General features: G+C 46.1%; 52 protein-coding genes (1 of these 52 only partly in view). 37 read left to right on the forward strand and 15 right to left on the reverse strand.

Annotated features, from left to right (window positions below; translation table 11 throughout):
- Positions 1-139: 139 nt before the first annotated feature.
- The 3 genes from BN6539_RS14710 to BN6539_RS14720 all read left to right on the forward strand — a co-directional run bounded on the left by BN6539_RS14710 (position 140) and on the right by BN6539_RS14720 (position 3749).
- Positions 140-1285 carry a betaine/proline/choline family ABC transporter ATP-binding protein gene (locus BN6539_RS14710; protein WP_067540150.1) on the forward strand — a complete coding sequence of 382 codons (1146 nt, stop codon included), beginning with the start codon at positions 140-142 and terminating at the stop codon, positions 1283-1285.
- Positions 1282-2859, forward strand: coding sequence for an ABC transporter permease/substrate-binding protein (locus tag BN6539_RS14715; RefSeq protein WP_067540160.1), 1578 nt, complete (start codon positions 1282-1284; stop codon positions 2857-2859). The genes BN6539_RS14710 and BN6539_RS14715 overlap by 4 nt, the downstream gene beginning before the upstream one ends.
- Before the next feature lie 152 nt (positions 2860-3011).
- Entirely contained in the window at positions 3012-3749 is a 738-nt protein-coding gene (locus tag BN6539_RS14720; protein WP_067540163.1) for an acyl-[acyl-carrier-protein] thioesterase, read from the forward strand.
- Here the strand turns inward: BN6539_RS14720 and BN6539_RS14725 are convergent.
- On the reverse strand, positions 3735-4322 hold the full coding sequence (locus BN6539_RS14725) for a DUF4230 domain-containing protein (RefSeq protein WP_067540166.1): 588 nt from the start codon (positions 4320-4322) through the stop codon (positions 3735-3737). The two genes, BN6539_RS14720 and BN6539_RS14725, sit on opposite strands and share 15 nt — an antisense overlap.
- Positions 4323-4774: 452 nt before the next feature.
- Here BN6539_RS14725 and BN6539_RS14730 point away from each other — a divergent pair, with 452 nt between their 5' ends.
- Genes BN6539_RS14730 through BN6539_RS14745 form a run of 4 tightly spaced genes read left to right on the forward strand, consistent with a single transcriptional unit; the run spans position 4775 to position 7910 of the window.
- Positions 4775-6019 carry an FAD-dependent oxidoreductase gene (locus BN6539_RS14730; protein ID WP_067540169.1) on the forward strand — a complete coding sequence of 415 codons (1245 nt, stop codon included), beginning with the start codon at positions 4775-4777 and terminating at the stop codon, positions 6017-6019.
- Positions 6019-7029, forward strand: a complete 1011-nt coding sequence (locus BN6539_RS14735; protein ID WP_067540171.1) for a lipoate--protein ligase — start codon at positions 6019-6021, stop codon at positions 7027-7029. Before BN6539_RS14730 ends, BN6539_RS14735 begins: the two co-directional genes overlap by 1 nt.
- Positions 7016-7606, forward strand: coding sequence for a DUF5714 domain-containing protein (locus BN6539_RS14740; protein ID WP_067540174.1), 591 nt, complete (start codon positions 7016-7018; stop codon positions 7604-7606). The genes BN6539_RS14735 and BN6539_RS14740 overlap by 14 nt, the downstream gene beginning before the upstream one ends.
- Before the next feature lie 16 nt (positions 7607-7622).
- Complete coding sequence (locus BN6539_RS14745) at positions 7623-7910, forward strand: lipoyl domain-containing protein (protein WP_067540177.1); 288 nt, start codon at positions 7623-7625, stop codon at positions 7908-7910.
- Between the two features lie 64 nt (positions 7911-7974).
- Here BN6539_RS14745 and BN6539_RS14750 read toward each other — a convergent pair whose 3' ends face one another.
- Positions 7975-8850 (reverse strand): LysR family transcriptional regulator, encoded by an 876-nt coding sequence (locus BN6539_RS14750; protein ID WP_067540180.1) that lies wholly within the window; start codon positions 8848-8850, stop codon positions 7975-7977.
- Between the two features lie 122 nt (positions 8851-8972).
- On the opposite strand from BN6539_RS14750, the gene BN6539_RS14755 reads away from it, so the two are divergent.
- Entirely contained in the window at positions 8973-10217 is a 1245-nt protein-coding gene (locus tag BN6539_RS14755; protein WP_067540183.1) for an MFS transporter, read from the forward strand.
- A gap of 16 nt (positions 10218-10233) precedes the next feature.
- Complete coding sequence (locus tag BN6539_RS14760) at positions 10234-11400, forward strand: M20 family metallopeptidase (protein WP_067540186.1); 1167 nt, start codon at positions 10234-10236, stop codon at positions 11398-11400.
- 58 nt (positions 11401-11458) lie between these two features.
- Here BN6539_RS14760 and BN6539_RS14765 read toward each other — a convergent pair whose 3' ends face one another.
- The 6 genes from BN6539_RS14765 to BN6539_RS14790 all read right to left on the reverse strand — a co-directional run bounded on the left by BN6539_RS14765 (position 11459) and on the right by BN6539_RS14790 (position 17723).
- Positions 11459-14410 (reverse strand): FtsX-like permease family protein, encoded by a 2952-nt coding sequence (locus BN6539_RS14765; RefSeq protein ID WP_067540189.1) that lies wholly within the window; start codon positions 14408-14410, stop codon positions 11459-11461.
- Positions 14411-14421: 11 nt separating this feature from the next.
- Positions 14422-15126 carry an ABC transporter ATP-binding protein gene (locus tag BN6539_RS14770; RefSeq protein WP_067540192.1) on the reverse strand — a complete coding sequence of 235 codons (705 nt, stop codon included), beginning with the start codon at positions 15124-15126 and terminating at the stop codon, positions 14422-14424.
- Between the two features lie 93 nt (positions 15127-15219).
- Positions 15220-15966, reverse strand: a complete 747-nt coding sequence (locus BN6539_RS14775) for a TraX family protein (RefSeq protein ID WP_067540194.1) — start codon at positions 15964-15966, stop codon at positions 15220-15222.
- A 1-nt stretch (position 15967) separates the two neighbouring features.
- Positions 15968-16813, reverse strand: coding sequence for a DUF4097 family beta strand repeat-containing protein (locus BN6539_RS14780; protein WP_067540197.1), 846 nt, complete (start codon positions 16811-16813; stop codon positions 15968-15970).
- A complete protein-coding gene (locus BN6539_RS14785; RefSeq protein ID WP_067540199.1) occupies positions 16814-17410 on the reverse strand; it encodes a DUF1700 domain-containing protein in 597 nt (198 codons plus the stop codon).
- Positions 17403-17723, reverse strand: coding sequence for a PadR family transcriptional regulator (locus tag BN6539_RS14790; protein WP_264473526.1), 321 nt, complete (start codon positions 17721-17723; stop codon positions 17403-17405). The genes BN6539_RS14785 and BN6539_RS14790 overlap by 8 nt, the downstream gene beginning before the upstream one ends.
- A gap of 148 nt (positions 17724-17871) precedes the next feature.
- Between BN6539_RS14790 and BN6539_RS14795 the strand changes: the two genes are divergently transcribed.
- From BN6539_RS14795 to BN6539_RS14835, 9 genes are all read left to right on the forward strand, one after another.
- Entirely contained in the window at positions 17872-20391 is a 2520-nt protein-coding gene (locus BN6539_RS14795) for a PAS domain-containing hybrid sensor histidine kinase/response regulator (RefSeq protein WP_082907549.1), read from the forward strand.
- 8 nt (positions 20392-20399) lie between these two features.
- Positions 20400-21083: a DNA alkylation repair protein gene (locus BN6539_RS14800; protein WP_067540205.1), complete on the forward strand. Its 684-nt coding sequence runs from the start codon at positions 20400-20402 to the stop codon at positions 21081-21083.
- Positions 21080-21907, forward strand: a complete 828-nt coding sequence (locus BN6539_RS14805) for a metallophosphoesterase (RefSeq protein ID WP_067540208.1) — start codon at positions 21080-21082, stop codon at positions 21905-21907. The genes BN6539_RS14800 and BN6539_RS14805 overlap by 4 nt, the downstream gene beginning before the upstream one ends.
- Before the next feature lie 110 nt (positions 21908-22017).
- Positions 22018-22803: a hypothetical protein gene (locus tag BN6539_RS14810; protein WP_067540211.1), complete on the forward strand. Its 786-nt coding sequence runs from the start codon at positions 22018-22020 to the stop codon at positions 22801-22803.
- A gap of 124 nt (positions 22804-22927) precedes the next feature.
- Positions 22928-23857, forward strand: a complete 930-nt coding sequence (locus BN6539_RS14815) for a ketopantoate reductase family protein (RefSeq protein WP_067540214.1) — start codon at positions 22928-22930, stop codon at positions 23855-23857.
- Positions 23858-23872: 15 nt separating this feature from the next.
- Positions 23873-24544 carry a response regulator transcription factor gene (locus tag BN6539_RS14820; RefSeq protein ID WP_067540217.1) on the forward strand — a complete coding sequence of 224 codons (672 nt, stop codon included), beginning with the start codon at positions 23873-23875 and terminating at the stop codon, positions 24542-24544.
- A gap of 1 nt (position 24545) precedes the next feature.
- Complete coding sequence (locus tag BN6539_RS14825) at positions 24546-25541, forward strand: sensor histidine kinase (protein ID WP_067540220.1); 996 nt, start codon at positions 24546-24548, stop codon at positions 25539-25541.
- 110 nt (positions 25542-25651) lie between these two features.
- Positions 25652-26419, forward strand: coding sequence for an ABC transporter ATP-binding protein (locus tag BN6539_RS14830; RefSeq protein ID WP_067540223.1), 768 nt, complete (start codon positions 25652-25654; stop codon positions 26417-26419).
- Positions 26412-28409 (forward strand): ABC transporter permease, encoded by a 1998-nt coding sequence (locus BN6539_RS14835; protein WP_067540225.1) that lies wholly within the window; start codon positions 26412-26414, stop codon positions 28407-28409. Before BN6539_RS14830 ends, BN6539_RS14835 begins: the two co-directional genes overlap by 8 nt.
- A gap of 369 nt (positions 28410-28778) precedes the next feature.
- On the opposite strand, the gene BN6539_RS14840 is transcribed toward BN6539_RS14835, so the two are convergent.
- Positions 28779-29567, reverse strand: coding sequence for a hypothetical protein (locus BN6539_RS14840; RefSeq protein WP_067540227.1), 789 nt, complete (start codon positions 29565-29567; stop codon positions 28779-28781).
- Positions 29568-29681: 114 nt separating this feature from the next.
- On the reverse strand, positions 29682-30641 hold the full coding sequence (locus tag BN6539_RS14845; RefSeq protein ID WP_067540230.1) for an alpha/beta hydrolase: 960 nt from the start codon (positions 30639-30641) through the stop codon (positions 29682-29684).
- Between the two features lie 88 nt (positions 30642-30729).
- Here BN6539_RS14845 and BN6539_RS14850 point away from each other — a divergent pair, with 88 nt between their 5' ends.
- The 11 genes from BN6539_RS14850 to BN6539_RS14905 all read left to right on the forward strand — a co-directional run bounded on the left by BN6539_RS14850 (position 30730) and on the right by BN6539_RS14905 (position 44271).
- Positions 30730-31485, forward strand: coding sequence for an acyl-[acyl-carrier-protein] thioesterase (locus tag BN6539_RS14850; RefSeq protein ID WP_067540233.1), 756 nt, complete (start codon positions 30730-30732; stop codon positions 31483-31485).
- 311 nt (positions 31486-31796) lie between these two features.
- Positions 31797-32105, forward strand: a complete 309-nt coding sequence (locus BN6539_RS14855; protein WP_067540236.1) for a metal-sensing transcriptional repressor — start codon at positions 31797-31799, stop codon at positions 32103-32105.
- Between the two features lie 2 nt (positions 32106-32107).
- Complete coding sequence (locus tag BN6539_RS14860; RefSeq protein WP_067540239.1) at positions 32108-34651, forward strand: heavy metal translocating P-type ATPase; 2544 nt, start codon at positions 32108-32110, stop codon at positions 34649-34651.
- A 437-nt stretch (positions 34652-35088) separates the two neighbouring features.
- Positions 35089-35760: a class I SAM-dependent methyltransferase gene (locus BN6539_RS14865; RefSeq protein ID WP_067540242.1), complete on the forward strand. Its 672-nt coding sequence runs from the start codon at positions 35089-35091 to the stop codon at positions 35758-35760.
- A 1069-nt stretch (positions 35761-36829) separates the two neighbouring features.
- Positions 36830-38020, forward strand: a complete 1191-nt coding sequence (locus tag BN6539_RS14875) for an AI-2E family transporter (RefSeq protein WP_067540248.1) — start codon at positions 36830-36832, stop codon at positions 38018-38020.
- A 138-nt stretch (positions 38021-38158) separates the two neighbouring features.
- Entirely contained in the window at positions 38159-39460 is a 1302-nt protein-coding gene (locus BN6539_RS14880; RefSeq protein WP_242869420.1) for a sigma-54 interaction domain-containing protein, read from the forward strand.
- Between the two features lie 265 nt (positions 39461-39725).
- The gene (locus BN6539_RS14885) at positions 39726-40664 is read left to right on the forward strand and encodes a 3-hydroxyacyl-CoA dehydrogenase family protein (protein WP_067540254.1); all 939 of its coding nucleotides are present in this window, start codon (positions 39726-39728) and stop codon (positions 40662-40664) included.
- A gap of 12 nt (positions 40665-40676) precedes the next feature.
- Positions 40677-41438, forward strand: coding sequence for a 3-hydroxybutyrate dehydrogenase (locus BN6539_RS14890; RefSeq protein WP_067540257.1), 762 nt, complete (start codon positions 40677-40679; stop codon positions 41436-41438).
- A 69-nt stretch (positions 41439-41507) separates the two neighbouring features.
- Positions 41508-42893: a GntP family permease gene (locus BN6539_RS14895; RefSeq protein ID WP_067540259.1), complete on the forward strand. Its 1386-nt coding sequence runs from the start codon at positions 41508-41510 to the stop codon at positions 42891-42893.
- A 23-nt stretch (positions 42894-42916) separates the two neighbouring features.
- Positions 42917-43630 carry a CoA transferase subunit A gene (locus tag BN6539_RS14900; protein WP_067540261.1) on the forward strand — a complete coding sequence of 238 codons (714 nt, stop codon included), beginning with the start codon at positions 42917-42919 and terminating at the stop codon, positions 43628-43630.
- Positions 43618-44271, forward strand: a complete 654-nt coding sequence (locus BN6539_RS14905) for a 3-oxoacid CoA-transferase subunit B (RefSeq protein WP_067540264.1) — start codon at positions 43618-43620, stop codon at positions 44269-44271. The genes BN6539_RS14900 and BN6539_RS14905 overlap by 13 nt, the downstream gene beginning before the upstream one ends.
- A gap of 54 nt (positions 44272-44325) precedes the next feature.
- Here BN6539_RS14905 and BN6539_RS14910 read toward each other — a convergent pair whose 3' ends face one another.
- The 3 genes from BN6539_RS14910 to BN6539_RS14920 form a co-directional block, all read right to left on the reverse strand.
- Entirely contained in the window at positions 44326-44658 is a 333-nt protein-coding gene (locus tag BN6539_RS14910) for a branched-chain amino acid transporter permease (protein ID WP_067540267.1), read from the reverse strand.
- On the reverse strand, positions 44646-45371 hold the full coding sequence (locus tag BN6539_RS14915) for an AzlC family ABC transporter permease (protein WP_067540270.1): 726 nt from the start codon (positions 45369-45371) through the stop codon (positions 44646-44648). The genes BN6539_RS14910 and BN6539_RS14915 overlap by 13 nt, the downstream gene beginning before the upstream one ends.
- A gap of 635 nt (positions 45372-46006) precedes the next feature.
- Positions 46007-46240: a hypothetical protein gene (locus tag BN6539_RS14920; protein WP_067540273.1), complete on the reverse strand. Its 234-nt coding sequence runs from the start codon at positions 46238-46240 to the stop codon at positions 46007-46009.
- A 384-nt stretch (positions 46241-46624) separates the two neighbouring features.
- On the opposite strand from BN6539_RS14920, the gene BN6539_RS14925 reads away from it, so the two are divergent.
- On the forward strand, positions 46625-48691 hold the full coding sequence (locus BN6539_RS14925) for a sigma-54 interaction domain-containing protein (protein WP_067540276.1): 2067 nt from the start codon (positions 46625-46627) through the stop codon (positions 48689-48691).
- 3 nt (positions 48692-48694) lie between these two features.
- Here the strand turns inward: BN6539_RS14925 and BN6539_RS14930 are convergent, their stop codons facing one another.
- Positions 48695-49501, reverse strand: coding sequence for a hypothetical protein (locus tag BN6539_RS14930; RefSeq protein ID WP_067540279.1), 807 nt, complete (start codon positions 49499-49501; stop codon positions 48695-48697).
- 100 nt (positions 49502-49601) lie between these two features.
- Between BN6539_RS14930 and BN6539_RS14935 the strand changes: the two genes are divergently transcribed.
- Together BN6539_RS14935 and BN6539_RS14940 are read left to right on the forward strand one after the other, a co-directional pair.
- On the forward strand, positions 49602-49853 hold the full coding sequence (locus tag BN6539_RS14935; protein WP_067540283.1) for a GIY-YIG nuclease family protein: 252 nt from the start codon (positions 49602-49604) through the stop codon (positions 49851-49853).
- A 13-nt stretch (positions 49854-49866) separates the two neighbouring features.
- Complete coding sequence (locus BN6539_RS14940) at positions 49867-51825, forward strand: bifunctional metallophosphatase/5'-nucleotidase (RefSeq protein WP_074038134.1); 1959 nt, start codon at positions 49867-49869, stop codon at positions 51823-51825.
- A gap of 86 nt (positions 51826-51911) precedes the next feature.
- On the opposite strand, the gene BN6539_RS14945 is transcribed toward BN6539_RS14940, so the two are convergent.
- Positions 51912-52943, reverse strand: a complete 1032-nt coding sequence (locus BN6539_RS14945) for a hypothetical protein (RefSeq protein ID WP_067540288.1) — start codon at positions 52941-52943, stop codon at positions 51912-51914.
- Positions 52944-53331: 388 nt separating this feature from the next.
- Between BN6539_RS14945 and mraZ the strand changes: the two genes are divergently transcribed.
- From mraZ to BN6539_RS14970, 5 genes are all read left to right on the forward strand, one after another.
- Complete coding sequence (mraZ, locus tag BN6539_RS14950) at positions 53332-53763, forward strand: division/cell wall cluster transcriptional repressor MraZ (RefSeq protein ID WP_067540290.1); 432 nt, start codon at positions 53332-53334, stop codon at positions 53761-53763.
- Positions 53764-53771: 8 nt separating this feature from the next.
- On the forward strand, positions 53772-54707 hold the full coding sequence (gene rsmH, locus BN6539_RS14955; protein ID WP_067540292.1) for a 16S rRNA (cytosine(1402)-N(4))-methyltransferase RsmH: 936 nt from the start codon (positions 53772-53774) through the stop codon (positions 54705-54707).
- A gap of 70 nt (positions 54708-54777) precedes the next feature.
- Positions 54778-55104, forward strand: a complete 327-nt coding sequence (locus BN6539_RS14960) for an FtsB family cell division protein (RefSeq protein WP_067540295.1) — start codon at positions 54778-54780, stop codon at positions 55102-55104.
- A gap of 98 nt (positions 55105-55202) precedes the next feature.
- Entirely contained in the window at positions 55203-57191 is a 1989-nt protein-coding gene (locus BN6539_RS14965; RefSeq protein WP_067540298.1) for a penicillin-binding transpeptidase domain-containing protein, read from the forward strand.
- 28 nt (positions 57192-57219) lie between these two features.
- On the forward strand, positions 57220-57671 hold the 5' end (the start) of the coding sequence (locus BN6539_RS14970) for a UDP-N-acetylmuramoyl-L-alanyl-D-glutamate--2,6-diaminopimelate ligase (RefSeq protein WP_067540301.1). Its footprint extends 1036 nt past the window's final position; the window shows 452 of its 1488 coding nt (coding positions 1-452); its start codon is at positions 57220-57222; its stop codon lies off the right edge, out of view.

Genomic DNA, 57671 nt, shown 5'->3' on the forward strand with positions numbered 1-57671 from the left:
ATTCATGGTATAATGATTCTACGATCTTACGGCGACGCCGCAGGGAAGCGTTCATTGAATCATGTGTTGCGATGAAATATTTAAAGAATGCACATGGTATATTTATACATAAATTTATTGAAAGAACGGAGGTAAGAACATGATCCAGTTCCGTGACGTGACGAAGGATTTTAAAGGGAACGTCGTACTATCAGACATTTCAATGGAAATTAAAGATAAAGAACTGACTGTCTTAATCGGCCCCAGCGGCTGCGGAAAGACAACAACATTGAAAATGATAAATCGACTTATCCAACCTAGCAAAGGGAATATTTTTATCGATGGAAAAAATATCGAAGAAATGGACAAGGTGCAGCTGCGCAGAAATATGGGCTATGTCATTCAACAGGGAGGACTGTTCCCCCACATGACGATAAGGCAGAACATCGAAATCATTGAACGGCTTGAAAAAAAAGACCCCCAGGCCATAGTGGATAACACTGTCAGACTGATGAAGATGGTGGACCTGAACCCGGAAGCGTTTTTGGACCGCTACCCTACAGAGCTGTCAGGCGGACAGCGCCAGAGAATCGGTGTCATCCGGGCGCTGGCCAACGATCCGGATATCGTCCTCCTGGACGAACCGTTTTCAGCCTTGGACCCTGTGACCAGGAGCAGTCTGCAGGATGAACTGATTGAGCTGCAGGCTAAAGTGGGAAAGACCATGGTCTTTGTAACCCACGATATGGACGAAGCCATCAAAATCGCAGACAGAATCTGCATTATGAAAGACGGCCATATTCTGCAGTACGATACCCCGGAGATGATTTTGAAGAAGCCGGTAGACGAATTTGTTTCTAACTTTGTTGGAACAAACCGAATCTGGGATTCTCCAGAATATATCCGCGTAGAAGATTTCATGATTTCTCATCCGATTACCTGCAAAGGCGATATGATCAGAAATCGCTGCATCAAAAGGATGAGAGACCATCACATTGATACCCTGCTTGTAGTCGATGAGGAAAACAAACTCAGGGGCATCGTTGGCAGAAAAGACCTATTTAAGGCGACCAGGCCTTTGATGCCTGCAGAGGATATCATGCACGACGTGGCCTATGTGGCCCACGTAGGCGACAGCATCGTCAATGTTTTAAAAATGGTTGAAGAAAGTGAAGTCAACAATATTCCGGTTCTCGATCAAGAGGAGAGACTGGTCGGCCTTCTGACCAACAGTAATTTGGTATCCACACTGAGCAAACAGTTCTTGACCGACGACAATACGGAAGGGATGGTGATTGAAAAATGATCGCATTAGCAAAATATATAGCCGAACACATTTCACAGATTATCAGCCTTCTCTTTGAACACATCGAAATGACCGCTATTTCTGTCGGTTTTGCCATTGTAATCGGCGTGCCTTTAGGTATTTTGATCAGTTATGTTAAAAAGTTAGACAAGCCGATTATCGGCGCAGCCAACGTAGTACAGGCAATACCGAGCATGGCCCTGCTGGGACTTGCTATCCCGCTGCTGGGCATCGGAACGCTGCCGGCCGTGGTCATGGTCATTATTTATTCCTTACTGCCGATTATCAAAAACACCTATACGGGAATTGCCAGCATCGACCCGGAAATGGTAGAAGCGGCAAAAGGCATCGGACTTACAAAGTGGCAGGTACTTCAGAAAGTGAAGCTGCCTATGGCGCTGCCGGTCATCATGGCTGGTGTGCGTATTTCCGCAGTTACCGCAGTAGGGCTGATGACCATGGCGGCCTTTATCGGCGCTGGCGGCCTGGGATACCTGGTCTTTTCCGGCATTAGAACCGTTAATAATCTGCAGATTTTAGCCGGCGCTATTCCAGCTTGTCTTCTGGCATTGGTCGTGGATTTTCTCATGGGTCTGGTAGAGAAACTGGTTACCCCGATCAGCCTGCAGAAAGCCTTTGGTAAATCTAAGGAAGAGCTGAAAAGAAAGAGAAGAAGACAGAAAGTCGTTCTCGCAGTAGCCGGTGCTCTGATCGTCGTTTTGGTGGGCAACACGGTCATCGGCAACATGAAGCAGGAGGAAAAGACTATTACGGTAGGCAGCAAAGACTTTACAGAGCAGCTGATTCTCTGCAACATGTATGCGGATATTATCGAACATGACACGGACATCAATGTAGTCAGACAGCTGAACTTAGGCGGCAGCCAGGTCTGCTTTGAAGCCATGAAGAAGGGCGAAATCGACATGTATGTGGATTATACAGGAACTGTTTATGTCAGCCTTCTGCAGCATGAAGCGAAACCGGATATGGAGGCCGTATACAACGAATGTAAAGAAGAACTGGATAAGGAATATAACATTCTCTTCCTGGAGCAGGCGGGCTTCAACAACACCTATACTTTGGCGGTCAGCCAGGAAACGGCTAAGAAATACGGCCTTAAGAGCATCAAAGACTTCAAAAAGTGTGACTCTCAGTTAAAGATCGGAGCTACACTGGAGTTCCTCAACAGACCGGACGACGGACTGCCAGGTCTTGAGAAAAAATATGGCATTCAGTTTAAAGAATCAGTGGGACTCGACGGTTCACCGAGATTCACCGCACTAGAAAACGGAGAAGTTGACGTTGTAAACGCTTTTGCGACCGACGGACTTCTGAAGAAGTACAATCTGGTCACTTTGACAGACGACGAAGGATACTTCCCACCGTACTATGCGGTGCCGATGATCAGAGAAGACACTCTGAAAGAATATCCTGAACTGGAAGTCAGCATCAACAAGCTGAGCAATTATCTGTCTGATGAGATCATGCAGGAGTTGAATTACCAGGTCGATGAAGAGGGAAAAGAACCTGAAGACGTAGCAAAGGATTTCCTCAAATCCATCGGATTAATTTAAGTATCAAAACAGCGGAAGGCAGAGATGCTCTCCGCTGTTTTGCTTTGAGACCTCAGAATGCATTTTAGACAATTTGGCAAAAATGTATATTGAAGACATGTGATGACTGAAGTACACTAAAGAGTAATGAAAAAATTGGGGGGAAAAGAAAGGTGATTTATGAACAGAACTTTAAAATAGGCGTCAGAGATATTGATTCACAACTGAAGCTGACAAACAGGGCGCTGCTGGGCATGTTTGAGGATGTGAGTTCTGCCCATTCAGACACCGTCGGCTGCGGTGTTGGCAACATCAGAGAGACTGGGCTTTCCTGGGTAATCATGCACTGGAAAACGAAGGTAATCAGGCGGCCGGAGTATGGAGAGAGCATTACCATCAGGACATGGGTTGCGGGAATGAAGAAACTTTACATGTTCCGGCAGTATCAGGTTGTGGATCGAGAAGGAGAGATTATAGCCGTCGGAAACAGCAAATGGGTACTGACGGATCTGCAGTCGGGAGCCGTCAAAATTCCTCAGTGGATTGTGGATGGATACGGTATTTATGATAAAGCTGTTTTCGGCGAGTACCAGATGGAGAAGCTGAAAGAACCAGAGTATCCCCCTTCTTATGGGGCTGAATACAAGGTTCCCTGCTGCGCCATTGATTTAAACCGTCATATGAACAACCTCTACTATCTGGATGCGGCTGCCGATTCCATGAATCCGGAGCGTTATCTGGCTGCCGCCATTGATGAATTTGAAATCATGTACAAAAAAGAAAGCACCTTAGGAGAAATCCTAAAGTGCCAGGTTTATGAACGCGATGGCGAGACGCTTTTCGCCTTTCGGGACGAAGGCGGACGTCATATCCATGCCATTGTATTGCTGAAGCAGTTACTTCACGTTTAAGGTATAGTCGTCATCGAGCACTTGGGCAAAGATGCCCTTGATGCTCTTGGCGGCTTTTTTTCTCGCCTCTTGGAGCAGGCCTTTTTCTTCTGCTTTCTTTTCCATTTCTATCTTCTGATCCCTGCAGAAGCTCTGGTAGTCTTCTACTTTGAACGGATTGAAAATGCTGGTGCTCTCGTCAAAGATTTCGATGCTGTCCTCGTTCATCTCGTGGGACAAAATCTTGGCTTCGGGCAGCGTAATGGTCACTGTTTTTCCCCTGACAGAAACCTCTGCGTCAGACAGGTCGACGCCTGCTTTGATCTCGCCGTCATACGTGAGAATAAAGCTTTTCGTAGTGAACGGAACTTTCATTCCGTAAAAATCCTTGCTGTTCTCGAACTCTGCCATATTGGTGTAAGAGTATGTAACACTTGCCAGTTCATTGATTTCGGTCAATCTATTCTCCAGAACCACCGCAGACATCTTCTGAATTCCATCTGAATTGCCAATGGATTTTCCTACGAAGAAACAAGCCAGACATATGATGACAATTGCTGCAGCAAAGAATGCTAACTTCTTTGTTTTCTTCATGATTCAATTTTCCCCTCTTCTCCCTTTTTCTTTCTTTTTCGACAAATTTCCCATGCTTTTATTTTAACATTTCCAGGATAAATTGCAATATGTATTTGGGCAAAACCTCGGCAAAGGCATGGAAGCCGCCCCGTGCATATTGACAATGATACTCTAGCGCCATTGCCGTATTGGCATCCTGGCGTCTTACTGCCCCGATGCCCTTATCGGAAAATGATTCTGCCGGAAAAATTTGTGCCACCTTGCGTAACCGGCCCCAGCCCTAAGCAGTTCTGTTACGCAGAATGGCGGGCTGGCAAAGGAAGTGCGTAACGGAAAGGCGCAGTTAAATCCAGTAGCATAAAAATCACTTTTGTCAGCTTAAGAGATTCTAATTTTTCTACCAGTTTATATAAAGAATATTGTAGCGGTTAGAAGGCTGAAGTGGTAATATATATACTAGACTATATCTAATGGTAGATTTGATAGATTTGATAGATTTGGATGAGAAAATGAAAAAGAAAGTCATCATAATTGGAGGAGGTCCGGCCGGATATCAAGCGGCAGTCAGCTGCAGTAAGGCAGGGATGGAGACCACACTCATAGAAAGAAACCAGCTTGGAGGCACCTGTGTCAATGACGGCTGTGTTCCGACGAAAACATATTTGGAAGCGATTAAAGCAAAGCAGTATTTGGAGTCGATGGGCATCAACCTTAAGCTCGATCCGCTTACCCTGCGTTGTGCCTGCGAAAGCAAGATCAGCCAGCTGGGCTTTGGCGCGGAATATGTTTTAAGAAAGATGGGAGTGAAGATCCTCTGGATGTCGGCTTCCCTTGTTGGAGAAAAGAAGGTGAAGACGGCAGAAGGAGAACTTCTGACTTGTGACGTTCTGATCGCAGCCACCGGATCAGAACCAGCCGTTCCAAAAGATATCCACTGCGCGAATCTGTTTGCCGTTACACAGCTTCTGGAACTGCGAGAACTTCCCGCGACCATTTCTATCATCGGAGCAGGTGTTCTGGGAGTAGAATTGGCCGTCATACTTTCTACGCTGGACGTGAAGGTAACTTTAGTGGAGAAAGAAGCACGCATTTTGCCGGGATGGGATCCAGATATCAGCCGTGCTTTGGCAGCGTACCTGACAAAAAACGGAATTGAAATCGAAACTGGCACTGAGAAAGCCGATTTTAACAATGCAGTCTTTTGTACTGGACATAGGCCGCTGCTGCCGAAAGTGACAGCGGAAAATATAGATCTGCAACATACGGATTGGATATATATAATAGGCGATGCGACTGGAAAATGCATGGCTGCAGACGCAGCTATGGAAGAAGGCAGTCAGGTCGCCAGTCGGATTCTATATCAAAATGAAAGAGAAGAAGTGGAAACGGCGAAGTGCATTTTTACACCTTTTCAGGCTGCTTCTGCAGGGGATTTGCACCGAGAGGGTCTCAGAGAGAGTTACTATGGAACGGATCAGCACGCGGCAGCAATGGTCAGCAATATGGAGGGCGGTTTTGTCAAAGCTGTCATGGATGAACAGAGCCACGTGCTGAAGGGGTTTCACATCGCAGGCGCCCAAGCGGCAGAGATGATTCAGATTGGGCAGATTGCCGTTGCGCAGGAGATGAAGGCGGAAGATTTTGTCAGGTTGGTATTTCCGCACCCGACGATGGGTGAAATGCTGAAAGAGGCGGTGAAACTGTTATGCGATTGATGATCGAGAGAAATACAGATCCCCGCCATAATCTGGCCAGGGAAGAGACGCTGCTGAATCAAGCCAGCGGGGAAACGGTTTATCTTTGGAGAAACCGTTCTTCGGTGATTATCGGCCGTCATCAGAACACACTGGCTGAGATAGATGAAAAAGCAGTAAAGAACCATGGCGTTACTGTGGTCAGAAGACTCACTGGCGGAGGGGCAGTTTTTCAAGACCTTGGCAATATAAACGTTTCCTTTCTGTTTAACAGTGAGAATTTTGAAGAGAAAGCGGCGAGAGGCTGTCTCATGGTCATAGACTTTCTAGCAAGTCTGGGCGTTGATGCACAGTTATCGGGGCGTAATGATATCTGTGTACAGTCACCCGACGGCAGCATGGTAAAGATAGCGGGTACAGCCATGACAGAGCGAAAGGGCGGCGGTATTTTCCACTGCTGTGTCCTTTTTGACTGCGACCTTCAGGTCATGGAAGAAGTGCTGACCCCTGCGGCAGCAAAGTTTGCCGCAAAGGGCATTGCGTCAGTCAGATCAAGAGTTGCTAATCTGAAAGACCTGGCGCCGCAGCTGCAGTCAATGAGCGGCGATGGATTCTTTGAGACCTGGGCGGACTATCTGTCAGAACGCTGTGAATTTGACGCTGTGACGACAGCACAGGAGAAGGAAGAGACTGAGAAGCTGATGAGAGATCGCTATCAATCCTGGCAGTGGAACTACGGCAGGAATCCGGCCGGCAAAGTAGTCAATTCTTGCCGATTTCCCATTGGGACAGTTCATTTGACCTTGGATTTGGCAAAGGGACGGGTGAAAGCCTGTACCTTTTCCGGCGATTTTATCAATCAATATGACTTTGACGAAATTACGACGTGCCTTACGGATGTCCCTTTTGATCGCGGCAGTTTAGCAGCAGCCTTAGGCGCAATTGATCTCTGCAAGTTCTTTGCAGTGGAAGATAAAGAATTCATTTTAGATTTTATGACAGGGAGACGTTTAGAACATGAAAAAAATTGAATGGAAGCAAGAAGTGATTGAAAAAATGAAAGAAGCCTGTCTAGCGCAATATAGGGACGGCACCGCCATGAAGGTCGATGAAGTGATAAAAAGGCTGATGGATATTGAAGGCGTACCGATGCACTATCCCTATCACCATTTTATCATGCCGGCAGGACTTCTGACCTTAGCGGCCATAGAAAAAGGCACCGACGAAAGCGAATTGAGCCAATGGCTGGAAACGGCAGAAGAACGGGCAAAGACGGTACCGGGCGGCTTTTGCGGTAATTGCGGAACCTGTGGCAGCGCAGTAGGTGTCGGCATTTTCATCAGCGTCTTAACAGGCGCGACGCCGATGGCTGTAGAGAATTGGCAATGGGCCAACGAAGCGACGGGAAAGTGCCTGATCAAAATTTCACAGTATCCTGGTCCTAGATGCTGTAAACGCACCACATTCCTGGCCGCTGCAGAAGGTGTGCCTTATATCAACGAAAAGTGCGGGCTGCATTTTGCTGTCAATAATGAAATAGAGTGTAATTACCATATAAAAAATGCGACTTGCCTGGAAGCGGAATGTCCATTTTACAAAGAGGCGTAAAGGAGGTGCTTGATTCATGAAGCAGCCGATAATTGTGCCAGATCAGATTATGCCAAAGCCGATGACTTGGCGCAACTGCGAATGTATGAAGCAGCCTGTTGATCTGGCGGCAAAAAAAGGAACATTGACATGGCTTACGGAGATCGGAGAGACCCTTGAAGAAGGAACCGTAATCTGCGAAGGAGAAGCCGACAAAAAAACTGTAGAAATCACGGCGCCCTGCAGCGGAAAGCTGGTGGAGAAAGTCATCGATGACGAGTGCGTGTTTCAAGCAGGCGATATCTTAGGATATATTGAAAACTAGTTACCCATAACAAAATTACATACAAATCATTTGAGAAAACTGCCTTGCCCAGGCAGTTTTTTCGTCATGAAAAAAATCTTGAGACGAAGTCAATAAATTGAATCGATGCCAAAGACTGATGATTATATTTGTGACTAGATAGATAAATGAAGCGACGGCAGTGTGGCGACGTAAGATGAAGAAAGGAAATGCCTGTCAGCTTTACGGTGCTTTTCCAGCTTTCAGGAAAAAGCGCACAGCCGAAACCTTCTGATACCAGGCTGGCGATGAAATCCGCAGTGGGGCTTTCAAAACGGATCTTCGGTGTAAAGCCAGCTTGTTTGCACAGCGATTTGCTTAGGTCAGAGAAATCGTGGTCGTCGATCAAATTGATATACGGCTCGTCAGCGATATGAGCCAAGTCAACTGCCCCTTTTTTCGCCAGAGGATGGGTCTCTGGCACAGCGAGAAGTATTTCCTCTTCTGTCAGCAGGGTACAGGTGATGTCTTCTGCCGAAATGGGAGCGAAAGTGAAGGCGACGTCGATGGCGCCGTCCTGCAGATCTCTTTCGATTTCTTCCTGGGGTTTTGCATTGATCAGGCGAAATTTTACATGTCCGTTCTGATGCAGAAACTGATTGAACAGACGAGGTAGAAAGCGCAGGGTCACTGCACCGACAGAGACGGTTTCACTAAATTGTTCGCTCATGTCGTAGAGCTCTTGCTGCCCGTCAGACAGCTCTTTCAGAGAGGCATTGACGCGCTTTAGAAAAGCCTTTCCATATTGATTGAGGACGATGTTGCGCCCCTTGCGATCAAAGAGGGCAACGCCCAGACTCTGTTCCAGGCGGGAAATGGAGCGGCTGAGGCAGGGCTGAGAGATATAAAGCTCCTTTGCGGCCTGGGTAATGTTCCCTGTGCGGGCTACAGCTTGAAAATATTGCAGTTGTAACAATTCCATAGCATATATTCTCCTATATCTATGCCTTCTAAGGCATGAATCTATGACGGATTATATATTTTTTTTATGATTCTGTCAATGGTACAATGTATACAAGAAAGAGATGAGGAGGATGAATCTTTATGGAGCCAGCGAAATTATGGACCAAAAACTTTGTACTTTGCACGTTTGTGAACTTTTTACTGATGTTGAATTACTATCTGCTGATTACGGTGATGACCCAGTATACCATAGAAACCTATGGGGCGGGGTCAGGCGTTGCAGGTCTGTCCGCCAGTATCTTTGTCATCGGAACCCTGGCCGCCAGGCTTTTTGCAGGCAGCCGATTGGAGCAGATTGGTCATAAACGGCTAGTGCTGATTGGTGCGGTCCTGGTTTTTGCCATGTCTGGCGTATACATGATTGTCGATCAAATTGCCATCCTTTTTGCCATTCGTCTCATACACGGTGCGGCATATGGGCTTTTGGCTACTGCTTTGGGAACAGTAGTGACGGAAACTGTACCGGAAAGCAAACGGGGAGAGGGCATCGGTTATTATATGTTGAGCAATACACTCGGTGCCGCCGTCGGACCTTTCTGTGCAGTGTTCTTTCATCAGCACGGCGGTTACGACGTGATCTTTTTCGTATGTACTTTTGCAGCAGTGATCGCTTTGATCAGCGTGTTTCTTCTCAATTTCAGGGTGTACGAAAAGACTGCCCCCGTCTGTGAGGACGATGGAAAAGAGGTGCCTGCAGCCAGTAGATTTTTGGCGAAAGGGGCTCTGCCGATCAGTATTGTGTGTGCGCTGATTTATTTCGGTTACTCCAGTATTTTGTCCTTCCTCATGTCTTTCGCAGCAGAAATCCAGCAAGAAACGGCGGCACAGTATTTCTTTTCCGTTTATGCGCTGGCAATGCTGGTTACCAGACCCTTCACCGGAAAAATATTCGACAAGAAAGGCCAGTGGTACGCCCTGATGCCTGGCATGTTGGGATTCGCTGCAGGTATGCTGGTCCTGAGCCGCACGGACTCAGCCGTGCTGCTGCTCATCGCGGCGGCTTTCCTGGGATTTGGCGTAGGGGTTACTCAATCGGCGGGACTGGCAGCAGCTGTGGAAGCGGTAAAAGGGAAACATCTGGCCCTGGTCAATTCTACTTTTTATATCTGTTTGGATCTGGCGGTAGGTATTGGACCGTTGCTGCTGGGTTATCTTCTCCGCTTTACAGGCTATCGCGGCATGTATCTTTCTATGGCAGTATTGGCCCTGCTGTGTGTGATCTTATATCACGGAATTTATCGCAGACAGGCCAGCGATACGGCAAAAGCTGTCAAGGAAGAACTGAGACGGGAATATGTATATAAAAGAAGAGAATTGAATTCATAATGGAAGGAAAAGTTAGATGAAAGAGATTATTTTAAAGACTATAGAACAGGTTGGACTGGAACTGGATGAACTGAGCAGAAAAATCTACGAAAAACCAGAAACGGCCTATGAGGAAGTCATAGCCTGTAAACTACATGCAGAGTTTCTGGAGAAGTACGGATTCCTGGTGGAAAGAAATTTCTGCGGTATAGAGACTGGATTCAAGGCTGAATATGACAGCGGAAAACCAGGCCTTACGGTGGGCATCATGGCCGAATACGACGCACTGCCCGGAATCGGTCACGGCTGCGGCCATAATATTCTGGGCGCTACCAGCAGCGGCGCCGGCATCGCGCTGAAAAGTGTCATCAATGAAATCGGCGGCAAGGTCATCGTTTACGGAACGCCGGCGGAAGAAAATAACGGCGCCAAGATGGCATACGCCAGAAAAGGTGCCTTTGATGAATTAGACTTTGCCATGATGGCGCATCCCAACGCTACATACAATAAGTGCAGCCCGATGCTTGCCCTGGGACCGGTATCCTTTGAATTTCATGGAAAACCTTCCCACGCGTCTGCAGCACCGGAAGAAGGGAGAAACGCTTTGGATGCGTTGATTCTAGCCATGTGCGGCATCAACGCCCTGAGACAGCAGATGAAGAGTTCTTCCAGAGTCCACGGCATCGTGGTCAAAGGGGGAGAAGCTACCAACGTCATTCCGGATTATGCCTCGGCCCAGTTCGTAGTCAGATCCCTTACCAAAACCTATAACGAAGAACTGCGGGAGCGGGTTAGAAATTGTGCCCGCGGTGCGGCTCTGCAGACTGGTACAGAAGTAAACTTTACAGATCCGGATATCTATCTGGACAACATGATTTCCAATAGAACCATGGAGCAGGTATTCTGCGACAAAATGGAGGAACTGTTTGACATCAAAGTAGAGGAACCATCGGAACAAACCGGTTCCAACGATGCAGGACTTCTCAGCAAGATCTGTCCCTTTATGCATCCCATGTTTGGCATCTGTGCGGACGAGAAGTTTGCAGCCCATACAGAAGGCTTCCGTGACGCTACTTTGACAGACTACGCCAGGGAGCAGATGAGAAATACTGCGGCAGGTCTCGCTATGACCGCAGTAGAAGTCATGACTGACCCAAAGCTCTTTGCCAAGATGAAAGCGGAATTTGAGTCGGCAGAACAATAAAGAAAAACAGGAAAAAAGCGGCTGATCCCAGAACAGGAAAAGCCGCTTTTCTAATTGGTTATTCTATGGATTTCAGTGATTCGGTCATACTGATCTTCTCTAACTTGTAATACATCGCCAAGTTGACGACTGCCGCAAAGACAAAGGTCAGTACCACGGCCAGCACGTAGCTGACAGCAGAGATTCTCACGTCAAAGGAAAGCATATCCACCTTGATCTGTTCCATGACAAAGGCGTGCAGCCACTTGCCCAGGAGCAGCCCGACGACGGCGCTGATGCCAGTCAGGAAGAAATTCTCCCTGAAGACGTAAGCCGAGGTTTCCTTTGGATAGAAACCAAGCACCTTGATGGTGGCGATTTCTCGTATTCGCTCTGTAATATTGATATTGGTCAGATTGTACAGAACGATAAAGGCCAAAGCGCCGGCTGACAGGCAGACCAGCAGAATGACATAGTCCAGACTCTTCATCATATTGGAGACCCGGACACGGAGATCGTTATTGACTGACACGGTGGCTACGTGATCCATGTTGAGCACCTTGGAGGAAGAGGCGTATACGTCCATACCGTCTTTCGCGTTGACAAGGGCGGATTTGATTTCCGGTGTATACCCCCACTGATCCTGGCAGGTCTGCGGAGAAACGTAGACATAATTGTAAACAAAATTCTGGCAGACGCCGCTGACCGTCAGTTCCATCTTTTTCATATTTTCATCTCGTAAGGTGATCTTGTCACCCACTGCCAAATCGTATTCGTCGGCCAGCTTGCGGCAGATGACCGCCTGGCCTGCAGACGGATAATTCAACTTTGTTCCGTCAGGATTGTGGAGCTTGACAAATTGGTCAAAGTGCTCATTGTCAGAGGCGACCAGGTTGACGGACTTTGCAGTCTTGCCTGTGAGCAAGTCGGCAGTTCCCTCGTGGACGAAGATCATATCGTCCACATAGTCGGCGGCTTCCTTTTGGAAATGATCCTGCCGCCAGGTCCCCATCTCCTTGTCGAAGACGACGCTGTAATCATAGACCTGGATTTCGTCATACTGAAAATCCACCACGTTTTTGATAGAGTCTCTGACGCCCAGTCCTGTGAGAAGAAGGGCGGTACAGCCGCTGATGCCCAGCACCATCATGAAAAAACGTTTTTTATAGCGAAAGATGTTTCGGAAGGAGACTTTGTATAAAAAGCTGATTTTCTTCCAGAGGAAGGTGATTCTTTCCAGTAAGATCCGTTTGCCGTCTTTTGGCGATTTTGGTCTGATCAGTTGGGCAGGCACTTCTCTGAATTCTGCATAGCAGGACATAATCGTAGCTCCCATGGAACAGAGCAGGGAGACCAGCAGGGATGTGACCGCCAAAGGTCCGTTGATGATATAGTACAGACTAGAACTGAAGTCATACATCATGCCGTAGGCTTTCCAGATAACCAATGGGAAGAGCCAGCAGCCAAAGAGGAAGCCGGATACGCATCCGATAAAGGAAGCGCTGCCTGAATAGAACAGATATTTTCCGATGACGGCGCCGTTGCTGTATCCCAAAGCTTTGAGCACACCAATCTGGGTTCTCTGCTCATCGACCATTCTCGTCATGGTGGTCATGCATACCAGAGCTGCCACCAGAAAAAAGAAGATTGGAAAAACCTTTGCAATACCGTCTACGATGTTGGAGTCACTTTCGAAGCAGGCGTAACCGATATTGGTATTTCTGTCTAACACATAGGTGTCAGGCGCTTTGATGTCGGCGATCTCTTTTTTTGCTTTGTCAAGATCCTTCTTAGCATCGTCCAGCTTTGCCTTTGCTTCTGCGAACTTTTCATCTGCTTCTGCTTTCGCTTCGTTGTACTTGCGCAGGTTTGCGGGCATTTCTGCTTCTGCCTCTTTGATTTTCCTGCGCCCGGTGTCGATCTGGGAAAGACCGGCATTGATTTTGCTCAAATTTCCGTTTAACTGCTTTTCTGTGGCAGACAGCTTCGCTTCAGTCTGCGCGATCTGTTCCGGCGTCATATACTGTTTGTTTGCCTCGAAGTCTTTGCGCTGTGCAGCCACCTTCGAAAGACCGGCTTCCACTTTAGCCTTGGAGGCCTTTAATTCTTTTTCCTTGGCGTCCAGATTCTTTTTCTCTTGGGCCAAAGTGTTCTTTCCATCTATGATTTTTTGATAGCTGTCTGCCAGTTTTTGTTCTGCATCAGCCTTTTCTGACAGGTATTTGTCGTAGTTTTCATCGTATTCCTTTTGACCATCGGACAGCTTTTCCTTTGCGTCCTTGATGATTTTTTGATAACGGAGATCAGAACGTTTATCTGCTGCAGTCTGCAGCTTATCCTCTGTGGCATCGACCAGATCGTTATATTCGTCAGAGTAAATGGAATAGTGATCCTTAAGACCGAGAAAAATTTCGGTAAAATAGTCGGTGTCAAAGCCGCCTCTGTTTATATAGGCAAAGCCGGCGACAGATCCGCTTCCCAAAGAAGTAGATCCTCTTTCGAAATTCATATAATAAGGAGAGATGACGATTCCTGTAATAGTATATTCCTTATATTTGAACATCTTGCGAGTGTCTTTTTCATTCTCGCTGGAAATGACGATCTTCTGACCGACAGCATCGTCATCCACCAGTCTGTAATCGACGACACATTCATCGTCAGCCTTTGGCATTCTGCCGCTTTTCAGGCTCAACTCATTTACCCGGTCTGTGATAGAATGCATCATCAAAACTCTGTCTGCTTCGCCATCGATGCTGTAGAGGACGTCGGTACTGACGGAACCCTCTGCGCTGCCGATGTAAGACTCCTTTGCGAGAGCTTTCACGTCTTTTTCTTTGAATCCCAGCGTGGATACGACTTTATAATCGAAGAAATCGTGGTCAGCCAAATATTCGTCGGCTGTCTTTATCATGGCTTCTCTGGTCACTTTGATGCCCGAAAAGAAACCGACGCCCAGAGCTACGATGGCTAGGATGGCCAGATAGCGTCCAAGGCTGTTTTTGATTTCCCGAAGTGTAGATTTTCTTAACATTTGCAGACCCCTTACCATTCGATATTTTCAACAGGAACGATATTCTCGTTTTTCTCTACAGAGTAGACCGAGCCGTTTTTGATGTGGATGATGCGGTCTGCCATGGCCGTAAGCGCTTGGTTGTGGGTGATGATGACCACGGTCATACCGTTTTTGCGGCTGGTATCCTGCAGCAATTTGAGAATGGCCTTGCCGGTGTTATAATCCAGAGCGCCCGTCGGTTCGTCACAGAGCAGCAGTTTTGGATTCTTAGCCAAGGCGCGGGCGATGGCGACACGCTGCTGCTCGCCGCCGGAAAGCTGGGCTGGGAAGTTGTTCATTCTATGGGAAAGTCCCACCTCCTCCATGACCAGTTCCGCGTCCAGAGGGTCTTTACAGATCTGTGTAGCCAGAGAGACGTTCTCCAGGGCAGTTAAATTCTGTACCAGATTATAGAATTGAAATACAAAACCGATGTCGTATCGCCGGTAAGCGGTCAATTCTTTTTTGTTGTACTTGGATATTTCTTTTCCATCCAGCAGCACAGATCCTGTCGTCAGCGTATCCATGCCGCCCAGTATATTTAGAAGAGTCGTTTTGCCTGCGCCAGAAGCGCCGACAATGACGCAGATTTCTCCTTTTTCTATTTCAAAGGTTGCATCACTCAGGGCTTCGATGGAAACCTCGCCCATATGGTACACCTTTTTTACCTGTTGAAACTCTACATAAGCACTCATAGCAGGCCTCCTCTTTATCATGATATCTCATTTTAGCATATTACACATAGGAAATCAAAGCGTTCGGAATAATTGCAAATAAAAAGCGGGCTATTACAAGCCCGCTGCAATTCTGATGATCCCAAGGAGCAGCAGATGTACTGGATAGAAGAGATAAAAGAACCATTTTGAAAAATTCTGTGCTCTTTTCGCGCGCTGTCCGTTGTACAGACAGAGGATGCAAAAGGCGGCGAGGCCGATGCCTGCCATGGAGAAAAAAGAATTCCTAAGGTTTATGGCAAGGGGGAAAAGAGTGAGCCCTCCTGCGAAATTAACAAGGCCGAAAAGGACAGCGCATAGTAAGAATGCCAGTTTCAGCCTTCCGTCAGAATTCTTCGCCCAGAGGAACAACAGGGTGAAGATCGGTGCCAGTAATGCCCAGTCACAGAACAAACTCAGCAGCATCATGAGGACGATGAGCAGAATCCTGACAGGCTTGTTTTTGACCTGTTCAGCTGTGAGCAGGATCAGGAAACACAAGACCAGTGTCGTCATCATGCTGAACCCATGAAATTCTATATACGTACCGCTGGTAAACGCCAGACTGTATGGAATCTGCGAAAGAAAGGCGAACAAAACCAGTCTCTGCAAATACTTCTTCTTTGAGTGCGTGTATTGATAACCCTCCACTAGGAAGTAGCACATCGTCACCGCTGTGAGATATCCTAAATTGAGAAATATCTCGAACAGGATTCCCTCGGGTAAAAAGATGTATGCGATGTGATTCAGCAGCATGGCAGCCATGGCGATATATTTGACGACGTCTTTACTCCACCGCTTTTCTTTTTGGCTCAAGTTCATTTTATTTTGCTCCTTTGTTGATGACGAAGTCGCCGCTGACGGTAGAAACACTAAATTCGCATTCACCGCTGCCGATGATATAAACATCTTCTTCTTCGTAGCGAGTGCTGAACTCGGAGGAAAAATCACCTGAAACACTGTCTAGCTCTGCTGTCACGCTGCTGCCTTTTGGCAGAGAGATGGTACAGTCCCCGGAAGTGGAGTCCATATTCAGCTCTTTTGGACAGCTCGTATAGGTTACCTTCATATCCCCGGATACGGTGCCCATATTCACATATTTGGCTTCGATGTTTTTCCCTAAAAGATTTCCAGAGGTGGTATCCACATCCAGGGAAGCGATGTGCAGGTCTCTGATATTTAGGTCTGCAGAAACCGCGTCAAAATTCAATTCATCCAGGCTTTTTGCCAGTGCCCGCGGAACTTTAATTTCCAATTGTTTACTGTAGTTTATAGAGCCCGTAAAGTTAAATTCTGCTGTCTGGAGAAAATAGTTGATCTCCAAGGTGTCTCCGCTGATTCGATAACGAAGGCAGTTCTCTTCATCGATTTTGCCCTTTGATTTTTCTCTGATGACGATGTCGTCGCCGTCGTAAGGAATGACAGTCACCCTTCCACTGATCCAGTCGATGTCGATGGAGTTTATGGACGCATCAGATACATGGTAAGTATTATTTTCTTCAAAGTCATTATCGAAGTCGTCTCCGTAACGAAAGGATGCATTCCAAAGCCCATCGAAGAGGATATGACGGGGCGAAGCACCGGCGAAACGGCCGATGGCAGAAAGAACGATACCCACAGAAATCAGGCAGATGGAAATCATCAAGATGATCTTGGTACTCTTTTTCATTTAGTTCGCCTCCTTTTTAATAAACAGACTCTTGATCTGGACGAAGATCCAGCGAGTCAGCTGGATGAGGCCCAGGATGGCGACCTTTGCTCCCAGAAACGACAGCAGGCAGAATCCCATAAGCCCCAGACCGGATCCGATGGTATAGATCACCGTAGGGAAGCCTGCGCCAAGCAGCCAGAAGGATTTGAAGAACAGATAGATGCCGAGGAGCCCTAGGGACAACACGACGGCAAAGATGGATATGATCAAAGACCAGATGACCAAATAAACCGAGGCGATGACAGCTGCAAATGCCAGCAGCAGCGAAACCCAGAGGGGCGACCCTACGATGGCGATGACGATTGCCGCTGTGGACCAGCCGTTTTTCGGTTTGACAGTAGTTTTGACCAGAGTAGATAGAGCCGTCGTCTCCATGATGCCCTGTGCAATCTGATTGATATCGCCGAAGCTGGCTACGGCGGCTTCTTCGCTCATGCCGTCCTCGACCATGTCTTCAATTAGTTCACTGTAGTATTCCAGCCTTTTTTCGATTTCCGGTTCCGGCAGCTGTGAAAGCCGGATGCGCAGTTGATGTAAAAATATTTCTCTATTCATCCCGGATGCCCTCCTTAATATATTGATAGATGGCTTCTATTTCTTCCCAGCCAACGAGGAATTCTTTGATCTGCTTTATACCCATATCTGTAATTTTGTACATCTTACGAAGGCGGCTGTTGTGTTCGACGGTATACACCATCAGATAGCCGGACGCCTCTAATCTCCGCAGAATGGGATACAGGGTAGATTCGGACAGTTTGATGTAGTCAGAAAGGTCTTTGATGATCTTATAACCGTAGGAGTCCCCTCGCTGCAGTACGGACAAGATGCATACTTCCAGAAGTCCTTTCTTCATCTGTGGATTTATCATTTAATATACCCCCTTTCACGTCATACTATACAACACATAGTATTATGTGTCAAGGAGTATTTTTGAAAAAGAATTTCTTTTATCAGATTGCCATATGTGCTATGATAAATAATAATGTATTGATACTGGACCATTGGAGGTGTTGACTTTGGGAAATAGATCTTTAAAAGAAGTAGAGAACTTAGCTCATAGGATTTTAACTACATATTTCTGCGACTCTGATCTGGAATTTATGATTTCCACCTTTGCTGCTGATATTATCTGGCTGGGCGGCGGTGAAAAGCAGAAAGCAGAAGGCAGGGAGACTGTAGAAGCTTGCTTTCGAGCCGGAAAGGACGACATGATCGCCTGCAGTATGTCGGAGGAGGTCTATCATTCCATGGATTTAGGAGGCGGCTGTTACCTCTGCGAAGGAATCAGCCATCTGCAGAGCAAACCGGAGTCGGAAGCTTATTTGGACGTACAGCAGCGGGTTACTTTTGTTTTTCGAGAAAAAGGAGATGCACTTGAAACGGTGCACATTCATAACTCTGTCCCTTATGCTGAAATGAAGGACGACGAACTTTTTCCCGTTGAGGCGAGCCGGGCAGAATACCAAAGGCTGAAATCAGCGCTGCTCGAGAAGAATCAGGAGCTTGAACACCAGACCCAGTTTTTAGAACAACTCTATAATACCGTCCCCTGTGGCATCATTCAGTTTTCTAAAGATCCCCGCCACCAACTGCTTTCTGTTAATCCGATGACCTGGAAATTCTACGGTTATGCTTCGGAAGAGGAATATCGAAGGAATATCAAAAGCCCTTTGCAAGCCGTAGAGACGCAGGATCTGGATTGGATTATGTCCATCGTAGAAGGGTTGAAACTAAATGGTGAAACAGCGTCTTACCACCGTGAATGTATCAAAAAGAACGGAGAAAAGGCCTGGATCAACGTTGCAATGGGCAGGATTGTCAATAGCAATGGGCAGGAAGTCATCCAGGCGGTTTTCACTGATATTACAGAACAGATGCAGATAGAAAAAGCGCAGGAGAGGGAGCGAATTCTTGAGAATCGTTCTCTCCGGGCAGCCATTTATACGGCCTATCCGCTGATTATCAGCATCAATCTGACGAAGGACAGCTACAATTGTTTTGTAGACGGGCAGAATTTTTACGTATTTTCTAAAGAAGGAAAGTTTACCTCTTTCATTGAGCAGTGTGCAGACAGCACATACCCATCCTATCAGGAAGAATTCGTTTCTAAATTTAGTCAGGAGGCACTGCTGCAGCAGTTTGCAAAGGGAGAACGAGAAGTATATATGGAATTGAAAACCAAAGATTTGAGAGGGATCTATCACTGGGTTTCCGTCCATGTCATCTACGTTGAAAATCCTTTTAGCGACGATGTCTTGGCTATCAGCTTGGTCAAAATTCTCGACAGCCAGAGACAAGAACAGGCAAAACAGGAGCAGCTGCTCAGGGACGCACTGGTATCTGCAAAGGCGGCAAACCGGGCCAAATCAGATTTCCTCTCTCGCATGAGCCACGACATCAGGACTCCGATGAACGCCATCATCGGCATGAGCGCCATAGGACAGCTAAAAGCGACCGATTTAGAAACCGTAAAGGAGTGTTTTCATAAGATCGACACCTCCTGTAAGTATTTATTGTCTTTGATTAACGACGTATTGGATATGTCCAAAATTGAGACTGATAAAATGGAGATGAATTTTGAACACTTTGACTTTGCTTCTTTTATGGATGAACTCAATCAGATCATCTGTCCGCAGGCAGAAGAGAAGGGGATTCGTTTTGAAGTGCGCCAGGGTGAAGGGTTGGAGACGGGTTACATCGGCGATGCCCTGAGGATGAAACAGATTTTGATGAATCTCTTATCCAATGCTCTCAAGTTCACGCCCCTCGGCGGAGAAATCAGTCTTGAGATTAAAGAGAAAAGGCGCTCAGGCGGATTTTCCTATTTACAGTTTCTCGTTAGGGATACGGGCGTCGGCATGTCAGAAGAATTTTTGGAGAAAGTCTTTCATCCTTTTGAACAGGAGGCACCTGGCGATGCCCGCAATTATGTAGGGAGCGGCCTGGGACTATCTATCGTCTATAACTTAGTTCAGCTGATGGGCGGCTCTGTCAGTGTGAAAAGCAAGAAGCAGGAGGGCAGCGTCTTTCAGGTTATCATCCCTTTCCAGTTGGTGACAGATGAGCTAATGACAGGGCAAAAAGTGGACAGCCTGCCTGAAAATGCAGCAGAGGATGAGAACCTCTGGCAGCCTGACACACCTCTGTCCTTGACTGGACAACGCATTTTACTAGCAGAAGACAACGAGCTGAATCAAGAAATTGCCAGGACGCTGTTAGAAATGCAGGGTGCTGTCGTGGATGTCGCTGATAATGGTCAGGAAGCTGTAGAACAATTTCAAAGACAGAAACCGGGCGCTTATCTGGCGATTTTGATGGATATCCGCATGCCTGTTCTGGACGGCATTGAGGCGACGAAACAGATTCGCTCTTTGGAGGGTGAAGACGGCAGACAGATTCCTATCTTGGCAATGACGGCCAATGCCTTTGAAGAGGACAGAAAGAAAGCTTACGATGCAGGGATGAGCGGATACTTGATTAAACCGCTGGACATCAACACCCTGTTGAGCGAACTAAAGAATTTATTGATGAAGTAGAGGAAGTCATGAAAAAAATAGAAGAAAAGTTATTTGCCCTGCAGGATTTACAATACAGGGATTTTCACTCGCGGCTGATGCCCGATTATAAAAAAGATTTCGTAATTGGCGTACGCACGCCGGCCCTTCGAAAGCTGGCAAAAGAATTAGCAAAAGACAAGGATTCAGAGGTATTTCTCAAAGAACTGCCGCATAAGTATTATGAGGAAAATAATCTTCATGCTTATCTGATTGAGAATATTGCTAAAACCTTTGAAGAGGCAGTGATGTTAACAGAGAAGTTTCTTCCCTATGTCGATAATTGGGCGACCTGTGACACCTTCTCTCCCAAAGCGTTTAAAAAGGATCTAAATGCTCTGTACGACAAGACGCTGGAGTGGATGAACAGTTCTCATGTCTATACCGTGCGTTACGGTATCGTGACCCAGCTGCAGCATTTTCTGGACGTAGAATTCAGAAAGGAAATGCTTGATATTATGGCAGAGATTCATACAGAAGAATATTACATAAATATGGCCATTGCGTGGTATTATAGTTTTGCGCTGATTAAACAATATACAGCCACAATTCCGCTCTTTGAGGAAAGACGGCTGGACAAGTGGGTTCACAACAAATCTCTGCAAAAGGCCATAGAAAGCTATAGAATTGACAAGGAGACAAAGGACTATCTGCGCAGTCTGAAAATAAAATGAGCAAAAGAAGAGAAAAGCGGCATCATGGAATACGAAACTTTATCATTTACTGCCTGATTCTTGTGGCAATCTGGTATGCAGGGACTTTTACATTAAAAACCACAGAGGTGACAGTTGAAAGCAGTAAGCTGAAAGACGATCTTACCATCGTGCAGCTGACAGATCTGCACGGTTCTTCCTTTGGTCAAGGTAATAGCCGGCTCATTGAACGGGTAAAGGATGCCAAACCCGATTTTATCGTCATTACTGGCGACATGTATTCCTCAGGAGATGAAAAAGGAAAGCAGACTGCGATCAATCTGATGACGGATTTGGCTAAATTTTGTCCCGTGTATTTTGTCAATGGAGAACATGATAATAACGAAACGTTCGATAAGCAACTGACGGCTGCCGGCGTGGAAGTACTGGACTACGAAAGCAAGGATATCACCGTCGGCCGGACAACGGTTCGTTTATACGGAATCAGCAATGTGTATTACAGCAGCACCTTTGACTTAGCCAACGAATTCACCTTGGACGAAGGGATTTTTAACATTTTGGCTGCGCACATCCCTAACTTTGAAGCCTTTGCAGATTTCGGCATAGACCTTTCTCTATGCGGAGACAGCCACGGCGGTCAGGTACGTCTGCCCTTTGTGGGCGGATTTAACAATGGCGGTGTCTGGTTTCCTGAACTATTAGACGGAGAGGGGAAATACGTCAAAGGATTGTACGAAATGGGAGACAAGAAACTCTTTGTTTCCAGCGGATTGGGCAATTTTCCATTTCCGATTCGTTTTCTCAATCGGCCGGAAGTAGCCGTCATTCATCTATCTGGCGAATAAAGTCGAAAAAGGTCAATTTGGGGGTTGCAATAGGGGACAAATGGATAGTATTATATAAGCAATAGAAAGATAAAAGAGGTGTATTACTAAAAAAGGGAAGAGGTTATGCTATGAAGAAGAATGTGAGAACGATTGTTTATGTGATGATTTTAGTCGTCGTTGCAGGGGGGATTTATTTGTGGAGCCAGAACGGCTCAGGCGAGGACTTGCTTGGCGGTCTGGATCCTGACAGTTATGATGTGGAAGCGACATGCTCCGGGGTAGAGGATCACAATTTAATCTGCAACGCTGGTAACGATACATACCTTTATTTGGACGATGTAGATGTTTTTCTGCAGAAGATCGATACAACGGTTGACGAAAAAGGCGACGAGACGACAAAAGTCAGTTATAAGCAGTATTCCATAGAAGCTCTGCAGAAGAAGACAGAAGAAGGGGATCTTTCAATCCGCATGTGGCTGACGACCACCGGCAAGGTACAGAGCATCATTGTTTTGGAGCAGAGCTACGACAACAACAACGCCAGTCTGGCTAACCTGGATGGTTTGGAACCGTCCAGCTTCACTTCCTCCAATACGATTCTGTCCATGAAGAAGAACAGCATGAGGCTTGCGCCGATCAACTATAATGCGGACGAGCCGGAAAAATTTGAAGGCTTTATCAAAGAATACAAACTTGCCAAGAATGTAAAATTCTACAGCGAAACGGTGAAAATCACTGTGGACAGTGAAAACAAAGAGATCAACAAGAATATTCAGTTTGCGAAGACGACGTACAAGAAAATAAAGGACAACCTTGAATATGGAAATAATGCGTATATTTGGTTTAACAAATACGGCAATATTTCAGCCGTCATGATATTTACAGAATCAAGAGTCAGAGATTTGGAAGAATGATAGGAAACGGAAGAGGGCCAAGGCCCTCTTTTCTTTTGCCTGAGATTTACAGCTGGCATGCCTTGACAGGGATAAAAAATGACTATATGATAATATTATCATGCAGAAAGAGGGACAATAGGGTATGAAGAGAATTGAAAATGTGACGATTGTAGGTATGGGTGCCCTTGGTATATTATATGGGGATTTTTTTGTGAAGAAAATGGGAAAGGATCATGTGACCTTTGTGGCTGACGCGGAACGGGTTGCCCGCTTTGAAAAAGAAGGCGTATATTGCAACGGAGAAAAGTGCAGTTTTGATATGATAGAGGGCGGCAGGCAGGAACCGACGGATTTGCTGATCTTCGCGGTCAAGGGAACTGCTTTGCGGGAATCCGCCAGACTGGCGGAAAAGTCTGTGGCAGAAGATACGGTGATCTTGTCCCTGCTCAACGGCATTTCCAGCGAGGAAATTCTGGCGGAGATTTTCGGAGAGCAGCATCTGATCTATACCGTCGCCCAGGGCATGGATGCCACCAAAATCGGCAACAGGCTTAAATTCTCCAACATGGGGGAACTTCGCATCGGCGTGCCAGATGCAGATCCGCAGAAAAAAGAAAATCTGCAGAGAGTCATGGAATTTTTTGATCGGACGTCTCTGCCGTACACCGAAGAAGAGGACATCAAGAAAAGAATGTGGAGCAAGTGGATGCTCAACGTGGGCTGCAACCAGGTGATCATGGTGGAGGAAGGTTCTTATCGGACCATACAGGAGGAAGGAACTGGCAGGGAGCGTGCGAAAGCGGCCATGCGGGAAGTAATTGCCGTCGCCCGTGCCGAGGGCGTGCATTTGGGGGAAGAAGATTTGGAAGGATATATGGCTCTCGCAGATACCCTGGACCCAGATGGAATGCCGTCCATGAGACAGGATGGACTGGCAAAGCGGTATTCCGAGGTGGATCTGTTTTCTGGCACAGTTTTGGAAAAGGCGGCGAAACACGGCATCGATGTGCCGGTCAACCGAGAATTAAACAGGAGAATCAAAGAGATAGAGTCTGCATATGAGAGACGCTGAAGAGGGGGCTTAGTGATGCATAAGATTTTGATAGTAGAGGACGATATGGTCATCGCAAATGCCATAAAGAATCACATCGCGACTTGGAATTGTGAAGCCAGGTGTGTAGAAGACTTCAAAGAAGTGATGGCGGAGTTTGCCGCCTTTTCGCCGGATCTGGTGCTGCTGGATATCGGACTGCCGTTTTTCAACGGCTACCACTGGTGCACGCAGATCAGAGCCGTGTCAAAGGTGCCGATTATCTTTATCTCTTCGGCCTCGGACAACATGAACATCGTCATGGCGATGAACATGGGCGGAGATGATTTCATCGCAAAGCCCTTCGATTTGACTGTACTTACGGCAAAGGTGCAGGCCATGCTGCGCAGGACCTATGACTTCGGTACCAGCAGCAGTGTACTGGAGCACAGAGGCGCCATGCTGAACACCGGTGACGCGACGCTGACCTATGAGGGAGAAAAAATCGACCTGACCAAAAACGAGTTCAAAATCCTCCAGCTTCTTCTGGAGAACAAGGGACAGGTGGTCAGCAGGGACGACATCATGGTCAAGCTGTGGGAGACAGACAGCTTTGTAGACGAAAACACTTTGACTGTCAACGTGGCCAGACTGCGGAAAAAGCTGGAGGCCAGCGGATTGTCAGACTTTATCAAGACGAAGAAAGGCATGGGATATCTGGTGGAGTGATATGCTGGGAAAATATATTAATAGTAAAAATAAGTACATCTTGCTGTTTCTGCTGTATCTGGGAATCTTCTGCCTGATTGCCTACCTATACGATATGCCCATAGACGCCTGCCTGTATGCCATGGCGCTGTGCCTCTTCTTTGCCGTCGTCTTCATGGCTTACAGTTATTTCCGCTATAAACAGAAGGCGGAGTATCTGATGGATATCAAGGCGCGCATTCAGTACGGACCGGAGCAGATGCCCAAGGCTGCAAATGGCATCGAGGAACAGTATCAGGAAATCATCCAGCAGCTTTATAAGAAGACGGCGGAAGCCATCTCCAAAAACGACAGCAGCATGTCCGATATGATCGACTACTATACCCTTTGGGCACATCAGATCAAAACGCCCATCGCTGCCATGCGGCTTCTGCTGCAGAGTGAAAATAGCTGCCAGTCCAAGGACGAACTGACCATGGAACTGTTCAAAATCGAACAATATGTAGAGATGGTGCTGCAATATCTGCGGCTGGGCAGCGACAGCACGGATTTTGTCATCAGAAAACAGCCTCTGGACGATATCGTCAGAGAGGCAGTCAAAAAGTATTCCACCACCTTTATTAAGAAAAAAATCTCTTTGGAATATCGACAGACGGATGCCGTGGTCATCTCCGACGAGAAGTGGCTCAGCTTCGTCATCGAACAGATTCTCTCTAACGCTCTCAAATATACTTATTCGGGGAAAATCTCCATCTATTTGGATGAGAATCTGCCCAATACTCTGGTCATAGAAGACACCGGAATCGGCATTCAGAGCGAGGATCTGCCGCGAGTCTTTGACAAGGGATACACAGGCTATAATGGACGCAAGGACAAGAAGTCCACTGGAATCGGCCTCTATCTGTGCCGTCAGGTGATGAACAAGCTGGGACATACCATGTCCATAGAGTCAGAGGTTGGAAAAGGAACAAAGGTAAAATTAGGATTAAATTATCAAGAGATGAGTGTTTACGAATAAGTCTTACGAAATTGTAAGATTCCAATAGCAGATTGTAAGGGAATGTATAGGATTTACGTTCCCTTTTTTGTTAGAATAAGCACATAAGGTAAAGAAAGGGGTTCAAATAAATGACAATCTTAGATGTAAAGAACTTAAAGAAAATTTATACCACCCGCTTCGGGGGAAATCAGGTGCAGGCGCTGTCCAACGTCAGCTTTTCGGTAGAAGAGGGCGAATACGTGGCCATCATGGGTGAGTCCGGCTCCGGTAAGACGACGCTGCTCAACATTTTGGCCGCGCTGGATAAGCCGACCAGCGGGGAGGTATTCCTCAACGGACAGAACATCGTCCAGATCAGAGAGAAAGAGATCTCAGCGTTCAGGCGGGACAATCTGGGATTTGTATTCCAGGACTTTAATCTTCTTGACACCTTTTCCATCCAGGACAACATCTTCCTTCCTCTCGTCCTGGCCGGAAAGCAATACAAGGAGATGGCGAAACGGCTCAAACCGATTGCTGCAAAGCTGGGTATCGGGGACATTTTGAAGAAATATCCTTATGAGGTTTCGGGGGGACAGAAACAGAGAGCGGCAGTGGCCAGGGCGCTGATTACAAGTCCGCAGCTGATTCTGGCCGATGAGCCTACAGGGGCGCTGGATTCTAATGCGGCGGACGGACTGCTCAGGCTCTTTGGGGAGATTAATGAGGAAGGGCAGACGATTTTGATGGTTACCCACAGCACCAAGGCTGCCAGCCACGCAAAGCGAGTGCTGTTTATCAAAGACGGAGAGGTGTTCCATCAGATCTACAAAGCGAACATGTCAGATGAGGAGATGTTCGCCAAGATTTCTGACACGCTGACAGTTTTGCAGACAGGTGGTGGAAATCGTGGGTAAATCATTTTCACTGAAGCTGGCAGTCAATAACATCAAAAATAACCGGAAGTTCTATCTGCCATACTTTTTAGCTTCCATCGGTATTATCGGCATGTTTTACATTATCGCATTCCTTGCCATCAGCGAGGGGATTGAAGAGATGTCCGCGGCGCTTGCCATGATTATGAGTTTCGGCGTCGTCGTCATGGGCATCTTCGCCTTCATCTTCCTGTTCTATACCAACAGTTTTCTGCTGAAGAGGCGGAAGAAGGAAATCGGCCTCTACAACATCTTGGGTATGGAGAAGAAGCACATCGGCAAGATCTTGATTATCGAAAATGTGATTATCTCGCTGTCGTCCATCATTCTCGGCCTGCTGTGCGGCATTCTGTTCAGCAAACTGGTCCACCTGTTTCTCAGCTGGGTCTTTGGGGTAGAACCACCTTTTGGAATTGACATTTCTTGGTTGGCCGTGGTCATCACGTTGGCGCTCTTCGGCGTTTTGTTCGTATTGACCATGATTACTAATCAGATGAGCATTCATCTGGCAAAACCGATTGAACTTCTCTACGGCGGAAACGTTGGTGAAAAAGAACCGAAGACCAAATGGCTGCTGGCCATTATCGGCATCATCTGCCTGGGCATCGGCTACTACATTGCCATCACCACAGAGTCTCCGCTTGCAGCCATCATGATGTTTTTCGTAGCGGTAGTTCTGGTCATCGTAGGAACCTACTGTCTCTTTACGGCGGGCAGTGTGGCAATTTTAAAAGCGCTGAAGAAAAATCGCAAGTTTTATTATAAACCTGGAAACTTCACGGCAGTGTCCGGCCTGATTTACAGGATGAAACAGAATGCAGTGGGACTTGCCAACATCTGCATCCTGTCCACCATGGTTCTCGTCATGGTATCCGGGACGGTCAGCCTCTATGCGGGTATGAATGACGTATTGGACGGACGTTATGCAGGAGACGTCGTCGTTTCCGTGACTCCGCATGATGGGGAGCGGATCACTGGTGCGGATCGCCAATTGGTAGGAGATACCATGAAAAAGGTGTGCAGGGAAGAGGGGCGCAAGATTGTGAAGTATTACGACAGTGAGGCGCTGATATTTTCTACCGAGAAGAAGGACGGCGGCTTCAAAGTCGACGGGGGTATTGAAAAGGTCGAGTCTGTGGATCAAGTGGCAAACCTGGCAATTTTGACGGCTGATGAATATGAAAGAATTTCGGGTGAGAAGATCGCCTTGGAAAAAAATCAGGTGGCAGTATACTCTTACGGCAATGAGCTGGCCGAGGATTTTTCCATCAACCGTATGAAGTTCCATGTGAAGGAGCGATTAGATAAGTTCGTTATGGAGGATCTGGCGATCTATATGACCGAGGCTTACTACCTGGTGGTGGCAGACGACCAGATACTGAACCAGATCAACGACATGCAGGCAAAAGCCTACGGCGGCAACGGCAGCCAGATCAATACAGAGTTCGTTTTGGATATGGACGGAACGGATGAGGAAAAACTGGCCTGCTATCAAAAAATGCAGGACACGGTATACGACTTGCGGTTCCCATTTGAAATGATGCGCATCGACAGCAAGCAGGAGGGCAGCAAAGATTTTACGGGACTGGTAGGAGGTTTCCTGTTCCTGGGCATCTTCCTGGGCATCGTGTTCACCTTTGCGGCGGCGTTGATCATTTACTATAAGCAGATTTCGGAAGGCTATTACGACAAGGACAAATTCGAGATCATGCAGAAGGTAGGCATGAGCAAGAGCGAGGTAAAGAAGACCATAAGGAAACAGGTTCTGATGGTGTTCTTCATACCGCTGGTCATGGCCGGCATCCACATTCTGGCGGCGTTCAAGATGATTACGCGCCTGCTGCAGGTATTCATGATGTACAACGTATCGCTGTTTGCGATCTGTACCATAGGAACCTTCGTGGTATTTGCCGTCATCTACGCTATCGTCTATGCGGTAACGGCGAGAGAGTACTATAAGATTGTAGGATAAGTCTGAAAAATGGGGCTAACAGCTTTTGGGTTTAGCCAATTTACAAAATAGATCATTCTGGCTAAAGAATTTTGAGAAGGGTTTAGCCGTTTGAGAAAATAAATTGTGGCGGCTAAAAATTCAGGTCATGGATTTAGCCGCCGCTTTTATTTTCTAGATTTTGACTAAAAGCAGTGGCTTATTTTTGGGTCAATTGCTGAGAAAACAAGGTTTGAATTCGATTTACATTTAGATCCTGTCCGATTTTTGCTGAAATTTTAGTCAAAATCATTGTTAATAGAATTTGGCTAAACAGGTCTGCGAAAAATTTAGCTTAACAAAGAAATTTTTAAAAATGGCTAAAACCCTGACGTCATCGCTCTTTACATTTCATAGCAGATAGGTATCGATGATCTTGCTGATAAGCTGTGTGTCAATGTTATTTTTTTGATCATCAAAGGTGAAGATTACATCGATAAAGGGCATGTAACCGTTGGAAATATAGGTTTTCATCTTACGAAGAAAGTTATTCAGATAGTTGTCGTCAGAAAGCATACCGCAGTGTTCCAATAATCTGTAGCAATTTTCACTGCCGACGGCAATTTTAAAATCAGGATAGATTGTTCTGTCTGACAACACGAGCGCTTCTTCGTAATGATAGGGTATGCTTCTGGCGGCCAGTGTATTGGCGATGATTACCTCGGATTTGGATCTGACCAGTTCGCCCTTTATGGTTCTGTGTTTTAACTCTTCGGGGTATTTTGAACATTTATCATAAGGATCCTTTTCCCAGGAGGTAAGATCTAAGCTGCCAGAAAGATCAAAACAACTGGCAGGCAGAGGCTGGTATGCTTTTGTAAAAGCAGCGCTGAGGATATTAGGATCGATCGTTTTATATGATCTAATAAACCGTTCCATTGCTGCGATATTATCTGTAATCCTTTTCATTGAGACGGATAAAAAATGACGTTTCTGAAGGGCCTGAACCATCTCCGATTTTTCCCTGCCGAGGAATTTTCGCTTGCCTTCTACTTTTCGGCTATAGTAAATTTGACCGTTGATGGTCTGTGTAGAGAGACATCCCTTTGGCAGGCCTTTCAGTTCAGTCTTGTAAATGGAGAAAAGCTTGCGCTGAAAATCCAATTCTTTTTCTACATATAGCGCGCTGTTATAAATCATAAAATAGACCTCCGATTATGGCGTTTATATTATTTTACTTTGAATGGAAAATAAAGTCAATAAATATATGTAAAATAATGTAAAAAGACCGGACATTTTTTGTCCGGTCAAGAATCAATATTGGCTGATGAATTCGTCCATGGTTTTTCGATAGAGCTCCCTGTGATTCAGCCAGACCTGTGCGTGGTCGCTGTCTTTGACGGAGAGAATCTTCTTATCCTTTGAATCGATGGCTTCGTAGATGTCCCTGCCCATGTAGTATGGCGTCAGCTGGTCCGCTTTGCTGTTGATGACGAGGACAGGTACGTCGGTGTCAGCCACGGCAGCCGGTACATCGGCGTCTCCATAGGAGAAACCCAGTTTGAACTTGTTGACCACGCTGCCGCACCAGGTCATGTATTCCGTAGGAAGCGGAATATCCATCTTATCAATCTCCGCTGCCACCATGTCTTTCATGCTGCTGACCGGGCAGTCGAGAACGGCGAACTTCACCTTTGCCGCGATTGTCTTATCAGAAATGGCATGACCTGCTGTCGCGCCGCCAAAGGAGGTTCCCCATAGGCCGATGGCTTTGCCCTTAGTCAGATTAGAGGCGTAGTATACCAGATCTTTGGCGTCGTCACTTTCAAGATAACCGAAGGTAGTGTATTTGGCCTCGTTCTCGCCAGAACTCCTCTGGTCGTAGGTGATGACGTTATATCCCTTTTCCAAAAAGTATGCCGCTACCGGATAGTTGCTGTACCTGTTGCCGCCAAGTCCGTGAATCAAAATGACGGTGTCACGGTCCTTGGTATCCGCGCCTTTGGCATAGATATAGTCTCCGGGAATGTCGTGATCGCCTTCAGAGGAGGGAACCGAAATGCCTTCTATTTTGTATGTGGATTTGAACTTGTCGTAATCGATGCCGAAGGTTTTCCAGAAACTTTCCTTGACCCCGGAGGTCTCCTCGTTGGTCACCAGCTGGGTGGACGAAATAAAGACTTGTTCGCCGATAAACCAGGACATGGAGCCAAAGGCAACGAGAAAAAATGCCAAGATGATGGCAGGAATGATGATTTTTTTTCTATTTTTCATTTTCATACCCCTATGATATTTATTCAAATTTTTTTAGATTTATGTTACAATATTATCATATGAAACGAAAAAAAGAAAGAAGGGTAAGATGAGATACACAGAAAAGTACAAAGTGACCAGTCACGATGTTGACGTCAATAATAATATGAAGCCGTCTCTCGTCCTCAGATATATGCAGGAAACGGCAAACCACCAGATGCGGGATCGGAAGCCGTCTTATTACGATTTATTCTTTGCCGGCAAATCTTTTATTATCACCAGAATTACCATTGAGATTTACGAGCAAATCCATCAGTATGATGAGATCGAAGTGGCCACCTGGCGCTGCCCGGAAAAGGGGGCAACTTTTATCCGCTGTTACGAGATCACCTGCAGGGGCCGTATCGCAGCCAGAGGTTACAGCGTCTGGGCGGTGACAAACCAGAAGACAGGGAAATTATGCAAAGCTTCAGAAGTGGACATTTCTAATTATGATACGGACGAGCCCTTGACTCTTGCAGTTCCTAATAGGTTCCGTCTGCCGAAGACAATCGATTACGTCAAAGCTGGGGAAAAGACGGTGTTCTACAGCGATGTAGATATGAATTTACATATGAACAATACCCATTATCCGGACATGCTGTGGAACTACATACCGGATGTCATCAGCAAAGAGGTGACTTCCGTCAATCTTAGATTTATGAGAGAAGCGCCTTTGGGCGGTAAGGTGGAGATCTTTATGGGGAAAATGGACGCGCCTCTGCCAGAGGATCGTGATGCAGAGGAAACATACTGTTTTGCATCTAGGGTGAATGGGGATACCAATGTAGAAGCACAGATTGGTATGAGAAAACTGAAAAAGTGATAAAACGACCGGTTTCTAACAGGAGAAGCCGGTTTTTTGATGGAGAATATAAAATTTTTGCCGTATTGTTGTTTTTTTGCTGTTTTGGCAAAAAATAAAAATACCAGTGTTTTCAAAGGCTACAGAGGGGAAATGTAAGGGAGAAGTTCAGTATTGACAACTGAAAACCTGCAATTTCAATAGTTGCGGACTTTTTTCAAAATCGCGTGTTTTTGACTGTTTGAGCAAAAAAACTAATTCATAATATTTTAATTTGACAAATGTACACTACGGGGGTATACTATTATCATCAAGGAAAAGGAGATGATCATATGACAACGGAAAAATGCTCTGCTTGTGCAGAGAAGACGACCCATAGAGAAGGAAAAGAATATAAGGATTTAATTTCGAGATTAAATAAGATCGAAGGGCAGGTACGCGGTGTGAAAAAAATGGTCGAAGAAGACAGATACTGCATCGACATCATCAATCAGGTGTCAGCGATCAGCGCCGCCATAAATTCTTTTAATAAACTCCTGCTTTCTGAGCATATTAAATCGTGTGTAGTGGAAGACATCAAAGCGGGAAATGACCAGATGGTCGACGAGCTTTGCGGCACGCTTCACAAGTTGATGAGGTAAAGATGAAAGAGAAATTTAAGGTGACTGGAATGACCTGTTCGGCTTGCTCCTCCAGGGTGGAGAAGACAGTGTCGAAATTGGAAGGTACGGATCAGGTCAGCGTGAATCTGCTGACAGGTACCATGCAGGTCTCATATGACGACAATTTAATAGATGACGGAAAGATTATCGAAGCTGTAGAAAAAGCCGGGTATGGAGCATCGTTGGACAGCGGTGATGCTCCTTCCACGACCGGAAAGGCAGAGGCGGAAGAGGCCTCGAAGGCCGCTTTTGATGAAGCGAAGCAGATGAAGCACAGATTGATTTGGTCTGTGGTTCTGCTGGTTCCATTGATGTACGTGTCCATGGGACACATGCTGACCGGAAAGCATATGCCGGATCAGCCCCTTACCATGGTACTGCTGCAGGTCGTCTTCTTGATTCCTATCGTGGTGCTCAACAAGAAATATTTCCTCAAGGGATTTCCAAGCCTGTTCCGAGGAAACCCTAATATGGACAGCTTGATCGCCATGGGGTCAGCAGCGGCGATTATCTATGGCGTCTTTGCCATTTTCAGGATGACGACCGGATATGAGACCGGAAATATGGACTTAGTGCACAGATATGCAGGCGATATCTACTTCGAATCAGCGGCCATGATTTTGACCCTGATTACAGTGGGGAAATACCTGGAGACCAGATCAAAGGGGAAGACCAGCCAGGCTATTGAGAAGCTGATGAATTTGGCGCCAAAGACGGCAACTGTCGAACGAAACGGCATCGAAGTGGAGATACCGGCTGGCGAATTGGTGACGGGAGATATTTTGGTCATCAGGCCGGGCGAGAGCATTGCGGCTGACGGTGAAATCATCAGCGGCACCACCAGTATCGACGAATCTGCTATTACTGGCGAGAGTATTCCGGTAGAAAAGCAGCCCGGCGACAAAGCGGTCTCTGCCACGATCAACAAAACCGGCTTTATCAAGGTCAGATGTGAAAAGGTAGGAGACGATACTACGATTAGCCAGATTATCAGACTGGTAGACGAAGCCAGCGCCAGCAAGGCGCCAATTGCCAGAATGGCAGATAAAATCGCGGGAATTTTTGTTCCTGTCGTTATCGGCATTGCAATCATTGCGGCAGTCATCTGGCTTATCGCCGGCGCAGGTTTTGAGTTTGCACTTTCTATCGGCATTTCCGTACTGGTCATTTCCTGCCCATGTGCTCTGGGACTTGCAACACCAGTCGCTATCATGGTAGGAACCGGCAAAGGAGCCGAGAACGGCATTTTGATCAAATCCGGTGAAGCCTTAGAAACAGCCCACAGCGTGGACACAGTGATCATGGATAAGACAGGGACCATCACTGAGGGAAAACCGAAGGTTACTGACGTGCTCAATTTTGATATAGATCAGAATCAGCTGATAGAAATCGCCAGCGGACTGGAATCCGGCAGCGAGCATCCTCTGGCGGAGGCGGTCATGGAATACGCAGGCGTCAAAGGAATACGTCCGGCGGAAGCGGAGCACTTTGAAGCGGTCTTTGGACGCGGCATCAAAGCGTCTATCGACGGGAAAGCATATTTAGCAGGTAACGCCGCTCTGATGGGAGAAGCCGGCATAGACACAGCCGCAATTCAGACGACCTTGAACGATCTGGCGGATCAGGGCAAAACGCCTTTGATTTTCGCTGGCGCAGATAAGGTGATCGGCGTGATCGCTGTGGCAGACGTAGAGAAGGCCAGCAGCAGAGAGGCAATTGAAGCCTTTGCCGATATGAAGATCGACGTGGTCATGTTGACTGGAGATAATAAGAGAACTGCAGAAGCGCTTCGAAAGCGTCTGCACATACCAAAAGTGATTGCAGAAGTGCTGCCATCCGACAAGGAAAAGCACATCGCTGCATTGCAGGCAGAAGGTCACAAGGTGGCTATGATCGGGGACGGCATCAACGACGCGCCGGCCCTGGCGAAGGCTGATGTGGGGATTGCCATCGGTGCAGGTACAGATGTAGCCATCGAAAGCGCTGATGCGGTTTTGATGAGAAACGACCTGCTGGACGCGGTGACTGCGGTGAGACTGTCAAAGTCAGTCATCAAGAATATCAAAGAAAACCTATTTTGGGCTTTCTTCTATAATACCATCGGTATTCCTCTGGCAGCAGGGGCACTCTATCCGATGTTTGAACTGAAGCTGTCGCCCATGTTCGGTGCAGCAGCTATGAGCTTGTCAAGTGTATGCGTGGTGCTCAACGCGCTGCGTTTAAAAAGATTTAAAGTAAAGAGAAGTCCGGCACAGGAAGCGGCTCGTGAGCAGATGATCGTCCGCAGCGAAAGTGCCGAAGAACCGAGGAGGAATGAAGAAATGAAGTATGAATTGATGATTCAGGGAATGATGTGCGGCCACTGCCAAAAACACGTAAATGATGCGCTGAGCGCTATGGAGGGTGTGAGTGCAGTAGAGGTAAATCTGGATTCAGGGCTTGCCTCTGTCACAGCAGAAAAAGAGATTTCCATGGATACCTTTGCCAGCGTCATCGAAGACGCCGGTTATACACTGGTAAAATAGCCTGATTGAAATCAGCCCCCTTGCAGATTGCAGGGGGATTTTTTTGAGATGTGCAAAGGGGGTATGTGGGAGCAGGGCGATCTGCCAGAAAAGGCAAGAAAACTAGGATTTATGGCAGATTTCAAAATTTGGAAGGGGTATATTGGTAAAATACAGGAAATATAATCGATATTACCATGTAATTTGTATGTTGAATATAATTTTTTGCTGGATTTTTAGCGAAATGCCGTGGAGTTGTGTTTTAAGAAAGATTCTGCACTGAAGAAATTCTTGAAAAAGAGAAAAATCTGCCCGAATCAGGAGCAAAACTGGACAAATCGGGCATTTTTTTATTTTTTTGACAGCCGTGTACCGGGTAGGGGTACCTCAGCCCTTATTGAGGACAAACTTTATCAGCGAGATAAAATGTTGATATATTAGAGAACAGGAGGTCTGCCATGAAGGATAACTATTATGACCAGAATCTGAACGCACAAAAGCTTTATCAAGTCTATCAAAGTAAGTATTGCGGGGTATCGCAGTATTTGGAGGCGGAAATCTCCTATGTAAAAAATCATCTGCAAGGGACAGAGCAGATCCTGGAACTGGGCGCAGGGTATGGACGCATCATGAAGGAGCTGGCTCCGTTTTGCAGATCTATAGTCGGCATCGACATCTCTCGTGAGAATGTGGAATTCGGCAGGGAGTATCTGAAAGAGATGGAGAATGCACAGCTGCTCATCATGGATGCACATCACATTCAGCTTGAGGCATCTTTTGATGTGATTTTATGTCTGCAGAACGGTCTTTCAGCCATGAAGGTTGAGCCGATGGAGTACGTCAAAGAGGTGATGGCATTGCTGTCAGCAGATGGGAAAGCCTTTTTCAGCAGCTACAGCCCTAATTTCTGGGAACAGCGGGTTGCCTGGTTTCAGGAGCAGGCGGAAAAGGGGCTGCTGGGAGAAATCGATATGGACGAAACCAAAGACGGCGTGATCGTCTGCAAAGACGGATTTCGGGCAACTACCCACTCGCTGGAGGACATGGACATGATTGGCAGGGCTTCTGGATATGGGTATCAGGTGACAGAAGTGGATGAATCCAGCATCTTCCTGGTTGTGGAGAAATGAACGGTATCGGAATAGGATATCCCGTGCAGTCGAATTGATCTGCCAGCAGATGGATATTCTGTACGAGCTGCGAACTTTTGACTCTGGTGAGTCAGTCTTATCAGAAGAGAACAGTCTGGGTATCTTGTTTCTGGATGAGGAGTTGACTGACGGAAAGGATACTACAATGAAAGATATAAAAAGATGGAAGATAATCTTAACAATTACGATCATCGTACTTTTCACATGTGCCGGTCATACTTTTTTTCATTCGACGCATACGATGATAGAAATTTTGAAGTGGTTATCGTTTTATCTTATTTGCGCATGGGGTGTTGCTGTATTGTGGATATGTCTGTATATATGGGAGCACTTTAATGACAAAAAGAAGGCAAAAGAGTTACAGCGATTGTATCGGAGATCTGTGAATGTATTTTTGATATCTACGATAACAGCTATGGTATCACTGATTGTCTTGTTTGCAAGACCACATCTTGTCGTAATGCTTCCAATTGTTATTATAGGATTTCTGTTGGGAATAGGCGCTATTACGGTAACAAATACAATAAATAAGGTTTCTTTCCAACAAAGCAAATTAAACACATTGAATCAAACCAATATGAGTAGACGAGATGAATCCACTTGAGGTGCATCAGAGAATAATGAGATTATTTTTATGTCTGCTGGTCTAATATACTATAAAGACGGAAGAAAAGGATTCTTTTTCTACGACGACTGTCACAATTTGGATAGATTATGGTCAGTGCTACTCTACAGAGGAGGTATATGGTTGGGTACTTTCCGTGTTCAATATAGAAAGATAAAATAATTCCGCCCGCGTCCGTTGCCGATTCATTAAGACAGAGGACGTTTTTTGATCGAGATTTATTTACCTTAACATATACTTTGGTTATAATAAATAAAGGCCAAAAAGATGAGGGGTATTTTGAAGCTAGAAAATATGCAATTTGCCTATAACGCAAAGCGTGCAAAATCATAATGATCTGACAGCTACTTTCCATTTGTCAAATACGCGGGCCTATGGTAGAATATCTCCATAATTACATTTGGGATAAGAGGGGAGAACACATTGGAGTTTAACAAAAAAAATATTAAAACCTTTATTTTGATCGCATTTGCCTGTATCTTGTTTTACCTGGGCATTAAGAATATCGGACTAGTCGTCGAGGCAATTGGCGGGGTGCTGGGCATCATGTTCCCATTCATATTAGGTGCGGGCATTGCCTTTGTCATCAATGTACCGATGACCAGAATCGAATACTGGATATTTCACAGGACGGACAGGCTGAAGTCTGGACGGCGGCCGCTTTCTTTTTTGCTCACACTGGCAGCGGTCATCGGCGTCATCATCATCGCCATGTACATCATCGTTCCGCAGATTGCAGAAACCATGATGAGTATTGCCAGGGAACTGCCTGGCGCCATCAATACGGCGCAGGACTGGATTTTTTCCAAGATGAGTTACTGGAAGGCGCTGCAGAGTTTGGCAGAACAGCTTTCCGTAGACTGGACTGATATTGCGCGGAAACTTTCTGTTTTCATGCAGGAAGCGGCGACCAGCATGGTTAACAGCGGCATCGGAGCGGTGACCAATATTATCGGCGCGATTGTCAATTTCTTTATTGGATTTGTATTTGCAGTTTATCTGCTCATGGCAAAGGAGAAGCTGGCGGGACAGGGTAAACAAATATTGTTTGCAGTATTCAAGGAAGACACAGCGGAGAGAATTCTCTATGTCTGCAGCCTTGCCAGCAAAACTTTTTCTAAGTTCATATCTGGGCAGTGCCTGGAAGCCTGCATCCTGGGAATGATGTTTTTCATCGCCATGAGTATTTTTCGGATGCCGTATGCAATGCTGATTTCAGTGCTGATCGCTTTTACGGCGCTGATTCCCATGGTAGGGGCTTTTATTGGCTGTGCTATCGGCGCTTTGCTGATTTTGATGGTCAGTCCGTTTAAAGCCTTTATGTTCATCATCGTATTTTTAGTGCTGCAGCAGTTAGAAGGAAACCTGGTATATCCTCATGTAGTGGGAAATTCTGTGGGCTTGCCGTCCATCTGGGTTTTAGTTGCTATTACGATCGGTGGAAACCTGATGGGCGTAGTTGGAATGATTCTCTTTATTCCGATCTGTTCTGTGCTCTATGCGCTCTTTAGACTTTTTGTCAAAGACAGGTTGAAAAAGAAGGGTGTGCCGAGAGAGAAATGGGAAGAGAAGGCCGTATTCGAAGAAAGCGTTATGACTGGTGAAGAGGAATGATAGAGAACGACGTTTTTGATATGTCAAAGACTAAGAAGAGGTGATGAATCGGAAATGAAGAAATCATTGAATAAGTGCGACCTGCATAGTAAAGGTTTTTTGTTGGATTTCCTGTTTAATACATCAGGAGAACTCATTGTGTTCGTGAATACGGACGGAATTATCATCGCTATCAGCAAAGCTTATGCAAAGTTTCTCGAAATCAGTCAAGATGAAGCAATCGGGCAACGTGTAGACAAGGTGATTGAAAATACCAGAATGATGGAAGTCATCGCCAGCGGAATTCCGGAACTGGAGAGAACCCATAAGATCAAAGGAAGAAATATGATTGCAAGCCGGATTCCCATCCTTAAGGATGGAGTTGTTATCGGAGCCTTTGGCAGAGTTCTATTTAAAGATGTAAAGGATCTGGACCAACTTCATAACAGGATTAGCAAGATGAAAAAGGAACTAAATTTCTATGAAAGCACCTTTGACAAGATGAATACGGCTCGTTACAGCATCGATGACATATGGGGAAAGAGCCCGGAAATGAAGGACTTGCGGGACCTTCTTCGAAAGGTTGCTTCAAGTGATTCGAATATCACTATTTTGGGTGAGAGTGGAACAGGCAAGGAATTGGTCGCCCATGCTATCCACAAGGAAAAGTGGGGGAATGAACGTCCCTTGGTGTGCGTTAACTGTGCTGCCATCGCGCCGGGACTTTTGGAGTCGGAGTTGTTTGGTTACGAGGGCGGCAGCTTTACGGGAGCCAAAATGGGTGGTTCTATTGGTCTTTTTCAGGCGGCAAATGGTGGAACCATATTCTTAGATGAAATCGGCGAAATTCCCATGCATATGCAGGCAAAGCTTCTGCGGGTCATACAGGACAGACAGGTGAGACGAGTTGGAGCAAGCAGACCCGAGAGTGTGGACGTGCGGATTATTGCTGCTACAAATCGGAATCTGGAGGAGATGGCAGCAAAGGGAGAATTTCGGGATGATCTTTATTTCAGACTGGGCGTAATCGTAATCAACATACCGCCGCTACGGGAACGCAGTGATGATATACCGTATCTGGCAAAGCTGCTGTTGGAAAAAATGAACGAAAAACGGAACATTTTTGTTAAAGGCATTACCCCGGGTGCGATGGAGTACCTAAAAAGATATCACTGGCCGGGAAATGTGAGAGAATTGGAAAACGTAATAGAGCAGGCGGTGCACTTTGTTGATGATACCAAAATGATTGCAGTAAAAGATCTGCCGGTGGGGATTACTCGCTTACACGTTGAAAAATCAAACAAAAATCTCAAGGAATATATGGAAGAAGCCGAGCGGCAATATATTGTGAACACCTTATTAGAGAATAGAGGAAGGAAGGGACGAACAGCGGACGCTTTAGGAATTGGCAGAACAACTCTCCACGAAAAAATGAAAAAATACGAAATTTTAGCTAAATAGGGGATAAAGAAAAGTGAGTTATTGTTCCGAAACTGGAACGTTTTTTCTAAGGATAAAATCATAACGTTCGAAAATATGAACAAAAAGCATCTGGAAGTATCAATTTCAGATGCTTTTTTTATACCATCAAAACAGGACATGTCAGAAAATTGTTGATATTCCAACGATCCTATTAGATTTGAAAAAAATGGCATGATCTTTGCTCAATACCTTGTTATAGAGCAAACTTAAATTACATTCCACAAATCTTTAAGGAGGTGAAAGGATGACAAACATCAAAAAAATCAGCATCGCTGGAGCGGGCACAATGGGTTCGTCTATGGCTGAGACCTTTGCGAAATATGGATACGAGGTGACCCTCTTTGACATATTTGAGGAAGCTCTGGCAAAGGCTGAGCGGCTCATCGAAATTAATCAGAAGACGGAAGTTGCAGAAGGACTGGTATCTGAGAATAAATCAAAAGAGCTGATGGGACGTATCAAATATACTGCAGATATGGGAAATCTTGCCGATGCAGACATCGTCATTGAGGCGATTTTGGAAAAAATCGAGGTAAAGCATGACTTTTGGAGAAAACTGTCAAAGCAGGTCAATAAGGACGTGATTTTGGCAAGTAACACGTCGGGACTTTCCATTACGAATATCGCCCAGGTGGTAGAGAGACCGGAACGCTTTGCAGGCATGCACTGGATCAATCCGCCGCACATCATTCCATTGATCGAGGTCATCAAAGGGGAGAAAACATCTGATGAGACGACTGCTGCTGTCTACGCTTTGGCAGAAGCGGTGGATAAGAAGCCAGTCATCGTCAAAGACGCCCCGGGCTTTGCACTTAACAGAATACAGCTGGCGATTCTAAGAGAATGCCTGTATATCGTCGAAGAAGGCATTGCGACGCCAGAAGACGTAGACCGGGTGATGAAATACGCCCTTGGCGTACGGTATGCATGCCTGGGGCCTTTCGAGGTTTCGGATCACGGAGGACTAGACATCTTTTACAACATCGCATCGTATCTGTTCGAAGACCTTTGTGACGAAAAGAAGCCTTTCGGCCTGCTGGCGGAAGCCTTTGATAGGGGGCAGTACGGTGTAAAATCCCAGCGTGGATTCTACGACTACAGCGACGGAAAAGACGAGGAATCGATTATGTACAGAGATCAAATGTATACGAAGGTATCTAAATGTCTATTTGGAGAATCATAGAGGAGGTAGAATATGAGTAATGTAAAAACTGCAATTGTAACAGGCGCGGCCAGCGGTATCGGACTGGCAATCACAGAAGCCCTCACAGAAGACGGGGTCAAGGTGGTTATGGCGGACATCAACGAGGAAGCTTTGATTTCTCATTCCAGACGATTGGGATGCCAATACAAAGTCACCAACCTGACCCTCCGAGAGGACTGCAAAGGATTAGTAGACTATACCATTAAAAATAACGGACGCATAGATATCCTGGTAAATGTTGCAGGAATTCAAAATGTGTGCCCTATTGAAGAATTCCCTGAAGACAAATGGGACTTGATTATATCGCTGATGCTTACCGCACCGTTCCTTATGACAAAATACGCTTGGACTTCCATGAAAGAAAACGGATGGGGAAGGATCATCAACATCAGTTCTATTCACGGCCTAGTCGCATCTGAATTCAAATCCGCCTATATTTCTGCAAAGCACGGTCTAATCGGGTTGACCAAGACGGCGGCGTTGGAAGGTGGGCCACAGGGAATTACCTGTAACGCTATTTGTCCGGCTTATGTGAGAACGCCGCTGGTAGAAAAACAGATTGCGGACCAGGCAAAACATCACGGAATCAGTGAAGAAGAAGTATTAACCAAGATCATGCTCCAGAAAGCGGCTGTAAAGAAGACCATCGATCTAAAAACGATCGGTGAGGCTGTCAAATTCCTTTGCAGCGATAACGCAGATACGATTACTGGCATCGCACTGCCTCTTGACGGCGGCTGGGTTGCTGGCTAAATGCAAGAAGGGGTTTGGGATGCATTTGTCGTGAACGTTATGATTGATAATTAAGAAGAGGAGAGAAAAATGATAGGAGTTATAGGAATTATATTATCATTAGGATTGCTCATATACCTGGCGTATAGAGGATGGTCCATTATTTTACTGGCCCCGATCCTTGCTTTGCTGGCATCAGCCTTTGCGATCTTCGAAGGAGGAGACTTCCACGGACTGGCGATTTATACAGAGGCCTTCATGACCAGCTTAGGCAACTACGTGAAAGCCTACTTCCCAATTTTTATGCTGGGTGCTATATTTGGAAAACTGATGGATGCATCAGGCTCTGCAGATGCCATTGCAACCTTCATTTCTGAAAAAGCAGGCAAAGGCAAAGAGCTGTGGGCTATCGTTTTGGCTTGCGCGGTTATCACTTATGGAGGCGTGTCTCTGTTTGTCGCGGCCTTCGCTATTTATCCAATCGGCGCGGCACTGTTCAGACAGGCAGGAATTCCGAAGAGAATCTTACCTCCGGCCATTGCTCTTGGCGCTTTCACTTTCACAATGACAGCTATTCCAGGAACGCCGCAGATTCAAAATGCGATACCGATGCAGTACTTTGGAACAGACGGTTTTGCAGCTCCGATTCTGGGTATCATCGCAGCAGCAATCATGCTCTTTGGCGGCATGCTCTGGCTTACATGGAGAAAGAATAAAGCTATGGCAGCTGGCGAAGGTTACGGTGAACATAAAGAGGAAAAACTGACGATTATGGACAGAGAAAAACTGCCGCCGTTTGGAATTGCCATTGCACCGATTATCCTGGTCATCGCCAGCAACTATATTTTCTCAAAATTTATCTTTCAAGATATGGATGCATCCTATCTTGAACAGTACGGAACTACTCTGTCAAAGGTCATCGGAGACTGGTCCCTGATCGTCTCACTGATTATCGGCGTACTGGTGGCCATTATCTGTAATTACAAAAGAATGGGCAGTGTAGTGGAAGTATTAAAGGAAGGTGTAGCAGGATCGTTTTTGGCAATTATGAACACGGCGTCAGAGGTAGGATACGGAAATGTAATTAAGACTTTGGCCGGATTCACCATTCTTGCCAACGTAATGTTAAACACCTTTGAAAATCCGCTTATCGGCGAGGCTATTTCATCTTCGGTTCTCGCCGGAATTACAGGGTCTGCCTCTGGAGGACTTTCCATCGCGCTTGAAACCTTTGCTCCGACCTTCCTGGAAAGAGCGGGAGAGGCAGGAATCAGTCCGGAGGTACTGCACAGAGTTGCATCGGTTGCCTGCGGAGGCATGGATACTCTGCCACATAATGGAGCAGTTATCACCCTGCTGGCGGTTACGGGTATGTCTCATAAGCAGTGTTACCTCAACATTGGAATGTGTACAGTTATTATTCCGCTGATCTCATGTGCCGTTATCATCGCACTGGGTTCAATCGGTATAGTCTAGGAGATAAATGAAGGAGAAAACAGATGATTAACAAAATCAAGACTGCTGACGAAGCAGTTTCCGGCATCAAAGACGGTATGACAATCATGGTCGGCGGATTCCTCGGAACAGGAACACCAGAATGCCTGATCGATGCACTGGTAAAAAAGGGCGTAAAGCATTTGACTGTAATCGGTAACGATGGAGGCCTTCCCGTCGGTACATATGGGGCAAAGACTGCCAGAGGCATCGGTAAGCTGCTGGAAGCAGGCATGGTAGACCATATCATCGCTTCCCACGTAGGCATGAATCCGCTGATCGGTGACGGCATGGTAGCCGGAACCCTCAAGTGCACACTGGTTCCGCAGGGAACCCTGGCTGAGAAGATCAGAGCGGCAAACTACGGACTGGGCGGCGTTCTGACACCGACCGGCGTCGGCACACCGATGGAAGAAGAGCTGGACGAACTGGACAGACCGAAGAAGGTTCTCGAAATCGAAGGCAGAAAATATCTTCTGGAAATGCCGCTCCGAGCTGACTACGCACTGTGCAGAGCGTCTATCTGTGACAAGTTTGGCAACTTCAGATGTGATAAAGCGACAAAGAACTTCAACTATGTGATGGCTGGCGCTGCTGACCACGTAATCCTGGCGAGCGAAAAGGTCGTAGAGATCGGCGAAGCAGATCCGGATACATTTGTAGTTGCAGGTGTTGTTGTAGATACGATCGTGGAAGGAGAACCAAAATGGCAGATTTAAAACAGAGAATTGCGAAAAGATGCGCAAAAGAATTTAAAGACGGAGATTTCGTAAACCTGGGTATCGGTCTTCCTACGATGGTTGCAAACTACATTCCGGATGATATCGTAGTCACACTGCACTCCGAAAACGGATTCGCAGGACTTGCTGAGGCGGCTGAACCAGGTAAAGAAGATGTAGACATCATCAACTCCGGCGGCGCTTATGTAACCACTGTAGACAGAGTCAACTACTTTGACACAGCTACCAGCTTCGGTCTTGTAAGAGGCGGACACGTTGCGGCAACGGTTCTGGGCGCTATGGAAGTGGCAGAGAACGGGGACCTGGCTAACTGGATCGTTCCGGGCAAGAAGGTTGCCGGCATGGGCGGCGCTATGGACCTGGTAGTTGGTGCCAGGGAGTGCATCATCGTCATGCTGCACACACAGAAAGGTGCACACAAAATCCTAAAGAAGTGTACGCTTCCGCTGACAGCACCTGCATGTGTGAACAAGATCATCACAGAGATGGGCGTCATGGAAGTGACACCGGAAGGCCTGGTTGTAACAGAATTACATCCGGATTATTCGAAAGAAGACATTCAGGCGGCTACAGGATGTGAGCTGATTTTCAGTCCGAACCTGAAGCCGATGAAAGAATAAAACCTTAATTACGCGGAAATCCCCGCATCTATATACCGTGCGGGGATTTTTCTTTTATACAAATACATACTGTACCAGTACCATATAACAAGCTGTACCGCCCAGAATGCTGAGCAAGTTATTTCTCCGCCAGATGTGGAGGGCCGCCACCACCGCGATGGCGATGAACTGGGGCGCAAAGCCGCTGAGCGCATCAAAGGTTGTGTTTTTTAAGCAGTAGATGACCAAGATGGCGATGACAGAAAGGGGCAGCAGGTCGCCCAGCCGTCTGACCATGTGAGAGGGTTCCCCCTTGCGGCCAAAGACGACAAAAGGAAACAGCCTGGTAAAAAAGGTGAATAGGGCCACCAACAGGACGATGACCAAAGTATGGGTTACTCCTGACATTCTTCATTCGCCTCCTTTTCACGCGGTTCTTTCTCATCTGCTTTTTCTGTCTTTACGGTCCAGCCGGAAAGCAATGCCACAGCCAGAATCAGAGACGGCAGAACAAAACTGCCCGGTCCAAAGATAATCAGACAGATGACACCGGAGAAGAGACCGATATAGGTTGGAATATGGGAGTCTGCGGCCAGCCACTGTTCCGTAAAAATGACGACGAACAGCGCCGTCATGGCAAAGTCGATGCCAGTGGTGTCAAAGGGAATGATATTGCCAATCAAATTGCCTGTGACGCTGCCGATAATCCAGTAGCACTGATTCATAGCAGACATGAGAACCATAGTCTTCTTCTCATTCAAACCAGACGGAAACGTGGTGCCGCAAAACAACGAATAGGTCTCGTCTGTCAGTGAAAAAATCATGTAGGGACGAGCCTTCCCCAGAGTCTTAAATCGTTCAATAAATGAAATACCGTAAAACATGTGCCGGCTGTTCACAGACAAGGTCATCAAGATGACTGACAGCAGTGAAATACCGCCGCCCAGAAATGTGACCATAACGAACTGCATAGAACCGGCGTAGACGATAGTACTGATTAAAAGTGCCCAGGGCCAGCCAAAACCGGCCTGCTGCAGCAGAATACCAAAAGCGATGCCCAGGGTGATGTAGCCCAGCAAAATAGGGATGGTACGTTTAAATGCAAAATTTAGTTCTTTCATGCGCTGTCTCCCTTACAAAATATCTAACCTATACGATAAAGAAAATCGCGTAAAATGTCAACAAGAAAACAAAAAACAGGCAAGGCGCTGCTTTAAAAATGGTAATGTCTTAAGGAAGCGTAAAGAAAACGTCGGGATGACATCCTGTTACGATAAGTTTACGTTTTTTGGGCACATTTGCACATTCTCGCGTAACCGGATTACTGTGAGAAGGCTTCCACAGGGGGGTATATCTGATTCCGGTTATTTTTTCTATCAATTTGTCAGCCGCAAAGGCCGTTCACAATTCACAAAAGTAACCGAGAGCAGCATATCCATGGATTCTGCAGGAAATCATGTCTTATTTCAAGGCGTATGGCGGGATATGGCGTCTGATATCGCTGCAGCGTTACGCGAGATCTATTGGACAGCATCAAAAAACCTAACCTTATTGTAATCAATGCTTGGTGCGTACCCCTACCCCGTATACGTCACGCCAAGAAACGCATCATAGGAAATTATGGACATTTTCAAAAGTGCATCATACTGAAATAGAACAAAAAACAGGCAGGGCATACCGTGAAAGGTATGCCCTGTCTGCCTTAGAAATGACTTAATTGTAAATAAGTAATATGGCTATTTGTTATGGCTTGCAGTTATGCAGCCGGGTCTGCTGAAAATCTGTCTACTTTCGGCAGGTTTTCAGCTAAGAAGCAGGAAATATCATGGGAATCCAGATTTAATCCGAAATAGTTGCTGTAAACCAGCAAAAGTTCTTTGTACATTTCAATCTGCGCTGCCCTAGAGAGCGTCTTTGCAATCTGCAAATCGTAAATCTGATTCAGCCTTCTAGCTAAGATTCTGATTTCTTTTTCTCTTAAGGTCTTCATGATGCCGCCTCCTTACTTTTAATCTATATTGAATTTTACTTTTTGGTTTTCTTTGTCTATATATAGAGCAAAAGTCGTGCCAACATGAAAATGACGAATTTTCAACGTTTTTTTATAGAAGATGAAACGAAATCGTATCAAAATTTTGCTCTTTGAATTGAAATCGCATCACTGCCGTGGTATAATGGTTCCACGATCTTACGGCGTTGCCGAAGTGTAGGAACCAATGAATCATGTGCTTCGATTTTATCTTCAAAGGAATGCACATGGTATAATGGTTCCACGATCTTACGGCGTTGCCGAAGTATAGGAACCATTGAATCACGACGTCTGATTTTAATTTCAGAGGAAATGTTCCATGAAAGAGCGTCTGGAGGTTAACTTATGAGAGATACTTTTGGAATAGAAAGAGTCCTGCAACCGCGGGGAGCCGTTCCTGTGACGGCATGGAAAGTAGATAATTCAAAAAAAGTTTTGCCTAATGAAGCCAGAATTAAGGTAGAACGGGTTCACATTGAACTGGATAGCTTTCAGCAGATATGCAGTCAGTGCGATTATGATGAATCGAAAGTGATTCAAAGGATCATGGATATCATAGACAAGCGGGGAAAGCTTCACAATCCCTTCACCGACAGCGGCGGTATGCTGTATGGTCGTGTGGAAGAGATCGGCAGCCGTCTGGCAGAACAATGCGATTATCGAGTAGGCGATGAATATCTCTGTTTGGTGACACTGACTGCCCTGCCTCTATATATTGAATCAATAGAAAAGGTAGACTTTAACTATGGCCAGCTGATTGTCAAAGGTCATGCCATCGTCTTTGAAGATACGATGTACTTTGACAGCCACTTTGATGAAGACATCCGCTACCTGCTGACGGCGCTGCAAGAGGGCGGCGCCTTTTACAGCATATCTCGCAGGGTAGAAGCGGATATGAGTATCGCAATATTGGGGAAAGACCTTTTGACGGCCATGTTGTACAGCGGCGTCATACGGGACAAGCTGGGTGACCGCTGCCGCTTGCTGATGGTAATGGACGACGAAGCTTACGGCTGTATCCCGGAAGAGGAAGTGAAGCAGGTTCTCGAAGAATATGCCGATGAAGTGGTCTTTGTAGATGTTCGCAATCCGGTGGACAGTTATGCTGAAGTCGTCAAGACCATCGGGCAGATGGACATGGTGATCAACTGCATCGATAAGCTGGGGGCGGAAACCCTGAGCATTTTCATGTGCAGGAACAGAGGAACCGTGTATTTTACCGGTCTGGCCAACGGTTACATCAAAGCAATACTGGTAGCCGAGAGTATCCGTAAAAAAATCCACGCTGTGGACTTGGATCAGTATTCGGCAGACGAAATTTCTTTCACCGTATCAATTTTGAAAAAGGTCAGGAGAGAATTGAACCTGGTGGACCATTTGTACAGCAAATATTCCTTCCGACAGGATCTCAGCGCCCGCACGGCAGGCATCTTTTCACAGTATGAAGTCAGCCAGGTGGATGACTTTATTTACGCCAGCCATGTTACGGAAGCCATGCTGGAGGAACTGATCAATATTTCAAAGTATGACTGCAACGTCATCATTCAAGGCGAAACTGGCGTCGGCAAAGAAAAGGTCATGCAGTTGATTCATAAGAACAGCGGAAGAAACGACAAGCCCTGTATCAAGGTAAACTGTGCGACCATACAGGAAAACCTGGCAGAATCCGAATTTTTCGGATATGAAGCCGGCGCCTTTACCGGAGCTCAGTCCAGCGGTAAGAAAGGTTATTTCGAGCTTGCCAACAACGGCATTTTGTTTTTAGATGAAATCGGAACCTTATCACTCTCCATGCAGTCCAAGCTGCTGCGCGTACTGCAGGAGAATCAATTTTACAGAGTGGGAGGAACCAAGCAGATAAACGTCAATGTGAGGGTAATCTGCGCCAATAACATTCCGCTCATGCGGCTGGTAGAAACGGGAAGATTTCGTGAAGACCTTTATTATAGGCTGAACATCTGTAAGATTAATGTACCGCCCCTTCGGGACCGCAAAGAAGATATCTACGTTTTGACAAAAGAGTTTTTGTCCAGGTATAATAAGAAATACGGCGTGCTGAAAGAGATTGACGAGAACGGATACGCCGCCCTGCAGAGCTACGACTGGCCAGGCAACGTGAGGGAGCTTGAAAATACCGTTCATCGTATCGTGGTCAGCAGCAAAGAAAACATGATATCCGGACTAGATATTGAATCACTGCTGAACCAGAATATCTATGAAGACAATATTTTAGACGCCAAAGGCAAATTTCGCAGAGATGGGAAGATTCATTTTGACCGGGTGATGGAAGACCAGGAAAAAAAGCTGATCTCCTATGCTTTGAAGAAAGAAGGCACCACGCGAAAGGCGGCCGACTCCTTAGGCATCACCCAGGCCAAGCTGATGCGGATCAAGAAAAAATACCAGCTGTAGCGTTCAGCTGGTCTTCTGCAAGTTGTCCTCCGACACCAGAGAGAGGCGGCGCCTCCAGGCCACATAAATGAAAAAGGCGGATACGATAGTGAGCAGTGTCAGGCTGATCAGGAAACTGCCGGGGTTATTGGAAGGAGACCAGTTGTGAAGATAAAGCAGCCTGCTGCCGACCCAGGACGCGGCGGTGACTAAAGTGATGACAGGATACACGCGGGAAAAATGCTTTTCGCCGAAGAGGGTGTGTACGACGATCGGCAGCACCACGAAAAACCCGGAGGTGCATACATGGACCAAAGAACTTCCTATGACAAAGAGACTTGCCCAGTTCTGACCGTTTGCGGCACACCAGACGGAAATTTCAGCCAAGAACGTAAGAAAGATAGCAGCGCTGAAGGGGCCCTTTCGGTCGCACCAGTTCCCAAAGAGAATCGGCCCTATGATAAAGGCAATCTTATCGAGGCTGCTGCTGAGACTGAGTGTTTGGCTGCTGAGCCCCAAATAGCTGCCATAAAGGGCAAAGGTGTCCTCAAAAGCACAGAAAATAGCCATGGAGATGACAAAAACCGCCAACATGGGAAGAGAAGAATTTTTTACGTAAATGGCATCCTCTTTTATTTCTTTTGATTGACGAGCAGAAAGATAGACGCACAGCACGCTGCCCAAGGGAACTAAAATTAAAATAGGGACGATTTTTCCCCAGTAGAGCAGAGAGAGAAAGAGACCTGTTACCAGGCCTTTACGATAAGTCTTGATGTTGCTTATGAGAAACGGAATGGCGAGAGCCGCAATAAAAAATAAGTAATCGAACATAAAAAATCTCCTTCATAATATATCTTGGTTATATTGTCTATTTTTCCAGGTAAAATTATACGGGATGTTTTTAAAAATTACGCAAATAGGAGGTCTGGCGATGAACTACACATATATGGTCCGATGTGCGGATGGAAGTCTCTATACTGGCTGGACCAATGATCTTGAAAAAAGAGTGAAGTGTCACAATGAAAAGAAGGGTGCAAAATATACGAAACCGCGTCTGCCAGTGTCGCTAGTGTACTTTGAAGCCTTTGACACGAAAGAAGAAGCTATGAGCCGAGAAGCCGCCATAAAGCGGCTTACGAAGGAAAGGAAGGAACTACTTGTGGCGAAGTTTGACAAATTGTGATAAAATCTAATATATGATAAATAAAAGTGAGGATGAGAAGTTGAAAAAGATTTGGAGCAAAATTTTAATCTGCTGCATGGCTCTGATGATTGCAGTGCCATCTGTCGTTACGGCTGACACGGGAATTACAGGTAAGCAGACGATTTCCATCATTTTTTCCCACGACATGCACTCCCATCTTGAAAAATTCGCTAAGATCGGAACTGTGGTGAAAGAAAAGAAAAAACAGAATAAGGCTACTTTTGTTTTGGATGGCGGCGATTTTTCTATGGGAACGCCTTACCAGACGATTTATAAATCCCAGGCATCAGAGCTGAGAATGATGGGCGCTGTTGGTTTTGACGCGACCACATTGGGCAACCATGAGTTTGATTACCGCTCAAAAGGCCTTGCCCAGATGCTGAACAGAGCAAAAAAGTCTAAAGATAAACTTCCGCAGTTGGTCATTGCCAATATTGACTGGCAGAAAACCTTGGGGGATTCTGATTTAAAGGAAGATGGAGAGAACCTTAGAACCGCTTTAGAAGATTACGGATATCAGGATTATACAGTAGTAGAAAGAGGCGGCAGCAAGATAGCCGTTTTTGGTATCTTCGGCAAAGAATCCGCCAGTTATGCGCCGGAAAGCGGGACTTATTTTAAAGACCCGGTGGAAACGGCCCGGCAGGTGGTAGAAAATATCAAAGCCCATGAGAAGGTCGATATGATTGTATGCATTTCTCACAGTGGAACGAACGAGGACGACCCTGACAAGTCAGAGGACGAAATTCTGGCCAAAGAGGTTGACGGAATCGATTTAATTATCAGCGGACACAGTCATACGGAGCTTGCGCAGCCAATTATAGTCAACGATACTGTCATCGCTTCTGCCGGTCAGTATAACGATAATCTTGGCAACGTCACTTTTCAATATAAAGATGGAAAATACCAGTTGGACAAATATAAACTGATTCCTCTGGACAAAAAAATAAAGGACGATAAATCCATTCTCGCGCTTGAAGACGAATTTAAGGATCTTGTCGACGAGGAGTATTTCTCGAAGTTCGGTTATCGCTGGAACAGCGTTTTGACCAACAATGACGTCACTTTTACGGGAATCGATACTTTTGGTTCCGAGCAGGGAGAAGATACTCTGGGAAATCTCATCGCAGACTCCTATATCTACGGCGTCAAACAGGCCGAGGGCAGCGACTATGAAAAGGTTGAGGTTGCCGTTGCGCCGGCCGGCGTCATCAGAGGGTCCTTTGACAAAGGTAAAATTACGGCTGCCGACGCCTTTAACGCCCTATCCCTGGGTACAGGGAAAGACGGCATCGCCGGTTATCCTTTGGTCAGTGTTTATTTGACAGGTGCGGAACTGAAACTGGCAGCAGAGATCGACATTTCAGTTTCCAATCTCATGCAGCCAGCCAGACTCTATTTCAGCGGTCTGTATTACGAATATAATCCCCATAGGCTGATTCTGAACAGAGCCTATGACGTGATGCTTCGCAGTGATGACGGCAGCTATATAGAACCTGAGGATGATAAACTCTATCGTGTCGTAGCTGATCTGTATTCTGCCCAGATGCTGGGGACAGTCAATTCTATGTCCTACGGGCTGTTGTCCGTAACACCGAAAGATAAAGACGGCAATGAAATCAAAAACTATGAGGATTACATCATTTATAATAAAAATGGAAGCGAGCTGAAAGAGTGGTACGCACTGGCTTCTTATATGGATCATTTTAGTGACGATCAGGTACCGGAAAAATACAGTGCGACAGAGGGAAGAAAGAAATTGAACGACAGCTGGAATCCGATTCACCTTTTGAAAAATCCGAATAAATTCTTCTGGATCATCACTGCGGCCGCAGCTTTGGTTCTTTCCTTACTGGCGCTGATTGTGATCCTGGTCGTAAGGCTTGTCAGAAGGATTCGATACGGAAAAGGAACCATCCGCAGGAAAGATATGATGTTTTCCAGACGGTAAATAATTTAAGGCAGACGAGATTAGAGCATTATAAATCGAAGCAAAAGAGGCTATCCGTAATGGACAGCCTCTTCTTTTACTTAATCTTAGAAATTGCAGCCGTTGTAACCGTTGAACTGGCAGGAGATTCCTCTTCCTCTGTTCTGGTTAGAAGACGAACTTCCACCACAGCATCCGCAAGATGATTCTTCATGCCTGCAATCGTGATCATGATCGCAATCGTTGTCTTGGTCACGTTCAGCGCCGCAGCACTTGTTTGTTACAGCGATGGTATTACCATTGCCGTCTCCGCATGTTCTGCATTTTGCGATGTCGTCGCAAGGTACATTTACGGTTTCTGCTGATGTTCTGAACAGAGTCTGACGAGTTACCTGAACGTCTACTTCAGGTTCTACAACTAAGCAACCTGTTAACATCAAGTTACACTGTCCGCAAGGATCAGTAGTAAGACATGGATTTAACAGACTTCCTTCTGCACCAAATGAGAAGTTGATCACTGGAGCGATGCCTCCCGTAGTGCAAGGCAGACAGATGGAAGATGCAGCAAATGTGCTGGTACCAGGTATGTTAACATACACTTCGTTCTTTGTAGTCATGCAGAGTTTAAATCTTCTGCTGCCGCCGCATCCGAAGACGGTACCTGTTACGGCGATTGTAAGCTTTGCTTTCCAAGGGCCTGCATTGCAGATGAGAAGGTATCCCTTCGTAGGTAATCCTCTCTCCATGCAAGTGCAATCGGAGATACGAGTCATAAGGTCGTTCGTTCCTGCCATGTATCTTTCATTGAAAAAGTCCACTTCGTCAACTGGCATTCCGTCGACGGTTACATTGCAGGCGTCCAGTTCCTGCGGACAAACAAGGTCAAAATCACTTACGATAACTTCTGTCGTTTCGATAGCAAAATTAGCGTCTTCATCTATTTCGATGTTGTTTGTGTTGCAGCCACATCCACATCCACAACCACAGCCGCAACCGTTGTTGCAGTCACAGTCATCGAAGAAAGTCAACTGCTGGTTAAAATTAGCTGCATTAGCAGTAATTTCAGTCATCAGAGGACAGGATTTCGCCTGAAGATCCGAGAAAACCTTAGTCAGATAGACCATGGATTCGTTATTCATATTACATTACCTCACTTTATTTTAAATACAACATTCTGCCTGCGAGCCCACTGGAGTACGCGTGACAGAATGTATGTAAAATAGCCTTCTGGCTATGTAATGCAGTGCATTCCTGCGAATTTGTTCCCCGTTTTGTCTTGCGATTCAAATTGGGGCAGGGGCTATATTGAGTGAGATACTATATACTATGCAGAAAGATAAATTTGGGTACAAAAAAATAAAGCGACACAAGATATTGTGTCGCTTTATTTTTTTATCTGGCTGGGGGTGGAGGAATGCAAAAAAGTGGGGTATTTTTTCAAAAAAAGCCCAAAGATTTCTTGAAAAGTGGTGAATAGTGGTGTAGAATGGAGGAAAATACAATGCAAGAACTGGAGGTAGCCGTCATATGTTCATGGGCACATATTACAATTCAATAGATGCCAAGAACAGAATGATTGTGCCCTCCAAACACAGAGATCAGCTTGGCGGTAAATGCGTAATCACAAAGGGTTTGGATAAATGTCTATACATCTATTCACTGCCGGATTGGGAAAAACAGCTGGAAAAGATTGCAGTACTGCCGGAGTCTGATCCCAAAGTAAGGGGATACATCAGACACGTCTGCGCCAATGCATTGGAATGCGACTTTGACAAACAGGGCCGAATCGTAATCCCTGCGGAGCTAAAGGAGTATGCCGGCATTGACAAAGAACTGGTGACGATGGGAGCCATGAAGAAAATCGAAGTTTGGGGTAAGGAAGTTTGGGATGCCCCGGATAACGATACCAAGATGGACGCAGATGAGTTTGCGGAATCGCTGACTCAATATAATTTTTAGAGGTTTTTATGGAGTTTAAACACACTTCCGTATTGCTGGAAGAATGCATAGATAATTTAAAAATCAATCCCGATGGCATATATGTAGATGGGACTTTGGGTGGGGGAGGACATTCCTCTAAAATTTGTGAACACCTATCTGAGAGAGGGACATTGATTGGCATTGACCGCGACCAGGATGCACTGGAAGCGGCCTCCAGGCGGCTGGAACCATATCCGTGCCGGAAATTATTTATACAGAGCAATTATGCGGATATCAAATCTGTACTTGAAGAGTTAGAAATCAGCGGCGTGGACGGCGCACTCCTCGATTTGGGCGTTTCTTCCTTTCAGTTGGACAACGCAGAGAGAGGCTTCTCATATATGCAGAACGCCCCTCTGGATATGAGGATGAGCCAGGACGAAAGTTTTACCGCCCATGAAATCGTCAACGGATATGATCAAAAGGCATTGACCGATATCATATCTAAATATGGAGAAGAAAAATGGGCTTCACGCATCGCAGCCTTTATCGTCAAGAAAAGAGAGGACAAGCCGATAGAAAGTACTTTTGAGCTGGTAGAAACCATCAAAGCAGCCATTCCAGCGGCAGCTAGAAGAGATGGTCCCCATCCGGCGAAGAGAACTTTTCAGGCGATCAGAATTGAAGTCAACGACGAACTCGGACAACTTGAGCGAGCGATGGAGGCGTTCTGCGATGTGCTTTATCCAGGTGGGAGATTATGTGTGATATCCTTCCATTCACTGGAAGACAGAATCGTAAAAGAAGTCATTAACAGGCGAGTCAATCCTTGCACCTGCCCAAAGGAATTTCCCGTCTGCATTTGTGGCAGGACAGCAGATATCAAAAAGGTATCAAAGAAACCAATCCAACCCTCAGAGGAAGAATTGGCGGAAAACCCCAGATCGCGCAGTGCAAAGCTGCGAGTCTGTGAAAAAATTTAGGAAAAGTATCTAGGAAAAAGTTTTCAAAGTATTAAGGAGAAAGTTTTGTGTAGTTTGTGAGGTAGGACGAATGAGGAATCAGGATAAGAAGCGCATGCTGACTGCAACAGTCATCATCGGCTTCATTTGTATCATTATGGTGGTGCTGGCCGCATATGCGGCAGAACTGAGAGTAGAAAACAACAGTTTAATCAATTCTAATGAAGCACTGCAAGGTGAAATTGATACACTTAGTGTAAAGATTAAAAGTGCAAACAATATTGATCATATTGAAAAAGTAGCTACGGGCAAGCTGGGTATGGTTTATCCCAGCGAGGGCGAATGCGTATATGTATCAGATGATGATGCGCCAAAAGGCAATTTTGCCATGGTGATCAAAGAACAGGCATATAATTGATAACGCAAACGTATAATAGTTCCGTAATAATTTCATAGAAGAGGCAGCCAGACAACTAAATAAGAGAACCTTGTCTGGCTTTTCATTTGGAGAAGAAAATGGCAAAAGTAAGTGGGAAAAACAAAAAGAGAATCATTATAACCTTTGGTACAGTATGCTTTGTACTGGTATTGCTGGCTTTTCGGCTGGCATGGATACAAGTTGTGAAGGCAGAAGAGTACAGTGAAATCGCAATTGACCAGCAGACCAGCGATATACCGCTGGAAGCAAAGAGGGGTTCTATCTACGATAAAAATGGAGAAGAACTGGCCACCAGCGCAGCCTGTTACACGGTATGGGCGAGGCCGTCACAGATAAAAGAAAATTATACAGAAGAACAGATCAGTAAGAAGAGCAACGAACTGGCAGTACTCCTGGACATGGACGCCAGTGAAGTCAAAGAAAAACTTGTGAAACAGCAGGCGCTGATCAAAATCGCCAAGTATCTGGATAAGGAGACCTCAGATAAAGTCAAGGATCTCGACATTACAGGTATCGAAATTGCAGAAAACACCAAGCGGTACTATCCGCTGGGAGATTCTGCTGCACACTTATTGGGAAGCGTCAACGATGATAACGAAGGCAGAAGCGGCATTGAGCAGGAATACAATGAGTATCTCAGCGGCGTGGCCGGCAGATGGATCAAGAACACCGACGTCAACGGAAATACTCTGGCCTATGGCGAAGAGCAGTATTATCAGGCGGAAGACGGCCTCAATGTAGTACTGACGTTAGACGAAGTGCTGCAGCATTATGCAGAAAAGGCATTGGCAAACGGTATGAAAGAAACCAAGGCCAATAAGATCATGTGTCTGGTAATGGACCCGAAGACAGGAGACATTCTGGCCATGGCCACCAACCCGGCTTTTAACCCCAATGATGCTACAGAACCGCAGGATAAAACAGAGCAGGCAGCTTTTGAAAAGATGTCCTCTAAGGAACAGTCAGAAGCGCTGAGCGCTATGTGGAGAAATCCCATTATCAGTGATACATATGAACCAGGTTCCACCTTCAAGCTGGTGACTACCTCCTCTGCTTTAGAAGAGGGTGTAACGACCTTGAACACCAAGTATTTTTGCAATGTAGGTTACACCGTTCCGGGAACTGGCGTTACCCTCCACTGCTGGAACACCAGGGGCCACGGCTCAGAGAATCTGATTCAGGCAGTGGGAAATTCCTGCAACCCGGTACAGATTCAGCTGGCGCTGAAAATGGGAAAAGACAGATATTACGATTACCTGGAGATGTTCGGAATCACCCAGAAGACCAATGTAGATCTTCCGGCAGAAAGTTCAGCGCAGATACAGAATAAGGATGCAATCGGAAAAGTAGAACTGGCAACCATGGCCTATGGCCAAGGCATCGCGGTGACGCCGATTCAGCTGGTAACGGCGGTCTGCGCCATCGGAAACGACGGCGTACTGATGCAGCCTAGAATGGTGAAGGAACTGACCGACTCCGACGGCAACGTGGTCAAAAATTTTGAGACGAAAGAGGTCAGAAAAGTCATTTCCTCCAAGACGGCTAGTGAAATGAGAAAAATCATGGAATACGTCGTATCAGAAGGCGGCGGCGGAAATGCCAAGATTGCAGGCTTCCGCATCGGCGGAAAGACCGGTACGGCAGATAAGGTGGAAAATGGAAAGTACGGCAGCGATACCTATTCTTCTTTTATCGGTATGGCGCCTATGGAAGACCCGCAGATGGTCGTATTAGTTGTCGTTGACAGTCCTACCGGCGTACAGTTCGGTAGTGCTACGGCAGCGCCTATCGCAAAAGAGTTCTTGGAGAACGCTTTGCCATATCTCAACGTAACGCCAAAGTATACGGAAGAAGAAGCAAAAGAAATCAAATCTGAATATGCATACGTGCCAAATGTCACGGGTAAAGGTCTCAGCGACGCCATCGGCATTCTGGGAAGCTACGGACTTGAATATGAAGTAGCGCCAAAGACCAAGAGCAAAAAAGACTTTACAGTTGTGGACCAGTACCCGAAAAAGGGCAAGAAGATAAAGAAAGGCGGAAAGGTGTACTTATACAGAGAATAGACTGGAATATAGAATCGAGAGGATTAAACTGAAACTTTATGAATTATTAAATGATTTCGATTACCAATGCCTGCAGGGAGATGAAGACCTGAAGGTAAACAAGATAATTTTAGATTCCGAGAAAGCATGTGAGGCTTCCGTGTTCGTCTGTATCAAAGGCACATTGACAGACGGACACCTCTACGCCGGCAGAGCTGCAGAGCGCGGAGCGGCAGCGGTCGTGTGCAGCGAAGAAATTGACGTTCCTGCACAGGTCACAGTAATCAAAGTGGAAGACACAAAAAAAGCCCTGGCTCTGATGGCCGCATCCTTATATGGCTGGCCGGCAGAAGAGATGAAAATCATCGGCGTCACAGGGACAAAAGGGAAGACGACGACCACCTATATGATCAAAGGGATGCTGGAAGAAGCGGGCATCAAAACCGGATTGATCGGAACAATTCACATAGATACGGGTGCAAGAATCATTGAGAGTAAACA

Source organism: Emergencia timonensis (assembly GCF_900086585.1).
GTDB lineage: Bacteria > Bacillota > Clostridia > Peptostreptococcales > Anaerovoracaceae > Senimuribacter > Senimuribacter timonensis.

What these genes read in the sequence shown, in the direction of transcription:
- BN6539_RS14735 (WP_067540171.1), top strand. Translation starts at nt 6,019, where the DNA reads ATGATCGAGAGAAATACAGATCCCCGCCATAATCTGGCCAGGGAAGAG.
- BN6539_RS14815 (WP_067540214.1), top strand. Translation starts at nt 22,928, where the DNA reads ATGAAGAGAATTGAAAATGTGACGATTGTAGGTATGGGTGCCCTTGGT.
- BN6539_RS14715 (WP_067540160.1), top strand. Translation starts at nt 1,282, where the DNA reads ATGATCGCATTAGCAAAATATATAGCCGAACACATTTCACAGATTATC.
- BN6539_RS14910 (WP_067540267.1), bottom strand. Translation starts at nt 44,658, where the DNA reads ATGTCAGGAGTAACCCATACTTTGGTCATCGTCCTGTTGGTGGCCCTA.
- BN6539_RS14945 (WP_067540288.1), bottom strand. Translation starts at nt 52,943, where the DNA reads ATGAATAACGAATCCATGGTCTATCTGACTAAGGTTTTCTCGGATCTT.
- BN6539_RS14745 (WP_067540177.1), top strand. Translation starts at nt 7,623, where the DNA reads ATGAAGCAGCCGATAATTGTGCCAGATCAGATTATGCCAAAGCCGATG.
- BN6539_RS14750 (WP_067540180.1), bottom strand. Translation starts at nt 8,850, where the DNA reads ATGGAATTGTTACAACTGCAATATTTTCAAGCTGTAGCCCGCACAGGG.
- BN6539_RS14710 (WP_067540150.1), top strand. Translation starts at nt 140, where the DNA reads ATGATCCAGTTCCGTGACGTGACGAAGGATTTTAAAGGGAACGTCGTA.
- BN6539_RS14810 (WP_067540211.1), top strand. Translation starts at nt 22,018, where the DNA reads ATGAAGAAGAATGTGAGAACGATTGTTTATGTGATGATTTTAGTCGTC.
- BN6539_RS14965 (WP_067540298.1), top strand. Translation starts at nt 55,203, where the DNA reads ATGGCAAAAGTAAGTGGGAAAAACAAAAAGAGAATCATTATAACCTTT.
- BN6539_RS14730 (WP_067540169.1), top strand. Translation starts at nt 4,775, where the DNA reads ATGGTAGATTTGATAGATTTGATAGATTTGGATGAGAAAATGAAAAAG.
- BN6539_RS14760 (WP_067540186.1), top strand. Translation starts at nt 10,234, where the DNA reads ATGAAAGAGATTATTTTAAAGACTATAGAACAGGTTGGACTGGAACTG.
- BN6539_RS14850 (WP_067540233.1), top strand. Translation starts at nt 30,730, where the DNA reads ATGAGATACACAGAAAAGTACAAAGTGACCAGTCACGATGTTGACGTC.
- BN6539_RS14940 (WP_074038134.1), top strand. Translation starts at nt 49,867, where the DNA reads ATGATAAATAAAAGTGAGGATGAGAAGTTGAAAAAGATTTGGAGCAAA.
- rsmH (WP_067540292.1), top strand. Translation starts at nt 53,772, where the DNA reads ATGGAGTTTAAACACACTTCCGTATTGCTGGAAGAATGCATAGATAAT.
- BN6539_RS14935 (WP_067540283.1), top strand. Translation starts at nt 49,602, where the DNA reads ATGAACTACACATATATGGTCCGATGTGCGGATGGAAGTCTCTATACT.
- BN6539_RS14840 (WP_067540227.1), bottom strand. Translation starts at nt 29,567, where the DNA reads ATGATTTATAACAGCGCGCTATATGTAGAAAAAGAATTGGATTTTCAG.
- BN6539_RS14900 (WP_067540261.1), top strand. Translation starts at nt 42,917, where the DNA reads ATGATTAACAAAATCAAGACTGCTGACGAAGCAGTTTCCGGCATCAAA.
- BN6539_RS14895 (WP_067540259.1), top strand. Translation starts at nt 41,508, where the DNA reads ATGATAGGAGTTATAGGAATTATATTATCATTAGGATTGCTCATATAC.
- BN6539_RS14830 (WP_067540223.1), top strand. Translation starts at nt 25,652, where the DNA reads ATGACAATCTTAGATGTAAAGAACTTAAAGAAAATTTATACCACCCGC.
- BN6539_RS14800 (WP_067540205.1), top strand. Translation starts at nt 20,400, where the DNA reads ATGAAAAAAATAGAAGAAAAGTTATTTGCCCTGCAGGATTTACAATAC.
- BN6539_RS14765 (WP_067540189.1), bottom strand. Translation starts at nt 14,410, where the DNA reads ATGTTAAGAAAATCTACACTTCGGGAAATCAAAAACAGCCTTGGACGC.
- BN6539_RS14790 (WP_264473526.1), bottom strand. Translation starts at nt 17,723, where the DNA reads ATGATAAATCCACAGATGAAGAAAGGACTTCTGGAAGTATGCATCTTG.
- BN6539_RS14725 (WP_067540166.1), bottom strand. Translation starts at nt 4,322, where the DNA reads ATGAAGAAAACAAAGAAGTTAGCATTCTTTGCTGCAGCAATTGTCATC.
- BN6539_RS14740 (WP_067540174.1), top strand. Translation starts at nt 7,016, where the DNA reads ATGAAAAAAATTGAATGGAAGCAAGAAGTGATTGAAAAAATGAAAGAA.
- BN6539_RS14785 (WP_067540199.1), bottom strand. Translation starts at nt 17,410, where the DNA reads ATGAATAGAGAAATATTTTTACATCAACTGCGCATCCGGCTTTCACAG.
- BN6539_RS14780 (WP_067540197.1), bottom strand. Translation starts at nt 16,813, where the DNA reads ATGAAAAAGAGTACCAAGATCATCTTGATGATTTCCATCTGCCTGATT.
- mraZ (WP_067540290.1), top strand. Translation starts at nt 53,332, where the DNA reads ATGTTCATGGGCACATATTACAATTCAATAGATGCCAAGAACAGAATG.
- BN6539_RS14905 (WP_067540264.1), top strand. Translation starts at nt 43,618, where the DNA reads ATGGCAGATTTAAAACAGAGAATTGCGAAAAGATGCGCAAAAGAATTT.
- BN6539_RS14890 (WP_067540257.1), top strand. Translation starts at nt 40,677, where the DNA reads ATGAGTAATGTAAAAACTGCAATTGTAACAGGCGCGGCCAGCGGTATC.
- BN6539_RS14825 (WP_067540220.1), top strand. Translation starts at nt 24,546, where the DNA reads ATGCTGGGAAAATATATTAATAGTAAAAATAAGTACATCTTGCTGTTT.
- BN6539_RS14805 (WP_067540208.1), top strand. Translation starts at nt 21,080, where the DNA reads ATGAGCAAAAGAAGAGAAAAGCGGCATCATGGAATACGAAACTTTATC.
- BN6539_RS14925 (WP_067540276.1), top strand. Translation starts at nt 46,625, where the DNA reads ATGAGAGATACTTTTGGAATAGAAAGAGTCCTGCAACCGCGGGGAGCC.
- BN6539_RS14820 (WP_067540217.1), top strand. Translation starts at nt 23,873, where the DNA reads ATGCATAAGATTTTGATAGTAGAGGACGATATGGTCATCGCAAATGCC.
- BN6539_RS14960 (WP_067540295.1), top strand. Translation starts at nt 54,778, where the DNA reads ATGAGGAATCAGGATAAGAAGCGCATGCTGACTGCAACAGTCATCATC.
- BN6539_RS14915 (WP_067540270.1), bottom strand. Translation starts at nt 45,371, where the DNA reads ATGAAAGAACTAAATTTTGCATTTAAACGTACCATCCCTATTTTGCTG.
- BN6539_RS14860 (WP_067540239.1), top strand. Translation starts at nt 32,108, where the DNA reads ATGAAAGAGAAATTTAAGGTGACTGGAATGACCTGTTCGGCTTGCTCC.
- BN6539_RS14755 (WP_067540183.1), top strand. Translation starts at nt 8,973, where the DNA reads ATGGAGCCAGCGAAATTATGGACCAAAAACTTTGTACTTTGCACGTTT.
- BN6539_RS14845 (WP_067540230.1), bottom strand. Translation starts at nt 30,641, where the DNA reads ATGAAAAATAGAAAAAAAATCATCATTCCTGCCATCATCTTGGCATTT.
- BN6539_RS14930 (WP_067540279.1), bottom strand. Translation starts at nt 49,501, where the DNA reads ATGTTCGATTACTTATTTTTTATTGCGGCTCTCGCCATTCCGTTTCTC.
- BN6539_RS14775 (WP_067540194.1), bottom strand. Translation starts at nt 15,966, where the DNA reads ATGAACTTGAGCCAAAAAGAAAAGCGGTGGAGTAAAGACGTCGTCAAA.
- BN6539_RS14920 (WP_067540273.1), bottom strand. Translation starts at nt 46,240, where the DNA reads ATGAAGACCTTAAGAGAAAAAGAAATCAGAATCTTAGCTAGAAGGCTG.
- BN6539_RS14855 (WP_067540236.1), top strand. Translation starts at nt 31,797, where the DNA reads ATGACAACGGAAAAATGCTCTGCTTGTGCAGAGAAGACGACCCATAGA.
- BN6539_RS14865 (WP_067540242.1), top strand. Translation starts at nt 35,089, where the DNA reads ATGAAGGATAACTATTATGACCAGAATCTGAACGCACAAAAGCTTTAT.
- BN6539_RS14885 (WP_067540254.1), top strand. Translation starts at nt 39,726, where the DNA reads ATGACAAACATCAAAAAAATCAGCATCGCTGGAGCGGGCACAATGGGT.
- BN6539_RS14770 (WP_067540192.1), bottom strand. Translation starts at nt 15,126, where the DNA reads ATGAGTGCTTATGTAGAGTTTCAACAGGTAAAAAAGGTGTACCATATG.